Source organism: Roseibium sp. MMSF_3544 (assembly GCF_030732845.1).
In the GTDB taxonomy this organism is placed as follows: domain Bacteria; phylum Pseudomonadota; class Alphaproteobacteria; order Rhizobiales; family Stappiaceae; genus Roseibium.
The window spans coordinates 56,550-112,619 of sequence record NZ_JASHKA010000019.1; the positions used below are offsets into that span (position 1 = coordinate 56,550).

Below are 56,070 nucleotides of genomic sequence, written 5' to 3' on the forward strand. Positions count from 1 at the left end.
CGCCGGAGGGTTTCATCTCCAGAAGGTCGGCCTTGCGCTCCTGCAGCTTTTGAACCACGACACCGGAATGCTCTTCATCGACGTCGATGATGACTTCCTCGATCGGCTCAAGACGGTTGCCGGCGTCATCGAACTGGTAGACGACGCGGGGCCTGCCGACGCCGAGTTCATAGCCTTCGCGGCGCATGTTCTCGATCAGGATCGCGAGCAGCAATTCGCCGCGTCCGGACACCACGAACGCGTCCGGCTCGTCCGTGTCCTCAACCTTGAGGGCGACGTTGCCTTCCGCTTCCTTCATCAGCCGTTCGCGGATGACGCGGGACTGAACCTTGGAACCTTCCGTTCCGGCCAGCGGGCTGTCGTTGACGCGGAAGGTCATGGAAAGGGTGGGGGGGTCGATCGGCTGGGCCTGCAGCGGCTCTTCGATGCTCGTGGCGCACAGCGTGTCGGCAACCGTCGCCTTGGTCATTCCGGCAATGGCAACGATGTCGCCCGCTTCACCCTGTTCGATCGGTTGGCGTTCCAGGCCACGGAAGGCCAGGATCTTCGAAATGCGGCCGCTTTCCACAACGCTGCCATCACGCGCAAGACCCTTGATGGCCATGTTGGGCAGCGCAGTGCCTGACACGATGCGACCGGTCAGAATGCGGCCGAGAAAGGGGTCGGACTCAATCGTCGTTGCCAGCATGCGGAACTCGCCCGGGTCAGCTTCCGGCGGGGCGACCTTGTCCAGGACCATGTCGAACAGCGGGTCCATATTGTCCTGCGGCCCGTCCGGCTCCGGTGCCATCCATTCCTGCTTGGCCGAGCCGTAAAGAACCGGAAAGTCCAGCTGCTCCTCGTTGGCATCAAGCGCCGCGAAGAGGTCGAACACCTCGTCCAGAACCTCGTCGGCGCGCTGTTCTGGCTTGTCGATCTTGTTGATGGCGACAATCGGTTTCAGACCGAGGTTCAGGGCCTTGCCCAGCACGAACTTGGTCTGGGGCATCGGCCCTTCAGCGGCATCGACAAGCAGGATGACGCCGTCAACCATATGCAGGATGCGCTCGACTTCACCGCCGAAATCGGCATGGCCGGGCGTATCGACGATATTGATGCGGGTGTCCTTCCAGACCAGCGAGGTGACTTTCGCCAGAATGGTGATGCCGCGTTCGCGCTCGATGTCGTTGGAGTCCATCATCCGCTCTTCCGTGCGCTGGTTGTCGCGGAAGGCGCCGGACTGCTTCAGCAGAACGTCGATGAGGGTGGTCTTGCCATGGTCGACGTGCGCGATAATGGCGATATTGCGAAGGTTCATGAGTGGCTCCAAAAGACAGCACGGGCCCGATTGGGACCCGTGACACGCCTGGAAGTGTAATTTCTGGGATCGGCGCAGTCGCCGAATTTGGCGCCTTTATACGTGGCCTGCGGCAATTGTGCAATGCGGTGACGATTGTGCGCATTGACAGTGCCGCAATGACGCACTAATTCGTAAGGAAACCTTACTAATAGACAGATCATGAATATTGCTTACCCGAATGTCAGCGTCACGATGCTGGTCGTCGATCTAGCGCGTTTGCTGCGCCGGCGGTTCGAGACTGCCCTGTCCGACGTGGAAACCGGACTGACCGTCGGCGAAGCGCGCACGCTGTTTTATGTCTGGCGGAACCCGGGACAACGGCAGGCAGCACTCGCCGACATTATGTATGTCGAACCGATGACCCTGGTCGGCTATCTGGATTCGCTGGAAAAGATGAATCTGATCAAGCGGTGCCCGGACCCGAAGGACAAGCGGGCCAAACTCGTGGAACTGACACCCGAAGCTGATCCGCTCCTGGAAAGAATAGGGACGGCGCTGCAGTCCGTACGCTCCCGCGCGCTGGAAGACATTCCCGAGCGCGACAGGGCCACACTTGAGCGGCTCTTGCAGGATATGAAGGACAACCTGATTTCCGAGGAGGGGCCGGGCAGACGGAAATGACCTCTGAACACGCCATCATGAGCGCGCGGCGCACGTCTTTGCTTGGCGCGGGGCTGGTTGCCATCGGACCGATTTCGATGGCGCTCTATACCCCCGCCATGCCGAAGCTCGTGGAGGTGTTCGGGACGACCGACGCTGCGATCAAGCTGACGCTGATCGCTTACTTTGCCGGATTCGCGGTTGCCCAGCTCATTTGCGGCCCACTCTCCGACGCGTTCGGGCGCAAGCGCGCGACGCTGGCGTTTCTTTGTCTCTACCTTTTCTCAAGCTTCCTGGCGACATTTGCCCCGACGGTGGAGTTCATGCTCGTCGCACGCACTCTGCAGGGCGTCGGGGCAGCTGTCGGCATTTCCGTTTCGCGCGCGATCGTACGTGATCAGTTCACCGGACAGGCGTCGGCGCACATCATGAATACGATCGCGATGATGCTGGCGTTGGGGCCTGCCGTCTCGCCCACGATCGGCGGTTTTGTTCTGGAGCTCTTCGGCTGGAGAGAAGTGTTCTGGTGCATGGTGATCTACGGTGCGGTGCTGATGGCCGCAATCGTCCTTTTTCAGGTGGAGACCAATCCCAACCCCGGAGCGCACCACCTCAATCCGAGGCAACTTGCCGCAAACTATCTGATGTTGCTCAAGGACCCGAGATTTCTCTCCCCCAGCATCCTGATCGGGTGCGGACTGGGCGGCCTTTACGCACTCGCAAATGTTCTTCCATTCGTTCTGATGGACGAAGTCGGTTTGTCGCCGTCACTATTCGGCATGGTGATGATCATCCAGTCCGGTTCTTTCATTGTCGGGACAATCGTAACGGGGCGGTTGCTCAAGCGGATGGAAGCGCACAGGCTCGTTCCTGTCGGCATGATGTTGTGGGTTGTGTCTTCGTCGCTGATGTGCGTCCTGACCTTGACCATGGAGCCGACGGTCCTGACGGTCATGGGGCCCGTGGCCGTGTTCGTGTTCGCGCTCGCATTCGTTCTGCCCGCGAGCTTCACCGATTCAATGGCACCCTTTCCCCATATTGCCGGAGCGGCTTCGGCGATGACGGGTTTCATGCAATTTGGCGGCGGCATCCTCGCCGGTCTCATCGTCGCCGCTCTGGGTAGCCCGCTGATCGGGCTTGCGACGGTTCTTCCTCTGATGCCGCTGGTCGGCATTGTTCTGCACCTTGTCTTCAAGAACAGGGCGACACGTCTGGCGGCTGCCGAGTAGATCAGTCCCGCATCGCGTCAAAGAAGATGTCGTCCGCTTGACCCGGTCGCGGTGAACGGGCATCAGTCGATGCGAGTTAAAGAGGATCTCCCGCATGGCGAAAGCCGCCCGATACGCATTGCCGACAAATCGCGCCCACGTGATGGGCATCCTGAACGTCACGCCGGACTCGTTCTCTGACGGAGGACGCCACAATGAGGAAACGGCAGCCCTGGCGCATGCAAGAGCGATGATCGCCGAAAGGGCCGACATTCTCGATATCGGCGCGGAAAGCACGCGCCCCGGTTCGGACCCGGTCGCCCTGGAAGACGAATGGCGCCGTCTGGCAACTGTCCTGGAGCCCGTCTGCGAGCTTGGCACACCTGTTTCCATCGACACGTACAAGGCGGAGATCGCACGCCGGGCCTGTCGCGCGGGGGCTGTGATTGTCAACGATGTCTGGGGCCTGCAACGGGATCCGGAAATGGCCGATGCGGTGGCAGAGGCCGGCGTCCATGTCGTGATGATGCACAATCGGGACAGGGCAGATGGCAGCATCGACATTCTCGACGATATCGACCGGTTCTTCGAGAGATCACTAGGTCTGGCGGAAAAGGCCGGGATCCCGAACGAAAAGCAGATCCTTGATCCCGGTTTCGGGTTCGGCAAGACCGTTGATCAGAATTTCGTCATCTTGAACCGTTTCGAAACGCTCAAAAAGCACGGATGTCCAATCCTGGCCGGCGCGTCACGAAAACGGATGATCGGCGCGGTCCTGAATGTGGAGACCGACGACCGGCTTCACGGGTCCATGGCGGTTCACATGACAACGCTCCTCAAAGGGGCGGCGATCGTCAGGGCGCATGATGTCGGTCCGCATGCGGATTGCGTGCGTATGCTGGAGGCCACTCATCTGGAACGGACGCCTGTCTGATATGACCACGACCCACAGCATGCCTGATGCACCGACCCGCTGCGCCCTCGGGCTCGGATCCAACCTCGGGGATCCCGCCGCAAATCTCGACGAAGCGGTCCGGCTTCTTGACGAAACCGACGGCATCACGATGGTCGCGCGCTCATCAAATTATCGGACGCCGCCCTGGGGCCCCGTACCGCAGGATGATTTCGTCAACATCTGTGTAATTGTTGATACGGTGCTGAGCCCACAGGCCCTGCTGGGACGCTGCCTTGAGATTGAAAACGAGCTCGGCCGCATTCGCGAAGTACGTTGGGGTCCCCGGATTATCGACGTGGATGTTCTGATCTACGGTGTCCGCAAGATCCATGAGGATAATCTGGATGTACCGCATCCCAGGATGGGCGAGCGGGCCTTCGTGCTCATTCCGCTTGCCGAGATCTGGCCGGACGCCCCCCTTGGCGATGGCCGCACGGCTGCAGAAGCGCTTGAAACTTGCCCGGATCAGGACGGCGTTCTTCGGTTGGGTTGACGCGCGCCCGCCCCGTAATGCGCAGCTTCGGCGGTCCGCCTGTCCGCCCGGAATTATCCATTTCTTAAAGTCTGAAATGATACAACCCAGCTCCACTTTCACGTGTTGTCGAGTCGATTATTATGCGGCTTTCATTTGCTGGGCTCAGGTCCCTTCGTGACTCCAGGTTCTTTTCAAAAGAAACCATCAAGTTCGCGATCTTACCGCTTTTCCTGTGCAACATTATCTTTTTTGTACTGAGTATTTTCTATAGCCCTCCAAGAGCAGAGTTCGTGCTTGCTCTTGCGCTTGTGTGCCTTACGGGTCTTTTCGTGAACAGGTTCGTGTTCCTGTTCTTGTTATTCTGTGTCATGGCGCTGGACGCTGCCGCATTCGTGTCGCGCTACTTCCAGATGCCGCTTGCTATGCTTCTGGACTCCCTGCAGTTCCTGGGTGAGCTCAACATCGCGCAATCGATTACGTATCTCGTTGTTTTTGCCGTCCTGACTGTTGCGTTCGTGCTGACATACAAGGTCGTCGTCAGCCTGAAGAAGCGCCGCGACCGGATTTCTCTTGTTCCCTTCCTGATCGTTGCGATGATTTTTGGCGGTTTTGACTATTGGATAAACACAGCTCCTCAGGATCTGATGAACCTGCAAATGCAGTTTGCCGAGAAGTTTGAGCCGATCGAGGATGCAGCAAGTCTGAAATCGGGTGTGTCACACCTGACCGACAACGGCGGAAGAAGCGACGTTCTTATCGTGATGGTGGAGGGGCTCGGTGCCTTTTCCTCGCAAGAGCACCAGAACCTCATTTGGGGGCCGCTGCTTCAGGAAGACATCCGCAAAAAATATGCAGTCGAGCAGGGCGCAACCGAATATTTCGGTTCGACAACCTCTGGGGAAGCCAGGGAACTCTGCAACGTCCGGGCGGATTATCGGGATTTTCGCGAACGTGGCGATACCGACTGCCTGCCAAAACGGGCCTCGGAAGCCGGTTATAGAACCGCAGCGTTCCACGCGTTCACTGAAGAGTTTTTCGAGCGCAAGGACTGGTTTCCGAAAATCGGCTTCGAAGAGCTCTATTTTCGGGAAAACAAGGCAGGACTGGCAACGGGTGAGCCGCTGCCCCTTTGCGGTGTGACCTTCAAGGGCCTGTGCGATGCCGATGTGGCGAGATCCGTAGAAGCGTTCCTGACCGAGGAGGAATCCCGGCCGAGGTTTGTTTACTGGCTAACGCTGAATTCACACAAGCCGGTTTTGCCCGGTGAAGTGCCAGCAAGGCTTTCGTGTGATGACGGCGGTGTCTTTGAAGATCGTGAGCTGTGCCGCATGAGCGAGCAATGGCTGAACGTATCGCACCTCGTCCGGGACATTGCCCTGAACGAGAATCTCAAGGAAACAGAGATCCTTCTCGTCGGCGATCACCAGCCGCCGCTTTTCACCCGCAAGGCCAGAAATCTATTTCAGCCGCGTCAGGTCGGCTGGTTTCATCTCAAGCCGCTGACCGGCTCGGATGCAGAGACTTTCGCAGCGGTCGGGTCACACGCGAAATAGAACAGTTCGGCTTCATTTAAGGGTCCGCACGCTAGAGCCCGACAAAACTCTCCATATGAAACCGCGCCGTCTCGGGTGACGGCTTGTGGTCACCGCCATAGGGGCAGGCGTGCCGGGCGAGGCACCCGGACCAGCAGGCGACCGCAGGGTCGGAGGCCAGATGCGTCTTGCACGCCGGGACGTCATAGCCCGTCTCAGGCGAAATCGCGTCAACCGGACAGGCCGTCACGCACGGCTTGTCGAAACAGGTCTCGCACGGGCCGGATACCGTAGGCGCTGGTGTCGCGATGACAGGCTCGGATGTCAGAAACGCGGCCCGGAAACCGGTCCAGGGGCCGTACTGCGCATGCGCCAGAACACCGAGCGGGCTTTGAGAGAAACCGCCGCATTTCAGCGCCCACTGCTGGAATGGGAAATAGGGCGGGCCCTCAAACGGAAACAGGGCTTCGTAACGATGGTCCGAAGCGATCTGTGAGAGCGCACGTTTGGTGTATCGGTCAAGCGCATGGGGAGCTAGGTCGGCGAATTCCGGAGTGGTGCGGAAACTCGGCCAAAGCGACGGACCAGTGCTGCCGATCAGAAGCAGGTTCGTGACCGCACTGCCACCTGAAATATCGGGGACTCCGTCGCCGGCGCCGGGCTCAAATCCACCCAGACACAAAAAACCGGCCGCCGCGAGATCTTCCGTCAGTTTCGCTGCAGCCGGTGTTGTCATGTCGGTTTGCCTCAGTCGAGCCGGTCGCGCTTGGCCAGCGTCCGCAGGCGCAGAGCGTTCAGTTTGATGAAGCCGGCGGCATCCTTTTGATCGTAAGCCCCCTGATCGTCCTCGAAGGTGACAAGCTCTTCGGAATAGAGCGAATAGGGAGACGAACGGCCAACCAGAATGACATTGCCCTTGTAGAGTTTCAGGCGGACAGACCCGGTGACGTGTTCCTGGCTCTTGTCGATCAGCGCCTGCAGCATTTCGCGTTCGGGCGAGAACCAGAAGCCATTATAGATCAGTTCCGAGTAACGCGGCATCAGTTCGTCTTTCAGGTGCGCAGCGCCACGGTCGAGCGTAATCGATTCCATTGCCCGGTGCGCGGTCAGCAGGATGGTGCCGCCCGGAGTTTCGTAGATGCCGCGGCTCTTCATGCCGACGAAACGGTTTTCGACCATGTCGAGACGGCCGATGCCGTTGTCGCGGCCATAGTCGTTCAGCTTTGCGAAAAGCGTTGCCGGTGACATCCCTTCGCCGTTGAGCGACACAGCGTCGCCTTTTTCGAAACCGATCTCGATCTCGGTCACGGCATCCGGCGCTTCGGTCGGGTCGACAGTGCGCTGGAAGACGTAGTTCGGTGCTTCCTCGGCGGGATCCTCGAGCACCTTGCCTTCCGAAGACGAGTGCAACATGTTCGCGTCGACAGAGAACGGGGCTTCGCCGCGCTTGTCTTTCGGCACCGGGATCTGATGCTTTTCGGCGAAATCGAGCAGATCCGTGCGGGACTTGAACTCCCAGTCGCGCCAGGGTGCGATCACCTTGATGTCCGGATTGAGCGCGTAAGCGGAGAGCTCGAAACGAACCTGGTCGTTGCCCTTGCCGGTGGCGCCATGTGCGACTGCGTCCGCGCCGGTTTCTTCGGCGATTTCGATAAGACGCTTGGAAATCAGCGGGCGCGCGATGGATGTGCCGAGCAGGTAGACACCTTCATAGACGGCATTCGCGCGGAACATCGGGAAGACGAAATCACGGATGAATTCTTCACGCAGATCATCGATGTAGATCTCCTTGATACCCAGCATCTCAGCTTTTTTGCGCGCGGGCTCAAGCTCCTCGCCCTGGCCGAGATCGGCGGTGAAGGTCACAACTTCGCAGCCGAATTCGGTTTGCAGCCATTTCAGGATGATGGATGTGTCGAGGCCGCCGGAATAGGCGAGCACAACTTTTTTGATGTCTCCATGCGCCATTTTGGGGAGGGTCCAGTTCGATGTTTCGGCGGGTTGACCGCGCGGTTGAAAATTTGCCGCAATTTAGCCGGTTCCGGGCGCGGCGCAAGCCCTTCCGTGCGGCCAAATCGTCACTGCGATTGTTGCATTCGGGCGACAGCTGAGGCGCAGATGCACGCCACTTGCTACTTGCAATTGACCCGGCACCGGTCGAGGGTGTTAACAAGACGTAAAACGGCGGTCTGTCGATCCGGCTTGCCTGGGAGGTGGAATGGATCTGATCGATTTCAAACTCGACAACTACGATTACGCGACCTTTGTGATCCTTCTCCTGGTCGTCATCGCCTTTTTTTATGCCATGGTCACATTGGGCGGCTTGCCCGGGAAACTTGCTGAAAAGCGCAAGCATCCGCACGCGGAATCGGTAAAACTTGGTGGCTGGATCGGGCTGTTTACTGTCTTTCCCTGGATCCACGCGCTCATCTGGGCCTACCACGACAGTCTGACCATCGATGTACGCAAACTTCCGAAAGACATGCGCGACAAGCTTGCAGAAGATGATCACGACGGCGAGGAGGACACCGAACCGGGTGCGATCCAGACGGTGGTTCAGCCCGAAGCGGATCCTGCCGGGACAGCACCGGCGCCGACGCGGGATGGGGCGTCCTCATGACGATCGCGCTGCTGATTTTAGGCTTTTATGCCCTGTTCATGTGGCTGGTCTTTTACAAGTTCCGGATCCTGAAATTCAACATCGCGTGGGGCGTTGTCACGTTCTGGGTGGGTTTCCACGTTCTGTTTCTACTTGTTGTCTTCCTGCGTTTTTATACCCCTTATACAATCGACGGGCATGTCATCCGGCAGACGATCCAGATCGCTCCGCGCCTGCCGCATCCAACGCTTTTGCAGGACGTTTACGTTACTCAGAACCAGCCGGTGAAGAAGGGCGACAAGCTCTACCAGTTCGACCCGACGCTTTACGCCGCGCAGCTTGCCGAGGCGCAGGCAAATCTCGCCAGCGCTCAGCAGAACGCGCTTATTCTCGATGAAGACGTTGTCATCGCACAGGACGCGCTCGCGCAGGCGCGGGCCAACGAGCAGTTCGCAAACGAACAGGTCAACCGGTTCAGCAATCTCGTGCCGCGCGGTGGTGCCAAGCAGGAGACGCTTGATCAGTGGAATGCGCAGCTCGCTGGGGCTGAGGCTCAAGTCGCTGAGGCCGAGGCGAACGTGAAAAAGGCGCAGCTGGCGGTGGATGCGAAGATCGACGGGGTCAACGCACAGGTTGCGGCTGCCGAGGCGCAGGTCGAGCAGGCACAATACTATCTCGACCAGACGACCATCTATGCGCCCGAAGATGGGGTAATCATCAGCCAGCAAGCGCGTCCGGGTCTTGTTGTCGGCGGTTTCAGGATCGGTTCCATTGCGGCCTTTGTTGCGGACGCAAACCCCTATTTTCTGGCGACCTTTTATCAGGAGCATCTGAAATTCGTTGAACCGGGTCAGCCGGTCGAAGTCGCACTCGATATCTATCCGGGCCAGGTTTTCACCGGCAAGGTAAGGGCAATCTGGGACGGGACCGGTCAGGGGCAAATCATCCCGCGCGGCCGAGTTCCGGAATTCATGTTCATGAGCCCGCAGGGCCGTTTCGCGGTCGAGATTGTGCTTGATGACGATCCTGCCCTGAAACGGTATCCGGCGGGCGCTCACGGTGCGGCTGCGATCTATACCGGAGGCGGCGGCAAGTGGGTTGCGGACCTGAGGCGCATCAACATGCGGCTTTATTCCTGGATCAACTTCATCATTCCGTTTGATGTTTAGGACCTGCAATGCGGATGGGGCAGATAACGAAACTATATCGATGGGCGGTTATCTCCGGGGCGCTGCTCCTCGGCGGCTGCATGGTCGGGCCGGATTTCGAGCGTCCCGAAGCACCCATTCTGGACAGCTGGAGTTCCGGTGCCGATCTGCCGATCGACAGCCGCACCGGTTTCACGACACGCAGCGCCAATTCCGTGCCCTGGTGGCATGTTTTCAAGGACGAGACGCTCAACAGTCTGATTGCGCAGGCCTACCGGCAGAATGTGGAGCTTCAGGCCGCCGGTGTCAGGGTCTATCAGGCGCGTGCCCAGCTCGGCATTGCCAGGGGCGAGTTGTTCCCGCAGGTGCAGGAGATCAACGGCAACTCGAAAAGCATCCGCTTCAGTGCTGAAGATCCCTTTATCCGCGATCTCGAGCGGGTCGGTCTCGTCAATGATCACATCACCAGGGTCTCGGTCGGGTTTGATGCCGGCTGGGAAATCGACGTCTGGGGCAAGATCCGAAGGGATGTCCAGTCGGCCGATGCCAACCTGAAGGCCAACATCGCGTCCTATGACGATGCGCTGGTCACGCTCACCGGCGATATCGCAGCGACCTACATCACCGTGCGGGAGTTGCAGCAGCTGATTGCCGTTGCGCGCAAGAACGCGGCGCTGCAAAAGAAGTCGCTCGATCTTACCCGGCTGCGACTGGAAAACGGTGCTGCGACAAAGCTCGATGTCGATGAAGCGACCGTGCTTTACAACAACACACTCGCCAGCATTCCAGGCTATGAAGCGGAACTGGCGCAGGCCTACAACGCGCTCAGCCTGCTTTTGAGCGAGCCTCCGGGCCGCATGAAGGCACGGCTTGGCAAAAGGGCGCGCTATCCGCGGGTTCCGGCGGAAGTTGCCATCGGTGTTCCCGCCGACCTTCTGCGCCGGCGGCCCGACATCCGGTATGCGGAATACATCGCGGCCGCCCAGTCGGCTCAGATTGGTGTCGCCAAGGCGGACCTATATCCGGCCTTTTCCATTTCCGGTGCGATCGGTGTCAGCGCCGATGACTTTTCCAATCTCTTCGGCAATGGGACGACGACAGGCTTCATCAATCCGGGCTTTTCCTGGAATTTCCTGAACTACGGGCGCATCCAGAACAATGTCCGTGTGCAGGATGCCGAATTCCAGGAAACGCTGCTCAACTATCAGAATACCGTGCTGAATGCCTACGCGGAGGTCGAGAACGCGCTGACGGCGTTCTTAAGATCCAAGCAGGAGGCGGTCTATCTGCGCCGTAGCGTTGCCGCCGCCCGCAGTTCCGTTTCGGAGGTCGAAGCGCAGTATGAAGACGGGACGGCGGACTATAACCGGGTGGTTGATGCCCAGAAAAACCTTCTTGTTGCGGAAGAGCGGCTGCTGGCGGCGCAGGCGAACGTGCTGACCAATCTGGTCGCGGTCTACAAGGGCCTCGGCGGTGGCTGGATCCCGGAGAATATCGACGGCCTGATTTCCGATGAAACGCGCCAGCAAATGGCCGAACGGACCCGCTGGGGCAAGCTCTTGGAAAAACCGGTCGAGAATTCGGGGTGACCGGCATATCGAATTTTATTTCAGTCGCTTAATTGGTTCACTCCTCATCCTGAGGAGGGCGTAATCAACTCAATCCTGCGATTGGTATTGTCATCAGGAAATAACCGACACCACCTGTCATTGCCGGACTTGATCAGGCAATCCATGCTGCGGCTTCGTCCTAAACGCGTACCCGCGTTCCGGCAGAGGTAGCTGCATGGGTCCCATGGTCGCGCCATGGGACGACCGGTGTAAAAGGGATGTCAATTGTGCGCGTACCATCCAGTCCGCCGCCGACAGGAACCGTTTTTGTCTGAAATCGGTGACTGCTGGATCCCTGCCATTGCAGGGATGACAAAAGCGTGTGAGTTGCGCCATCAGCTACAACAGCTTTCGCCTTTCTGGATCGGTGGGCAGGGCACGGTGCCATAGGAACAAAAGACGCAACAATCGCCCGGCTTTGGTCTGATGAAGGCGCTGCAGGAGCGGCACTCATAGAACCACTGGCAGGCATTTTCCGGCATGGTTTCACCGGTCACACTCCCACATTCAGGGCAAGAGATCACACTCTCCAGAATGAGGGGTGTTTCGGCCGACCGGTCCGTTGGCGGTGCCACTCGCATGTCTATTCCGCCGCCGCTCTTTCTGTCTTGGTCGTTTTGTAGCGCGCGAGGAAGAGGTCGACGCTTTCCTCGATGATCTTGCCGACCTCGTCACGGCCCGGAACACGGGCTGCGTAGATGTTGGGGAAGAAGGTGCGGGACTTGATCAGACCCAGAAACTGCTCTGCCGCCACCGCGGGGTCGTCTGCATTCAGTTTGCCTTCCTGGGTCGCGCGCTCGATGAACTCGGCAAAGACAACCAGTTTGGTCATGCGCGCATTCATGTCCGCAGCCAGTTCCGGATCGCGAATGGTTTCGCTCATGATCATCCGGGCGAGGCTCATGAAGCACGGATTGATCATCAACTCGCCTTCCGCCCAGCCCAGGCGGATCAGTGCATCGCGGATGGGAAGATCAGGGTCATAGGGTAGTTCGAGTGCGGAATTGATCTGGTCGGCGAGGCACTGGTTGATGGCCTTGAAAAGAACATCCTTGCTTTCGAAGTGGTTATAGACCGTCCGCTTTGATACCTGTGCACGTTCGGAAATCCGGTCCATGCTGGCCCCGGCATAACCCTTTTCCTGAAACTCCGCGATCGCGGCTTCGATGATCTGTTTCTTCTTCTGGTCGGATACCGACATGTCGTGCTCGATTCAGCCCCGTTGCATTTCTCTTTGTTCCGCTCCCCGCCCTTTTTTCCCAAAATTTGCGCTCTATGTAAACTAGGGAGTTTACAGACGGGAAACTCGAGATTAAACTGCACAGTGTAGTTTACACCCTTAAGCCAGTTACGGCCAGCCAAGGGAGACGTCCTTCATGTCAATAACACTCAAAATCAACGGGGAAACGCGGACTCTCGACGCCGACCCCGAAAGCCCCCTGTTGTGGGCGCTACGCGATGAACTCGGTATGACCGGCACGAAATTCGGCTGCGGTATCGCAGCCTGCGGTGCGTGCACAGTTCACATGGACGGGATGCCGATCCGGTCCTGCCAAACCTATGTCGGTGACCTCGAAGGCGCCGAAATCACCACAATCGAAGGGATCGACGGCAAGGCGGCAACGGCCGTTCAGGCCGCCTGGAACGAGCTGGATGTTCCTCAGTGCGGATATTGCCAGTCCGGGCAGATCATGGCCGCAACGGCGCTTTTGAGCGAAACGCCGAAGCCGACCGATGAAGACATCGATGCTGCCATGGACGGCAACGTCTGCCGCTGTGCGACCTATGCCCGTATCCGCAAGGCGATCCACCTTGCGTCCGACAAGATGGAGGCTTGATCCATGTTGCACCTTTTGCAAAAGCCGCTCGAAGCCGCCAAACCTACGCGCCGCACGTTTTTGAAAATGTCAGCCGGCACGGTCGGCGGTCTTGTGATCGCCATGAACCTGCCGCGTGCAGCAGAAGCAGCTGCCGGTGACGGCGAACTGATTCAGCCGTTCGTGCATATCCGCCCGGATAACACGGTTGTTGTCCTGTCCAAACATCTCGACAAGGGCCAGGGAACAGCAACCGGTCTGACGACACTGGTCGCCGACGAACTCGATGCTTCCTGGGAGCAGGTGACTGCCGAGCACGCACCCTCCAATCCGCAAGTTTATGCCAACACGTTGTTCGGCGTTCAGGGCACCGGCGGGTCCACCGCCATGGCCAACTCCTTCATGCAGTACCGTCAGGCAGGCGCTGCCGCCAAGGCCATGATCGTTGCTGCGGCCGCAAAGGACTGGGGTGTTCCGGCAGAAGAAATCACGGTTTCGGACGGTGTCGTCCGCCATGCCTCCGGGAAATCAGCCACGCTCGGTGACCTTGCCGGTCTCGCAGCGCAAGAAGAGGTCCCGGCCGAGCCGAAACTCAAGACGCCTGATCAGTGGGTCTATATTGGCAAGTCCTTCCCGCGTGTCGACGTGAAGAACAAGACTGTCGGAGCGCCGAACACTTACACCATGGACTTTCAGCCGGACGGTTTGCTGGTCGCAACAGTCGCGCGCTCGCCGCGCTTCGGCGGTACGGTGAAATCTTTCGATGCCACTGAAGCCAAGGCTGTTCCCGGTGTTGTCAACGTTCTGCAGATCCCGAACGGAATTGCAGTCGTTGCCGAATCCACCTGGCCGGCGATCCAGGCGCGTGACCTTTTGGAAATCGAATGGGACGACAGCGCTGCTGAGACCCGCTCCAGCGACGCCATGATGGACGAGCTGAAGTACATGACCGGTCAGCCGGGGGTCAAGGTCCGCGAAGACGGCGACATTGATGCGGCACTTGAAGGATCCGCACGTGTCATCGAAGCCGATTTCGACTTCCCGTTCCTGGCCCATGGCGCCATGGAACCGCTTGATGCGGCGATCCTGTTCGACGGTGAAACGGCGGAACTGTGGCTTGGATCCCAGATCCAGACCATTGACCACAATGTTGCATCGGCGGTGCTCGGCATTCCGTTCGAAAACGTCAAGATCAACACGTTGTGGGCGGGCGGTTCCTTCGGCCGCAGGGCACAGGCCGATGCCCACCCGGTCATGGAAGTCGCCATGCTGGCGAAGGCCATGCAAGCGGCAGGCATGGACCCGGCTCCGGTGAAGATCGTGTGGACCCGCGAAGACGACATGGCCGGCGGTTACTATCGCCCGATGTCGGCGCACAAGATCAAGGTTGGGCTCGATGAAAACAACAACGTTACGGCGTTCAAGTACAACATCGCGGCCAAGTCGATCATCAAGGGCACACCGTTCGAAGCCATGCTGATGAAGGATGGCGTTGATCACAACATGACCGAAGGCGCGCATGACACGACCTATGCGTTCCCGCTCATGAACATGGATCAGGCGTACCAGGAAACGCAGGTTCCCGTTCTGTGGTGGCGGTCGGTCGGTCACACGCACACCGCCTATGTCATGGAAACCATGGTCGACCGCCTTGCCAAGGAAGCCGGCAAGGATCCGGTCGCCTATCGGCTGGAGATGATCAAGGATGATCCGCGCAAGGTGAATGTTCTGAAACTGGCCGCCGAGAAAGCCGGTTGGGATACGCCTGCACCGGAAGGCCGCTTCCGCGGTGTGGCGGCTCACAAGTCCTTTGGCTCCTATGTCGCTGAAGTCGCGGAAATCTCGTTCCGCGAAGACGGAACCGTCAAGGTGGAGAAAGTGGTCGCAGCCGTTGACTGCGGTACTCCGATCAACCCGGACAACATCCGTGCCCAGGTCGAAGGCGGTATCGGTTACGGCCTCGGTGCCATCCTGCGCAACCAGGTGACGCTTGCCGACGGCTATGTCGAAGAAACCAACTTCGACACGTATGAGCCGATCCGCATGTCGGACATGCCGGAAATCGAGGTGCATATCGTGGCGTCGAACGAAGCGCCGACGGGCATCGGTGAACCGGGCACGCCACCGATCGGGCCGGCTGTCGCCAACGCGATCGCGGCTGCCAGGGACGAGTGGGTCACCAGCCTGCCGCTGACAAAGGCCGGCCTCGTCTGACCTGTCACGCATAGAATGGGAAAGGCCGCCTTCTGGGCGGCCTTTTTCGTGCGGGGCCGCAGGGTCGCTGACACCGTCGGCACTTTATTGGGGGGGGCTGCGGTCCTTATTCCGGCACGCGATACTCTTCCGGCACAAAGAATGTGAAATCCCGATCCTCCACCGCCAGGTGGCATTCATGGCAATAGGTCATCAGGTCCGGATTCTCGCCTGTCGTGTCGCCATAGATGGATCCGTCGGGAATGACCATGAAATAGCGCCAGTCCGCCGTCTTCGGACTTGTTCCCTCAGGCAGTTTCTCCATCCCAAACATGGCCCCGGGAAAAACGCGCCCATCGCCGGTCACCGTGATGCTGTCCTTGGCCAAAACCGAGCCGACAGGCAGCTTCTCACCCTCTTTCAGGATCGCGTAATTGACCGCGATGGCGTTGGCATAATTGTTCACATAGCGCTGGCCATGTGTGGCGGAAATGAAAGGCGCGTCGTTGAACAGTTTCCAGGACTGGTAATTCCTGATTTCCGCCATATCCGACATGGCGTAAAGGCTCGCCATCCGGTTTCTGAGGTCGCTGTAGATCTTGCGGGCTTCATCCTTCGAGAGTTCGGCAGGGTTCTCGATGGCAATGTGACTGTCATCGCGCTCGTTCTGTGCAATTGCGCTCGCAACGATGCCCGAAACAGCCAGGCTCCCGCTCAATAGAAAAATCAATTTCCTCATAATCACTTTCTCCAAAATATCGCTTGGCAGCGCCCCACCCCGGAAAAGTGTTTATTCCCTTAGGTAATGTTTCCTGAGAGCGATTCCATATAGGTTGTTTTCTGCATCACCGGGTTGTGTGCAGGGTTGATCCGTCGGCGAGCAAAAATGAGTGGCAGGACGCTCAGTGCACGCCAAATGGGCGCCGGGCGGACCCGACCCGGAAATGCGTTCACAAAAGGAAATTGGGTATCAATTGATCAGGAAGCGGCCAGGGCTTCGCGATCTTTCTTGCGCATGCGTTCGGATGCCGATTTCAGCTGACCGCAGGCGGCGAAGATATCGCGGCCGCGCGGCGTCCGGATAGGGGATGCATAACCGGCCCGGTTGACGATATCTGCAAACTCCTCGATCCGTTCCCAATCCGAGCATTCATATTCGGAGCCCGGCCACGGGTTGAACGGGATGAGGTTGATTTTCGCCGGGATACCCTTGAGCAGCCGGACGAGATCGAGAGCGTCCTGGTTGCTGTCGTTTACACCCTTCAGCATCACATATTCGAAGGTGATACGCTTGGCGTTGGAAAGTCCGGGATACTGGCGGCAGGCTTCCAGGAGCGCCTCGATGTTCCATTTCTTGTTGATCGGAACAAGAATGTCGCGCAAGTCGTCCCGGACTGCATGAAGCGAGATGGCGAGCATGCAGCCGATTTCATCGCCCGTGCGGAAGATTTCAGGAACGACACCGGATGTCGACAGCGTGATACGACGCTTGGACAGCGACAGCCCGTCGCCGTCGGATGCGATCAGGAGCGCCTTTTTGACGTTCTCGAAATTGTAGAGCGGTTCGCCCATGCCCATCATGACGATGTTGGAGACAAGCCGTCCCTCGGAGGGAACGATCGCGCCCTGGGGCGTATTCGCGTCCGGAAAGTCGCCAAGCCGGTCGCGTGCCATCAGGATCTGGGAGAGAATTTCCTCTTCGGTCAGGTTGCGAACCAGCTTCTGGGTGCCAGTGTGACAGAACGTGCAGGTCAGGGTGCAGCCGACCTGTGACGACACACAGAGCGTGCCGCGGCCCTCTTCAGGAATATAAACCGTCTCGACTTCAACCGGACGTCCGGCACCGCGCGGGGGAAAGCGGAACAGCCACTTGCGCGTACCGTCGACGGAAATCTGTTCGGACACGATTTCAGGGCGCGCGATCGAGTAGGTCTCGTCAAGCTTCTTGCGCAGATCCTTCGCGATATTTGTCATGTCGCCAAAGTCCGACACACCTCGGACATAGAGCCAATGCCAGAGCTGAGAGGCACGCATGCGCCACTGCTTCTGCGGAACTCCTATGGCGCCGAACGCTTCACCAAGTTCGTCGCGCGACAGTCCGATCAGCGTTGGCTTGTCCTCTGCTGACGCAGAAGCGTTGGCTGCGGCTGAAACCGTCGGCGCGTTCGGATTGTCCCGCGCGATGTCGAGCGTAATCGCCATGTCGTGATCCGTTTCACTTCCGGCGCGTCTTTAAAGTTGCTCACAAGCAAACGGCCGCCGGGATGCCTGCAACAACAGGCTCAATTGCAAGCGTTTCCAAAACCACAGATACGGCCAAAAATCAAGAAGGCGCGCTGCAACGCAGGCATGCGGCCGCAAAATCGCGCGGGCTTCCAAACGCCAAACCCCGGTCGGGAAAAACCCGGCCGGGTCGAACTAACGTCGCAGGAGAAACGTCCGGTTTCTTTAACGGCAGGCGCTCACGGCCGAATCGATCGCGGCGGTCACGCCTGACAGCGAGAATTTGTAAGTCGTCCGGGTACCACGGCTCGATTCGCCGTTGACGGTCATTTCACGACCGGCCTTCATGGCGGCAACAAGCTGAGCCTCGGTCGCTGCGTTCTCCACCCAGGCTCCGTCATTGTTTGTGAACAGCGTAAAGCCTTTGCCGTCGACATCGACGGAAACGGACGACTTGTCCTTGAACGGATATCCGACAACCAGACTCGGTTCGGACGCGACATTTTCCGCAGGCCGCGACGTTACGAAAAAGAACACATCCCCATGATTACGGTCGCCCGGAAGCATCGTTGTCGGTTTCGTAAGCGCGTAGCAGACCTTGCCGCCACCGCTGGGCGTCGTATAGGCCGCCCAATCCTTGTGCTGCTTTATGAGCGTCGGGGTTTGTGCGAAAGCTGCTGCACTCGAAACGGCTAGACCTGCGAGGGCCAGTACCAGCGATTTTGCTTTCATCATCTCCACACCATTTGGCTATGAGTTTTCGTCAAATTTGATGCAATTGCCGTCTGTCTTATAAACCTTGCTTTAATGATAGCTTAAAGCGGGTTACGAAAGGGTTGAAGCCTCGACTGGGCAATTACAGGTTCGTGACGTTTCTGCCGTTTGATCTCTTTGGGGTACAGCTTCAGTAAAGAGTCCGTCCCCCGGGTTCGTTTCCCCTATTGGCTCTTGCGGCTAATCGCGGCAACAGTGTGGCAGAAGGCTTGAACCCCCTTTCGAAAACTTTCGAACCTGCTAAAGAATAGGATCGGACAGGGAGTTTGATGTCATTTGAAGCAGGCGCAGTACTTTTCAGATCTGATCGTCAAGGTCGCGGTTGACCGCGACAAGGCCGCATTTGTTGAATTGTTTGATCATTTCGCCCCGCGCCTGAAGGGCTATCTGATGAAACAAGGCGCCGACGATGCGGTGGCGGAGGAAATCGCCCAGGATGTCATGGTGACACTTTGGCGCAAGGCGGATCTGTTTGATCCCCGCAAATCCAATGCCAGCACCTGGCTGTTCCGCGTTGCCCGTAACCGGCGTATTGACCGGCTGAGACGGCAGAAAACTGCGGAACTCGACCCGGAAGAACCGTCGCTGCAGCCCGCTTCGCTTCCCGATGTTTCTGAGGAAATGGACGCCAGGCTGCGTGAAGAGCGGGTGCGTGCCGCGCTTTCCAAGTTGCCTCAGGAGCAGATCGAAGTTGTCAGGCTCGCCTTTTTCCTCGGCCAGTCGCACAGCGAGATTTCAGATTCGACCGGCCTGCCGCTTGGAACTGTCAAATCCCGCATTCGTCTTGCGTTCGGCAGGTTGCGCCAGCTTATCGAGGCTGATACCGCCGTCGACGTGGACTAGGTTCAGGCCACAGTTAATACTCTCAAAAAACAGGCGGTATTTTTTCTGTCTCAGAAAAAATGCGCGCCTTCGCAAAAAACTTGTTCTGGGCATATTGACCTCAACTTAGGTTGAGCCTGTAGGAAGTCGCGGCTTTGAGCACAGTCTTGTTCTGAAAAGAGAGAAAACTCATGACAGCCACGATCGAGCAACCCGGCGAAGCGCGTTGGAGCGAGGTGCTCTGGGGTGCGCATGCACCGGTGTCTGCGGTGCTGGCCGGCGGCATCATCCTGCATGCAGTCAATATCAACATTTCGGCCACCATGTTGCCGTCGATCGTTTCCGAAATCGGCGGTCAGGGGCTCTATGCCTGGAACTCAAGCCTGTTCACGCTGGCTGCCATTTTGAGCGCGGCCGTGACCGGCAAGATCCTGAACCGGTTGGGCGCAAAGATTTCATTTGCCCTTTCCGGTGTCATCTTCGCCCTTGGCAGCCTGATCACGGCGGCCGCACCGGACATGCCGGTGATGCTTCTGGGCCGATCCGTGCAAGGGATCGGTGGCGGCATCATGTTCACCCTGTGTTACGCGATGATTGTGTTCGCCTATCCGGAGCGGCTTTGGTCGCGCGCCGTGGCGCTTCTGTCGGGCACCTGGGGAATTGCGATGCTCTTCGGTCCCGCGGTCGGAGGGATGTTTGCTGAGTTTGACTTTTGGCGCGGCGGGTTTGCTTCGCTCATACCGGTGACAGCCGTCTATACGGTCATTGCATGGCGGCTTCTGCCCGAGGTCAGGGACAGTCTGGCGCCAGCGGCTCCGATTGCCTACAGTCAGCTTGCGCTGCTGGCCGGCGCAGTCCTGGCCGTATCGGCAGGCTCGCTGATGACTTATCCCCCGGCGGCGATGGCTGGTGTGTTGCTGTCGGTCATTCTGGTTCTGGTGCTTATGCGGCGGGAAAACACCGCAAGGATACGGTTGTTCCCAAGAGGTGCAATGCAGCCCGGATCGCCCTTGTTTCTGTCCTTTGCGGCAATGTCTCTGCTGATCTTCTGCGTGAATGCGGAATTCTTCATGCCGTTTTACCTGCAGCGCCTGCACGGGTTGTCGCCCTTGCTTGCCGGCTACATTGCAGCGCTGGTCTCGATCGGCTGGTCCTCTGCCGAGGTCTATTCGGCGCGCTTTACCGGACCCGTCATGCACCGGACTGTTGCAGCCGGGCCGCTTGTCATGCTGGTCGGAACCCTGGCACTTGCCGCGGCAACACCGATTTACAGCCTGACCGGTCCGGGGTTGGCGACGTTCCTGTCTCTTGCGCTGATCATGGTGGGTGTCGGCATCGGCATGAGCTGGCCGCATCTGAACACTTTTGCGCTGCAATTCACCGACGTTTCGGAAAAGGAAAACGCGGCCTCGGCGCTGTCGACCATCCAGATGTTCGCTGTTTCGTTCGGCACGGCGGTTGCCGGGCTGGTCGCCAATCTGTCCGGGTTCAATACGAAAAACGACCTCGACGCGACGGCAAACTCCTCGATCTGGCTGTTCACCACATTTGCGTTCATGGCCGTATTCGCTGCTCTTGTCAGTAGGGCGCTGATCGCGACACAGCGCAAACCCCAAGTGTGAGGGCGCGTCCCGCGTCACGCATCCCGAAGGGATATCAGGTGCCGGGCACTTTTCGTCCGGTGCGCATGACCGGTCCGCCGCTGACATGTTCGGGACGCTCGATCTTGGGGCCTCCGGCCGTGATGGAACGGTCGGCATAGCGGCCGAGCGCGCGATGGCGGTCATACATGACGATCGCACCGGCCATGGCGACATTGATGCAGAACTTGGTCGGGATCTTCACAACGTGATCGCAGCGTTCCAGCATCTGCGGCGAAAGCGACCCGCGCTCAGGTCCGAGGACATAGGCCGCCTGGAGAGGGTGGCCGAAGCTTGGCAGATCGATGGAGTCGTCCGTCAGCTCGATGCCGACCAGCTGGCAGCCGCGCGGCAAGTCCATCGTGTCGACGCTGTCCCAGGTAAAGACGGGCAGGTGCCCGGGGCTCTTGGACGTATCCGACGGCGGTGCTTTCCGGATCTTCTGGTCGGCGTCGACGGTGAAGAAAAAACTGGCGCCAAAGGCGTGGGCGGAGCGCATCAGCGTGCCGAGATTCATCCGTTTAGAAAGGCCTTCCGCCCCGACCGCAAAATATCCGCGCATCTATCCGTCCGTTATTCCTGGTTTGCCGCCTCTTAACCGAAAACGCCTCCATTTTGAACCGCAGGCTTATCCGGAATGCCTATAGGTCGCGTGCACAAGTCTTGTTAACGTGCACTTGCTTCGCAGTCAGTATCGGGCGAGGCATTCGCGTTGCCACGGTCTCCTTTCGCGTGAGGTTCCCTTGAAAGCCTGTCTTTGCAAGTCCTTCGGTCCGCCGCCCAGCCTGGTTATCGAGGAGATCGATGCACCCGTTGCCGGGCAGGGCGAAGCCATCGTCAGGGTCGAGGCCTGTGCGCTCAATTTCTTCGATACGCTGATCACAAAAGGCAAATACCAGTTCAAGCCGGATTTGCCTTTTTCACCGAGCGCCGAGTTTGCCGGAACCGTCGAAGCATTGGGTCCCGGCGCGGATGGTGTTTCCGTCGGTGACCGCGTCATGGGCTACATGAAATGGGGCGCCGCCCGCGAACAGGTTTGTGTCCCGGCGCGTGATCTCATTCGGGTTCCGGACGGCGTTTCGTCTGATATTGCCGCTGGTCTGGCTGTAACCTACGGCACGACGCTGCATGCCTATCGTGACCGTGCGAATTTGAAGTCCGGTGAAACAGTTGCCGTATTGGGAGCGTCCGGCGGGGTCGGTCAGGCTGCCGTCGAGATTGCCTCGGTCATGGGCGCGCGCGTGATTGCCTGTGCGTCGTCGCCCGAAAAACTGGAATTCGCGCGGGCGCTCGGCGCGGATCTGACGATCGATTATTCAAAGGAACCCTTGAAGGAACGACTTAAGGAGCTGACGGACGGAAAGGGCGTCGACGTGGTCTATGACCCCGTCGGCGGGGATCATTCGGAACAGGCGCTCAGGGCAACGGCCTGGGAAGGACGGTTCCTTGTGATCGGCTTTGCTGCCGGGGACATTCCGAAGATACCGCTCAACATCGTCATGCTGAAAAGCTGCGATGTGGTCGGTGTGTTCTGGGGTGCCGCTCTTGAGCGCGACCCGGACGGACATCGGCAAAACATGGAACTGGTGCTGAACTGGGTTGAGACGGGCAAGCTGAAGCCGCATATCCACGCGGTCTACCCCCTTGAAGACATTGATACTGCTCTTGAAGAAATTGCCGCGCGCAAGGTGCGGGGCAAGGTGATCCTGAGGCCTTGAGGCCAGGCGCGAACTCCGGGAAACATCCGCTGGTGACGACATGACACATTCAGACAACATGCGGGAGGGATCCCGTCAAACGGATCTGGCATCGGGTGCTGCGTGGATGCGTGGCAAGATCATGCCGATCGGTGAGGCATCCATTCCCGTGAATGACTGGGGGCTGATCCATTCCGACATCACGTATGATGTTGTTCCGGTCTGGGAGGGAGGCTTCTTTCGCCTCAGGCTTTATCTGGGCCGTTTTTTCCGGTCCATGAAAACGCTTCACCTGGATCCCGGTGTCTCCGAGGACGATGTGAAAGCGATCCTTCATGAGCTGGTGGCGGCGACCGGCCTGCGGCGGGCCTACGTCGCCATGGTTACCTCCCGCGGTGTCAATACAGTCCCCGGGTCCCGTGACCCGCGGGATTGCCGAAACCACTTCTTTGCCTGGTGCGTTCCCTATATCCACGTCATCCGGCCGGACATTGCAAAATCAGGGGCCGTAGTTCATGTCGCCAAGACCGTTTCTCGCATACCGGAAGCGAGCGTCGATCCCAGAGTGAAAAATTATCACTGGGGCGATTTCACAAAGGGACTTTTTGAAGCGAAGGAAGCCGGTGCGGAGACGGTGATGCTGCTGGACGGCGACGGCAACGTCACCGAAGGTCCGGGCTTCAACGTTTTCGCGGTGAAGAACAATCGCCTGGTTACGCCTGATGCCGGTGTTCTTGAAGGTATCAGCCGTCAGACGGTGCTTGAGATCGGCGCCGAGATGGGACTGGAAACCGATGTGAGGGTGCTTCCGCTCGAGGAGCTGCTTGAGAGCGATGAAGTTCTGATCACCACCTCCGGCGGCGGCGTTGCGCCTGTCACGAAAGTCGACGACCGCGTTTTTTCGAACGGTGTCCCAGGTGAAGTCACGATGTCCATTCAGAAGCGATACTTCGACTGGGCAATGCGTCCTGAACACCGGACGGAGATCACTTACGATCCCTGACCTGTCTCGACCATCACTTCTCGAAGATCGCAATCACCGGTGCGTGGTCCGAAGGTTTCTCCCAGCCGCGCGCGTCGCGCAGCACTTCCGTGCTTTTCACATGTGGTGAAAGCGGTTTTGAGACCCAGACATGGTCCAGCCGGCGGCCCTTGTCGGCTTTCGACCAGTCCTTGGCACGATAGCTCCACCAGGTGTAGAGCTTTTCCTCCATTGGCGTGAACTGGCGCATGGCATCCAGCCACCCACCCGTTTCGCGGACCTTTTCGAAGAGTTCGGTTTCAACGGGCGTGTGCGAGACCACTCTCAGAAGCTGCTTGTGCGACCACACGTCATGCTCATACGGCGCGACGTTCAGATCGCCGACGACAATGGCGGGCCGGTCCGTTTCCGGACCTTGCAGCCAGTCCTGCATTTCGGCCATGAAATCCAGCTTGTGAGCAAATTTGGGATTGATCTCGCGGTTGGGTTCGTCGCCGCCGGCCGGAACATAGAAATTGTGCAAGCGCAGGCTTGAGCCGCCGAACGGGATATCGACCGCCACATGGCGGCTGTCGCCTACGTTGCAAAAATCCCGTTTTTCGACATTCTCAAGGGGCCGCCGCGAGAGCGTTGCAACGCCGTGATATCCCTTCTGGCCGTTGATCGCGATATGTTCATACCCGGCCTTGCGGATCGCGTTTTCGGGAAAGTTCGCGTCCGGGCACTTGGTCTCCTGAAGGCATATGACGTCGGGGGCGACTTCGTCGATCAGCTTTTCCACGATGGGCATGCGCAAGCGCACGGAATTGATGTTCCAGGTGACGAGTTTGAGCCGGTCGGTCATGGATGCCTTGCTGCCAGAGTTGCGTTGGCACAGTCATAAGGATTCGACCAGTGAGTGCAATTGATTTTGGCTGGACCCTGCGGGCGATCACCAGATGCATGCACAATGCGGCAGAGATCGTTTGAAAAGCCCGTGATTGACCCGCTTTCGTCTTGGTACTGCCGCAATACCGCCCTAATGGGCTTTCGAGACGAAAATGAATACGTGTTTTTGCGGAGAAATCGTGAATTTGTCCACGTTCCGTTAGGAAGTCCCGCGCATTTTGAGCGGAAAGAATAAGCCTTTCTTTACTCTGTCGAGGTTGCTGTGCTGGCGCTGGTCAAATCGTTCTGTTCACTTGTCGGAATATTGTTCCTGGGTGCCTGTTCGGCCTACGATTTCCCTGATCCGGTTCCTGAAGACTATCCGGTCCACGGCATCGACGTGTCTCGCTGGCAGGGGGATATCGACTGGAACCAGGTCAAGCAGTCCGGCGTCGCCTTTGCCTGGATCAAGGCGACCGAGGGCGGCGATCACGTTGATCCGCGCTTTGCAGAAAACTGGATTGCGGCGCGCAAGGCGGGTGTTCCGAGAGGGGCCTATCACTTCTATTATTTCTGTCGCCCGGTCGAGGAACAGATCTCCTGGGTCAAGGAGATCGTGCCCAAGGACCCCAAGGCAATCCCGCTGGTACTCGACATGGAATGGAACGCCCATTCGAAAACCTGCCAGTTGCGGCCCGAACGCAGCCAGATCGTGCGCGACATGAAGATCTTTCTGGACGAGATGGAACGGCACTACGGCAAACGTCCGGTGATCTATTCATCGGTGGACTTTCACCGGGACCGGCTGGTTGGCGCGCTGAAGGGCGAACAGTTCTGGCTGCGATCCGTCGCGACGCACCCGATGAACATCTACGACCAACGTGATGATTGGGTCTTCTGGCAATACACCGCTGAAGGGCGCGTGCGGGGGATTAAGGGTGACGTCGATCGCAACACCTTCTTCGGAAGCAAAAGACAATATCGCGACTGGCTCAACGGGAATCTGAGGCGCTGAGGCACTGAGGCGCGGCCATCATTCGCGTCCGGTTTCGGGCAACGTCTTCCGTGCGAGCGGCCGCGGGCCTATTGGATCTTGATCTGGTGGGCGATGTCCTTGCCGTTGCTCACGGTGACCTGGGTGAACCCGATCAGTTTGCAGAAGTCCAGAAAATTCAATTCGTGTGGATGGTTGGAACGTGCGAACAGTTCCGTCGAGCGCGCCAGTGAAGTCAGGGACGCGAGCAGGGCCCGCATGCGGTAAAGCGTGTCGTACTGACCGTCTCCGGTGGCAACGATGATCAGTTTCTCCAGGTCGCCGCCTTTGGCAAAAAGGTGGTAACCCGCTGCATGGTTCTGTTTCGCATGCTGGGCAGCAAGGCCGATGACAAAGGCTGCCCGCGATCGCTTCTGCGCGTCGCGCGCCGTTGGAAGCTCGGAGATATAGACTTCGTGCGTCTGCGGTGTCGGGTAGTAATAGCCGGCATGGGAATCAGATGCTGCCACATCCGTCGGGGCAAATGTCAGACCAGCGACTGCGATTGCCAACGCAAAGGCAAGTTTCTGAAATTCAATCATTTTGGTTTGTCTCCCGCCACATTTCCCAAATTTAATGAAGCCGATTGAACAAAGGGAAGGCAAGGAGAAATTGGGTTTCGGGTCCTGCGGTTCCGGGGCTGACGCCTGACGCGCTATATTTTCGCCATCTTGTGTTCCCAAGTGTGCGCCTGTGTGGGCTTGCAGCTCGGGATTGTCGTGTTCCCGACTTCAGATTAATCGGAGTAACAAAAATGATGATCCGTTTGTCGCTGGCGGCTGCCGCCGTGGCTATGATGTCGATACCCGCATTGGCTCAATCCGGCCCCGCGATCGCCTATACAACGTCCAATTTGAACATGCGCACCGGTCCTGGGACGAATTACCCAGTGATCACCACTGTTCCGCAAGGCGGTGGCGTGACGGTGTTCGGATGCACCTCCAATTTTTCCTGGTGCGATGCCGCCTTTGGCAATGCCAAGGGCTGGGTCTCCGGCAAGTATCTGAGCTATGGCGTTCAGGGCAACTACTATGGCCGCCCGATCCCGAGCGCCGGTGTTTATATCGGCGTGCCGCGCTATTACAACAATTACCGGATCTACCGGAGGCCGCCCGCAGTCGTAAGGCCTGTTCAGCCGATCTATCCGCGTCGCTACTACCGCTAAGGCGTCAGCTGCCCGGTTTCGGAGCTGCCAGGACCAATGACCAGAAGACCTTATGCTTGGCATTCGGCGAATAAGCCGTGGCAATGCCAAGCCGGGTCGCATCCTGCGTCAGCAGAACCTGATTGTGTTTGGGCGATTCCCGCCAGCCGGAAAAAGCTTCCGCGAAGGTGCGATAACCGGCACTGACATTTTCGGCAGCTGCCGTGTTCGGCTCTCCAATGGAACTCATGCGCGTTGCCAGTTGCTGGTCCGGTGCAAGCGACGCCTGAACGCTTCCGGCTGCCGCCATCGCGTCCGCCTGAGATCTCGCAATTCCGGTGAGCTGCGCATCCGGAGCGACCGCCGACAGGCCGTTGTTGATCCTATACTGCGAGATCATCTGTGCTGCCGTCGTCGCATCGACTTCGCCATCCGATTTCGCAAGATCCCGGTAAAACGGCGGTTGCTGAAAGCGCTCGCTCTGGCAAGCGGCAATGGCGATGACCGCCAGCGCGGCGAAGGCCAGTTTAACGGTCCTCAGACCGGACTTTGTTTCGATCACCTGAGGCAGTTCTCCGGAAAACCTGATTCGGAAAGATGCTTCCGGTGATGGGACGACATCGCAGCAGAAATACGGCAGATCTGAAATGAGCTGTGGGCATGACCTATTCGTGCACTATTCGCATCTGTTCAGCCGATGAGTGCCAGTTGCTTTGGACGCGGCTGATCCAATCACGTGAAAGGCCAGCCTGAGCGAAGATGCCGTGGGAATGTGTGTCATCCCGGACGCAGCGTAGCGGAGATCCGAGACCCTCTCGCTTTTCTGCTTGCTGATCGTTGGGAATGCTGGAAACGCCACCACGTCTCTGCAAACGAGTGGGCCCCGGATCTCCCGATGATCGTCCGGAGTGACATATGCGTTTCAATACGAATTGAGTTCCTTCGCACCGCGAGGCACTTGCCTGCACCACCTCACCTTCATCCTGAGGAGGGCCGTCTCGAAGGATGGGCGGCTTGCCCAGGCAGGTGTGGCCCATCCTTCGAGACAGCGCTGCGCGCTTCCTCAGGATGAGGTCACGTGTGGAACCGGCTTTGCCAGGCGTAGTCGCAGACGGATGCCTGTCTCCGAATATCGGTCGCGACACAAAAAGACCGGCCCGAAGCTCGGGCCGGTCAGGCTGTGTTAGGCTTTCGGGTGAGAACCCGAGCCTTTCAGGGAGCTCTGCGTTAGCGTTTTCCTGCTTCCAGAACGTCTTCAAACGTTCTGAGGCCGGTCGTTGGAGCGGAAACCAGGACCGACATGTTGCCGGGTGCATGCTGGTTGTTCCACATCTTGGTGTGGGCCTTGGGGATCTGATCCCACGGGAAGACTTCCGACATATACGGATCGATGCGCCGCTCAATCATAAGCTTGTTGGCCGCAGCCGCCTGTTTCAGGTGGGCAAAGTGCGAGCCCTGCAGACGCTTCTGGTGCATCCACATGTAGCGGACGTCGAACGTGCAGTTGAAGCCGGAGGTCCCGGCGCAGATCACGACCATGCCGCCCTTTTTGCAGACGAATGTCGATATCGGGAAGGTTGATTCGCCCGGGTGCTCGAAAACAATGTCGACATTGTTGCCTTTACCGGTGAATTCCCAGATCGCCTTGCCGAATTTGCGGGCTTCCTTGAACCATTCGCCGTATTCGGGCGAACCGACGGTCGGCAATTGACCCCAGCAGTTGAAATCCTTGCGGTTGATCACGCCTTTGGCACCAAGGTCCATGACGAACTGACGCTTGTCCTCGTCGGAGATCACGCCGATCGCGTTTGCACCTGCCGCTGTGATCAACTGGATCGCATAGGACCCGAGACCGCCGGAAGCGCCCCAGACAAGAACGTTCTGGCCTGGCTTCAATTCATGTGGATGGTGGCCGAACAGCATACGGTAGGCGGTCGCCAGGGTCAGCGTGTAGCAGGCGGCCTCTTCCCACGTCAGGTGTTTCGGACGCGGCATGAGCTGCTGCGCCTGCGCACGCGTGAACTGGGCAAAGGACCCGTCCGGGGTTTCATAGCCCCAGATGCGCTGGGTGTTGGAGAACATCGGATCGCCACCGTTGCACTCCTCATCGTCGCCGTCATCCTGGTTACAGTGAATGACGACCTCATCGCCGACTTTCCAGCGCTTCACCTTGTCGCCGACCGCCCAGACAATGCCCGAGGCGTCGGACCCGGCGATGTGATAGGGCGCGCCGTGGCCGTCAAACGGGCTGATCGGTTCACCAAGACCGGCCCAGATGCCGTTGTAGTTGACGCCCGCGGCCATCACCAGGACCAGCACTTCGTGGCTGTCCAGTTCCCAGGTCGGCACGACCTCAAGCTGCATGGCGTCTTCCGGTGCGCCGTGGCGCTCGCGGCGGATCGCCCAGGCATACATGTTCTTCGGGACATGACCGAGCGGTGGAATCTCACCGATTTCATAAAGGTCTTTCACCGGAGCATCCTCGCGCGTTCGGTTGTCATTGGCTTCGGCTGTCGCTGTCATTCATCCCCTCCCAGGGCTTTTCGTGGCTCAAGATTTCGCATCTGCACAAGGCTCAAATGGCTCGAAACCCGATTTTGCGCAACTATTGTTCAAAATTGGGTGTCGATCTATACGACTATTGCTTAACTTGCGTTTTAATGCCAAGCATATTTTGCATTGCACAGAACGATTTCGCATGCGCGTAATATCGGGCACGCTGCCATCGAACAGGGAGATCATGGCAGTCTGGGCACTGCTGAGACAAAATAAGACAGGCAGTAGAAAGCCTTAGGAGGAGTTGTGGCATGAGCCAAACGGGTAACATTGGTGGTGAACGCGACCGCCCGTGGATTTTCCGGACCTATGCGGGACATTCCACGGCAGCCGACTCAAACAAGCTTTACCGCGGCAATCTTGCCAAAGGGCAGACCGGATTGTCCGTTGCTTTCGATCTGCCGACGCAGACCGGATACGACCCGGATGATCTTCTGGCGCGCGGTGAAGTCGGCAAGGTCGGCGTGCCGATTGCGCATCTGGGCGACATGCATACGCTGTTCAACGAAATCCCGCTTGAACGCATGAACACCTCCATGACGATCAATGCGACCGCGCCTTGGCTTCTGTCGCTTTATATCGCCGCTGCAGACGAGCAGGGGGCGGATCGCAAGCTGCTTTCGGGCACGACCCAGAACGACATCATCAAGGAATACCTGTCCCGCGGAACCTACGTGTTCCCGCCGGCGCCGTCGCTGAGATTGACGACCGACGTGATCGCCTGGACCTATTCCAACATGCCGAAATGGAACCCGATGAACGTCTGCTCCTATCATTTGCAGGAAGCAGGGGCGACACCGGTTCAGGAGCTGTCCTTCGCGCTGGCGACGGCGGTCGCCATTCTGGATTCCATGAAGGCCAGCGGGGCGATACCGGACGAGGATTTTCCGAAAGCAGTCGGCCGGATCTCCTTCTTCGTCAACGCCGGCATGCGGTTCATTACCGAGATGTGCAAGATGCGCGCGTTCACGGAACTCTGGGATGAAATCTGCCGTGAGCGCTATGGTGTTGAGGACGAGCGCTACCGGCGCTTTCGCTATGGCGTCCAGGTGAATTCGCTGGGCCTGACGGAGCAGCAGCCGGAGAACAACGTCTACCGGATCCTGGTGGAAATGCTCGCCGTGGTGCTGTCCAAGAACGCGCGCGCTCGAGCGGTGCAGCTGCCGGCCTGGAACGAGGCGCTCGGTCTGCCGCGACCTTTCGATCAGCAGTGGTCGCTCAGAATGCAGCAGATCATGGCGTATGAGACTGACCTGCTCGAATATGCCGATATCTTCGACGGATCCGCCGAAATCACCAAAAAGGTCGAGGCGCTGAAAGCCGAGGCGCGCGAGGAACTCGCCAGGATCGATGCTATGGGCGGCGCGGTTGCGGCTGTCGACAGCAGCTACATGAAACGGCAACTCGTTGAGGCGAATTCGGCACGTCTTGCCGCGATCGAAGCGGGCGAGCAGGTGGTTGTCGGTGTGAATAAGTGGACGGAGAGCGAACCGTCTCCGCTTGCGGCAGGTGAGGACGGCGCAATCCTGACGGTCCCGGAGCACGTCGAAGAAGAGGCAATTGAAAAGGTCAAGGCGTGGCGCGACGCCCGCGATCAGGCAGCCGTCAACGGCGCGCTTGAAGAGCTGAAGTCAGCTGCGCAGGAAGGCCGGAACATCATGGAGCCATCCATTGCCGCTGCGAAAGCCGGTGTCACGACCGGCGAATGGGGCAGAACCCTTCGCGACGTCTTTGGCGAATACCGTGCGCCGACCGGTGTCGGTCAGGCAGCGCGCGACGATGCCGGTGATCTTGCCGCTGTGCGCAAAGACGTTGACCTCGTGTCTGAACGGCTTGGCCGTCGTCTCAAGTTCCTGGTCGGCAAGCCCGGTCTGGACGGGCATTCCAACGGCGCGGAGCAGATTGCCGTGCGCGCGCGCGATTGTGGCATGGAAGTCGTCTATGAAGGCATCCGGCTGACACCGGCACAGATCGTCAATGCGGCTGTTGAAGAGGATGTTCACGTGATCGGCCTGTCCATCCTGTCCGGATCGCACCTTGCTTTGGTCCGAGATGTCATGGACCGGCTGAGAAGCGCCGGAGCAGACGACATTCCGGTTGTGGTCGGCGGCATTATTCCGGACGAAGATGCGGTGCAATTGAAGGCGATGGGGATCGCGGCAGTCTACACGCCGAAGGACTTTCAACTGACGGACATCATGGCGGACGTCGTCAGGATCGTCGGCAGTTCCGCCGAAGTGGCTGCGTAGGGTACGTGCCCTAGGGCCCTGACCCTGGCAAAAACCTGGTGGAGACTGCTGCTGACGGTCATTGTCGCCGGTAACTCAATGGGTTAACCTTGCGTAAAGCTTTGTTAACACTTTGTTGAGAAACTCGGAGAGTTCCGCCAGAAGGCGGTCTTCTCTGACGGCCAGGAGGCCAGAATGGCGACGATCGAAAGGCCTCAATCGGCCCAGGTCGTGGCGCATGCGACAGAGTATCCTGCGGACAGGGACGGTGACGGCACCGGTTATGACCGCAGAAACAGGCGTAACAGTCCGCAGCGCCATGACAATGATACCGGTTATTCGGAGAACGAACCGGCTGTTCTCATTGATGCTCATCACCTCGAAAGTCATGCCCTTGACGGCGTGGCTGCTTACCGCGCGGCCGCGTTACAAGCGCTTGAACCCGGCATAGATCACGGGCCGGTGCATCCACTTGAAGGGGCACGCGAAGGGCTCCTTCCGGACAGCATCCGCCACGCCTATGAAGACCATGAAGACGGGGACGCGCAACACAAGGTGAATGTGGCGACCTGAGGCGTCGCACGCGTGGCCGCCTCAAGGCAGGAACGGCAGGCTGACCAGTTCTCCGTCGACGTAGCGTCCCTCCTTTAACACCTGAACCTCGTCGCCCGCCCTGGCCTCCACCGAAATCAGCGCATAGCCGATCATGCGCTTGAGCCGATAGGACCAGGCCTTGTGTGTCATGTGACCCACTTTTCGGCCGTTCTTCTCAATGTCCAGGCGGATCGACTGGTCTTCGTGTTCCTCCTTGTCGCCCAGCATTATGCCAAGCTGGTGCCGCTTTATGCCATCCGACCTGATTTGCCGCAGGGCCCTGATGCCGATGACTTCATCGTCAATTTCCAGATTCACATAGTTTCCCAGACGGACCTCAAAGGGATTGGTGCGTTCGTCGGTGTCCGTTCCCCAGTTCAGGAGGCCGCTTTCCGTGCGTTCTGACGGATTGGGGTAGCCCGGGCCGATATCGAACGGCTTGCCCGCTTCCTTGACGATCTGCCACAACGCGTCGCCCTTGGTTCCGTCCATGAGGTAAAGCTCGAAACCACCCTGTTTCGACCATCCGGACCTGGCAATTTTCAGCGGGATACCTTCGATCTCTGCGCTGCCGAACCAGAAATATTTCAGATCCCGCACCCAATCGCCAAAGAGGCCCGCAACCACATTTTCCGCTTGCGGGCCTTGAACCGCCAGCGGAGACACGTCCGGCTCGGATATCTCCACGTCAAGCCCGCGCTCACCAGCGACACAGCTCGCCCAGAACCAGATGTCGGAATTGCCGATTGAAAGCCAATAACAGTCGTCTTCGATCTTGAGCGCGATCGGATCGTTGATCAGCGTACCCCGATGATCGCAGATCGGCACATATTTTCCCTGGTTGACCTTTTGCGTGGACAGATCCCTTGCGCAAAGAACCTGGGCAAGACGTGCAGCGTCGGGTCCCTTTAACTTTACCTGTCGCTGCGCGGCAACGTCCCACATCGATACGCCGTTTATCAGCCGCCAGTATTCGGCTTCCCGGTCGCCATATCCGCGCGGGATCAGCATTCGATTGTATGTGAGCAGCGACTCTGCACCCTCCGCGATCGTGGAATGATAGTAAGGGGATTTTCTGAGGCGTCCTGCTGAAACGATCTCTGCCATTGTGCGGTCCTGTGCGGATCAACATGTCCTAGAATCGCAGTATTGCTGAGTTTCAGGCAGGAGGGGAAAGAACTTTGTTGCACGTCTGCGCGGCGGGTGTTTTCTTTTGCCCCTTCACTTTTTTGCTTATGCCGTTTCGCACCCGATTTTCCTTGAAGTGTCTGATGAGACGTCTTACACCGGCGCGAATAAGTAATCTTACGTATCCCGGTCCGTAAGGACCCGATACGCGTGGGTTAAGGGTACGACAGACATTGGTTGAGACAATTCTTTCGTTGGCGGCGGAAAACCTGCTGTCGCCGATCATCCTCTTCTTTGCGCTTGGCCTGGCTGCAGCAATTGCCCGATCGGATCTGTCGGTGCCTGAAGCTGCGGCGAAGGCGCTCTCGATCTATTTGCTGTTTGCAATCGGCTTCAAGGGCGGGGTCAGCGTGAGCGAACACGGGGTGGATGCGACCCTCCTGCTTGCGTTGGTCGCAGGTGTCATTCTCTCCTTTGCCATTCCCTTCACCGCTTTCGGCCTGCTGCGCATGATGACGCGACTGGGGACAGTCGATGCAGCCGCCGTTGCCGGTCACTACGGGTCGATTTCCATTGTCACCTTTGTCGCGGCGACATCCGTTCTGCAAAGCCAGGGCATTGCCAGCGAGGGTTATCTTGTCGCCGTGGCTGCTGCGATGGAAGCGCCTGCCATTCTTTCCGCCCTCTGGCTTGCCGCAAGATTTTCCTCTGCCGACAAGAACGCCGAGCGTGCCAAGGGAACCAAGGGTCTTTTGAGGGAAATTCTGCTGAACGGCTCGATCGTGCTGCTCGTCGGTTCATTCTTCATCGGTATGCTTTCCGGACCCAAGGGCCTGTCCGAGATCGAGAGCTTCATTGTGTCGCCCTTCAAGGGAGTGCTGTGTCTCTTCCTTCTGGACATGGGCCTTGTCGCCGGGCGCGGGCTGCGCAGCAGCGCCGGACTTATGCGCCCGGGGTTGATCCTGTTCGGGATCCTGATGCCCATCATTGGTGCGGTTGCGGGCCTGATTGCCGGCAGCCTGATCGGACTGTCCGTCGGCGGGACCATGCTTTTGATGACGCTCAGCGCATCTGCGTCCTACATTGCCGTACCGGCGGCCATGCGTGTCGCGTTGCCGGAAGCAAATCCCTCCATATATCTGACCATGTCGCTTGGAATCACGTTTCCGTTCAACCTGACGGTTGGTATTCCGCTTTACTTGAGCATCGCCCAGGCCACCGGAGGATAAGCCCATGGAGATGAACGACGCTAAACGGGTGGAAATCATCATAGAAGCGCCGATGGAAACCCGGCTGACGGATACGCTCGATGAAGCCGGGGTCACCGGTTATACGATCCTGCCGGTCATGGGCGGCAGCGGACGGTCCGGACGCTGGAGCCGTGAGGGCCAGGTGTCCAGGGCAGGCGGCATGGTGGCAATCATCTGCATCATTCGGCCGGACCGGCTGGAGGTGCTGCTCGAAGCTGCATTCGAGGTGGTTGAACGCCATATTGGCGTGGTGACCGTGTCGGACTGCTCGGTCCTGCGTGCGGAACGTTTCTAGGCAATTCAGGTCCCTGATCCAAAAAGCGTAATCGGGTTGGCCGATTTGCTTTCAACCGGCCAAGTGATAAGAAGCATCCCTAACGCACACAAAGTGCTGTTAAGGAGGGCCTTTCCGTTGACATTTCCCACACCGCTTCTGGAGGGTTACGGCCGCTATCTGAACAAGGGTTTCGTCCGCTACAAGGAAACCCACGAACGCCTTGCGGTTTATGGCCAGAAGCCGGATGTGCTGGTGATTTCCTGCTGCGACAGCCGGGTGACGCCGGAAGGCATCTTTCACGCTGGTCCGGGTGAACTGTTCGTCATACGCAATGTCGCCAATCTCGTGCCACCGTATGAAGAAAGCCAGGGCCAACACGGCACAAGCGCTGCGATCGAATTCGCGGTCAACAGCCTGAAGGTCAAGCATATCGTTGTCATGGGCCACGGCCAGTGCGGCGGTGTAAAGGCGTTTCGTGAGCATGCCAACGATCCGATGGCGACCGGCGAATTTATCGGCCGCTGGATCAAGCTCCTGGAACCGGCTGCGATCGCCATGGCCTGCATGCCGATCGACAAGTCGGACGACCCCCAGCTGGCCATGGAATATGCCGGCATCAGGCAATCGCTGAAGAACCTCTTGACCTTTCCATTCGTTGAAAAGGCGGTTGATGAAGCGGGCTTGGCGCTGCATGGCGCCTGGTTCGACATCGGCTCGGGTGAACTCAGGCTGATGGACCCGGAAAACGAACGCTTTGAAACGGCGCTGCCCGAAGCTTTGAAAGACCCGGATTGATGCCTGGGGAAGGGGACAACATGCAGATAGGCACCGATCTCTTTCAGCGCCTTGCTGCTTACAATTCCTGGATGACCGACAAGGCCTATGCGGCCGCGGACAAGATGAGCGATCAGGAGCGCAAGCAAGATCGTGGCGCGTTCTTTAAGTCCGTGCACTCGACGCTCAATCACATTCTCTTCGCCGATCGCGTGTGGATGCGCCGCTTCACAGACCGGAGTTATGACGTCAAAGGCATGGGCGTCGACCTCTTCGAAGAATACGCGGAGCTGCGCGCGGCACATATGAGCATGTGCGCAGACATTGAGACCTTCACGGGTCAGCTCACCGACGACTGGCTCGGCGAAGACATGAACTGGACCCGAAGCACCGACGGTGTTTCAAGGGTCCGCCCGCGATGGCTGCTCGTGATGCACATGTTCAATCACCAGACCCATCACCGCGGTCAGCTGTCGACCCTTTTCACGCAATCCGGCATCGATATCGGGATCACCGATCTGCCCTATATGCCGGACCTTGTCGACGACTTCGGTGGCTGAACAGGTCGGGCCGCGCGCGTGATTTCAAGTGATCAAGATGCTCCATTCGAAGCAGACACAGGATGAATACCTATCTTTCTCTGTTTGACACAAGCGCGGTATCTCCGCTTGAGTAAGATCCGGTAAACGCTGCCCACTTCGGGTTCACGGGGGCAAAAGTGCTGAGACTGACGGAAGAAAGCCGGCGGCTGTGGATCATTTGTTCTATGGGTGTCCTGTCAGGGCTCGTCCTTCTCGACGAGACAATCCTGGGCGTTGCCCTTCCGTCGATCCGCTCGTCGCTCGATCTTTCTGCCGGAACGACACATTGGATCGTCAACGCCTATTTCCTGACATTGACCTGCCTGGCTGCCCTTGGCGGCAAATGTGTTGACCTATTTGGTCTGAAGCCCGTGCTTGTTGTCAGCGGCGCCGTGTTTGCCGCGTCTTCCCTTTTTGCCGGTTTTGCCGAAGACGGCGCCTTTCTGATTGCCATGCGGGCACTCCAGGGCGTCGGTGCGGTGTTTATTTTTGCCTTGTCCCAGGCTGGGGCCAACATGGCGTATCCGAAGGAAAAACGCGGGTTGGGCATAGGCATTTACGCGGCGATGGCGACCATCTTTCTTGCTGTCGGTCCTTTGGTCGGCGGTGTCGTTACCCACTATGTTTCCTGGAACTGGGTGTTCTGGTTGAACATTCCGATTGTCACGATTGTCGGGGTTATAGCTTTTCTTGTCTGGGAAGAGCCCCGCGAACGAACCACCGAGCGGCATATCGACGGGGTCGGTGTCGTGTTTCTGCTGATCGGATTGACGGGACTCGTATTCGCTCTGATGCAGGGCGCCACGCTCGGTTGGGGAAGCGCTGTAATTCTCTTGAGCGCGGCCTTGGGAATTGCCGGTCTGATTGGCCTTGACCGGTATGAACACCGGCAGAAACAGCCACTGATAGATGTGAAGCTGTTCCGGGTTCCCGAATTCCTGAGCGCCTGCATTGTTTTTATGGCCTGCCAATATGCCCTGATTGTTATGGCGGTGTTCTTTCCCATCTTCTTGCAGAACGAGATGGGATACACTCCGGCACAGGCGGGCGTGGCCGCCCTCATTGCCGTCATTGCATTTCCCTTCATTTCCGCGCCCGTGGGCAGGTTGGCGGACAAGTTGGGCTCACGCCCGGTTGTGATGACCGGGCTGTTTTTCTCCGGGTCGGCGACACTTCTTCTCGGGTTTTTGCTGCCTCAGAAATCCTATCTGCTTTTTGCAGTGCCTTTGCTGGTCTGGGGCATCGCGATGGTCTGTATTGCAGGGCCGTCGAGGCGTATCGCGGTCAATGCTGCGCCGGAAAACGAGCAGGGCCAATTGAGCGGCACCATTGTCACTATCCGGCTACTTGGTTCCACAATTGGTGTTGCCATTTCGAGTGCGATGATTACCGCTGGCTTCAGCATTCCGACGGTCTTTTTGGTCTGCGGATCGCTTCTCTTTGCTGGCCTTGCTCTGTCGTTTCTGGCGCTGAGCGAGGCGAAATCGGCCAAAGACGGTTCCTGAACGACGTTACTTCGCCTTTATGCGCTCGATGATCGACTTCATGTTGTTGCGCAGGTTGTCGGCCCGGAACCGGAGAACATCGATCTGGTGAGCCGTTTCGCGCGCTCCGAATTGGCCGTACCAGAAGAAATGGTTGCCGGGAACGCGCGCGTTGAGAGCGCCGGAGGTTGCGTAGGACATTTCGTCCATGAGGCCCTGCCACTCCTGCGGATCAATATTTTCGGTGCCGTCGAAGGCCGGTTCGACGATGTTTCGGAAAAGATGCTGGATCTGGTAGATGCCCCAGTTTCCGCGGTCCGTTGCCGCATGCACAGTGTCGAGGATCTTGTTCCCGGAAATTGTCACAACGAGTGGGAAGTCCGAAAATTTCAGTCCGCCTGTGTCCGAAATCGACCAGTCGAGGTCTTTCACGTATTTCCCGTCCTCATATTTTGAGGCCATCATGATCGCGTTCAGGGCAACGGGGATCGGCCCGAGAATATCAGTCTCGAAAACATTCCATGGAATGATAGCGTGGCCGTTCATTTCGTCCTGTGCCCAGACATACTGTTTGAACAGGTCGTAAAACTGCGGTGCTGCCGACAGACCGTCTGCCTGTTCCTTGATTTCGCCCGGAGCTGCAAGCAAAAGAGGGACTGGTGGCGTTGACGCGAGCGAGACAAAGAGTTCGACATTCAAGCCTTCGGCCTGGGCAGCTTCATAAACGGACTGGGCGATCTGCCCGCCTGCGCTCCACCCCATGACGATAACGTCTTTGGAAAGCCCCTCGCGCTCAATGTAAAACTTTGCACTGGCCGCGACCTGTTTGCCCCAGTCCCGGATGGTGAAGTCCGGATAGACCTTGGAATACACCTTGTTGCCAGTCGGGTAGGACGCCCCCAGGAACGAATACCCCAATTGCCCAAGCCAGTAGGCGAGAAAATCCTTGTCGTCGCCTCCGGGATAGCCGTAGGCGACCCGTGCAAGATGAAACCCTCCGGGAACAAATATCATCAGGGGTTTGGACGAACTGCCCGCTTTGAAATAGGTGAGCGTTTCGATCCCGTTGGTGGAAAGCAATTCTTCCCCCGGATAGACATCCGCAGTCGCCTTCAGCCTCTCCACCTTCCAGGTGTCCTGGGCGTAAGCACCCGATCCGAAAACAACAAAAAGAAATACGAAAAGGAATCTTGTCATTGTTCCGCTGCCTCCTGCAGCCAAGCGTTCGCTCTGACTGGATCAATTTTTCCAATGGAAGCAGGTCAATGCAACAGAATTGTTACCTCACACGATGAAGAGAAGAGCGCTGCCCGCGATCACGAGGGCGGCTCCGGCCCAGGCCCCGAGTGCCGGAAATTCCTTCGTGCGCCACCACATCATCGGCAGCATGACGGCAGGCGTTGTAGCGGAAAGCGTTGCAACGATGCCGACCTCGCCACCTGAAAGGGCATAGAGGATCAGTGTCATGCCGATGCCCATGCCGAGCAGTCCGGACACTGCGATAATGCCGACAACGGGAAGCGTGAAGCGGCCGGCAGGCTTGACCCAACTGAACGGCAGTCGCATCAGCAGAACGAGACCGATGGCGGCGACGCCGACGCGGATGCTTGACGCTGCGACCGGATCGGCACCCGTTTCCATCACGGGGCGTGCGATCAGGGAGCCGATCGATTGCGACAGGGCCGCTGCGAGCCCGAGAAGAACACCGACCCAGAGCGGGCCCTTGATACTTTCCCACTTGTGAAGCTGCGACTTGCGTTTGCCGAAGCGGATCGCAAGAAGGACCCCGAGAAAGATCAGCGCAATCCCGGTCACTTGCATGCCGGTCAGGGTCTCGTCCAGGATCATCCAGCCCAGGATTGCCGACATCGGTGCGTTCAAGGAGAACAGCATGGCGGTGCGTCGCGGGCCCATCCGGTTCAGTGTCAGAAACAGAGCCGTGTCGCCCATGAAGATGCCAATGAAACCGGACAGGACCAGGGGCAGGATCTGGTCATTGCCAATCGTATTCCAACCGCCCGCAACCATCACCCAGGCACACAGCATCAGCGTGACAAGCACCATGCGCGTGCAGTTGAAGGCGATTGCGCCCAAATGCTGGGCTGGAGCTGCAGACAGGAGACCGGTCAGTGCCCAGAGCGTTGCGGCCCCAAGCGCGGCGGCTTCATAGAGATACATCGCTTAGGTCCGGTCGAGGTCTCCACCAAGTTCTGGCGGCGTGCCAGTCCAGGCGGCTTCGAAAAAGGCGTGTTCCAGTAGGCTCATTTGCCGGAACAGGTGGACAAGTGTCTCCTGTTCGTTGACACCAAGATCCGGTCCGATGTGGTCGATCTCGCTCCTGATCCAGTTCACGAACGTTTCGAAGCCCGGAACCGCGTGCAGGTCAATCCATTCTGCGAGATAGAATGCCTGAGGCCGCGGTTTTCCAGCCTCTCGTTGGCCCCAGGTAAGGTAGCACCACTCGGCGCAGAGCAGGCAGGTGAGTCCTTCCGCATACGTTCCTTTGCCGGACGACGTCAGGAGAAGATCGGAAAATGCCCGCGTGACCGGGCCTTGGGCTGCCTTTTCGTAGGTTTCGCGGGGGACGCCGAGTGCATCGAACGAGCGCAGGAAATAGTCGTTTTCTTCTGAAGTCAGCAGCGCAAGAAACGACGAAAGCCGCGATTTGGAGCGCATGCTGGGCGCTTTGGCAACGAGAAAACCAAGGGTCGACGCCAGATCGGTAATGAATGTGTAGTCCTCGATCAGATAGCGGACGTACGCCTCGTCGGGCATCGAGCCGTCACCGATGGCGTGCGTGAAGGCGTGGTTCGTAGCGTCCGTCCAATAGGGCTCCGCACGGGACGCGAGCCAATCGGTGAACCGGGCGCCGGGAACCGAAGCCTGGTAGTCCTGAATGGATCCTTGGAACGAAGTGTTCATTTGGAAGCGCCTTCTCGTGCAGCTGGCCTTAACTTCGTGGTCCTTGAAGGAAAGATCAGGCAATCAAACGTGCGTCTGCAAAACGCCCTCATCGGGAGGAGGATCGAAGGCGGGCTTCGAACCGCGGGCGGGCACTGTGTCCGCAGCCCACCTTTCGAGGCTTTGCTTCGCTCCGCATCTCAAGATGAGGTTGGGAGTTTTGGTCGGCACTGGGCTGGAAAACGGGCGCCGGGCGGCGCCCGCCAAGAGACTTCAGGCGGCTGCCTTTTTCGGAGAAATCAGGCCGCGGTTGATCAGAACTTCTGCGATCTGAACCGTGTTGAGCGCAGCGCCCTTGCGCAGGTTGTCGGAGACGACCCACAGGTTCAGGCCGTTTTCGACAGTTGCATCCTCGCGAATGCGCGAGATGTAGGTCGCGTCTTCGCCAGCCGCTTCATAAGGCGTCATGTAGCCGCCGTCTTCGTGCTTGTCGATCACGAGGCAACCGGGAGCTTCGCGCAGGATGTTGCGTGCTTCCTCGGCACTGATCTCGTTTTCAAACTCAAGGTTGACGCTTTCCGAGTGACCGATGAACACCGGAACCCGGACGGCGGTGCAGGTCACCTTGATGCTCGGGTCGAGCATCTTTTTGGTCTCTGCAAGCACCTTCCATTCTTCCTTGGTGTAACCGTCTTCCATGAAGACGTCGCAATGCGGAATGACGTTGAAGGCGATGCGCTTCGGATACTTGTTCGGTTCGATCGGATCGTTCACAAAAACAGCGCGGGTCTGGTTGAACAGCTCTTCCATCGCGTCCTTGCCGGTACCGGAAACGGCCTGGTAGGTCGAAACGACGACGCGCTTGATCCTGGCATGATCGTGCAGCGGCTTCAGTGCGACGACCAATTGTGCCGTGGAGCAGTTCGGATTCGCGATGATGTTCTTTTTGGTAAAGCCGGCGACGGCGTCAGCGTTCACTTCCGGAACGATCAACGGCACGTCTGCGTCGTAGCGCCAGGCGGATGAGTTGTCGATGACAACGCAGCCCTTGGCGGCAATTCTCGGGGCCCATTCCTTCGATACCGTTCCACCTGCTGACATCAGGCAGATATCCGTGTCGGAGAAATCGTAATTCTCCAGCGCCTGTACTTTCAGCGTCTTGTCGCCGAACGAAACATCCGTGCCCTGGGAGCGGCGGGAAGCGAGGGCGACGACTTCATCAGCCGGAAAGCCACGCTCGGCGAGAATGTCCAGCAACTCGCGGCCGACATTGCCGGTAGCGCCTGCTATTGCGATCTTGAAACCCATTTTCGACTAGTCCTTGTCCGTCTCCCCGCTGCACCGGCTGCCCCGAAAAACAGGCTTGCCGGCTCCCGGCGCCTCCCATCCCCGGGGAGGCGGGATGAGCGGCACCGTCAAGCGGTGGTCTTGGTTGTCTTGGTTGTGCGTTTGAGAGCGGTCACGGCAGCCGAACGGGTCTCGCCGCGCAGGAACGTCGCGCTGGCAAGGGCCGCGGAAATTGTTTCCAGAATGTCGGCTTTCAGCCGGCTCATCGGGTGCTCGCAATCGTCAAAACTTGAGACGGCGGTGTTTTTGCCCGGAATCTTTAGTAAGTCAACAAGGAATACCGCCAAATCCGGCGATTGCTTCTCACTTTGTTGCGCAATGGTGACGCGCTGGCCCGTTCCGGATCAGGAATTGAACAGCCGCCCGGGTCCTTTGCCCCTTGTTTCAAGGCCGGCGAGGGTCATCATGTGCCAGGCAAGGGCCAGGTTGGAACTGATCACCGGTTTTCCGAGCAACTGCTCGCATGCCTCGATCACTGGAAAGGTGCGCAAATTGGTGCAGGAGGCAAATACGGCCTGCACGTCCGGTTCGTTGCCTACCTGATGCACGGCATTTTGGACCGATTGCGGCGTTATGCGTGCAACGACCGCTTCTTCCGACTGATCGAACGATCCAACGGTGACCGGGTCCAGTCCTTCGGCGCGCAGCAGTTCGCACACGGCTTCCGAGACATCCGCAACATAGGGTGAAACAACACCGACCTTCTCCACCGCCAGATGGTTCAGTGCGGTAACGACCGCAACGGCCGGGTTGGTAACGCTGGCATCCGGATGCGCCTGGCGGATTGCCCTTTCGACCGCTGCGGAGCCAATAACCGTCGATGCAGACGTGCAGGCATAGCCGATCACGTCGAGCGCCCGGTGCCCGGGAAGCAGTGCGGCTGCCCCTGTCAGCTTGCCTTTCATGCGCATCAGCGTTTCTTCGGTGACATCCGGATCGCTTTCAATGCGCGCGTGATACATCGCGACGCCTTCAATGTCGAAAACCGGGCGGAACTCTTTCTCCACCGTTTCGTCCGCCTGAAGCACGATCAGTCCGAGAGCGGCCGTTTCTCCAAGCCCGTTGTCGCAATCGAAGTCCAGTCTCAAAGTTCAGGTCCTTTGCGGGTTCAATAGAGCTTGTTTGGCCGGTGTCCGGCGTTTCTGCCGGACCCTTTTCGGAGCATTCATATGCGAATGATTTCGCTGGGTCCCGTCGCGACGTCGCAGTGCAGATCAACAGGTCAGGCAGGCGAACGCAAGGCCGGGATTGGGATTGCCGGACGCTAAACCCCGGTTGGTGCGGCATGTGAAGGAAATTCTCTTGCAACTCTAATTTATATCAATATATCATGAATTATGGATATGAATGATGCCTTGAACGCTTTCAGTGCGCTCAGCCAGAAGACGCGGCTCGATGTTTTCCGGCTCCTGATCAATGTGGGGCCAGAAGGCATGAGTGCCGGTGATATCGCCGAGGTTCTTGATGTTCGTCAGAACACCATGTCGGCCAACCTGTCGGTGTTGCTGCAGGCTGGCCTTGTACGAAACGAGCGTGAGGGGCGTTCCATCCGCTATTTCGCGGACCTCGATGGGACGCGGGAATTGCTGACTTTTCTCATGGCCGATTGCTGCGGCGGCCATCCGGAGCTTTGTGCGCAGGCAATAGAAGCGATTGCGTGCCGGAAATAGTAGACAGCACGAGGAGCAAGTTATGTCCGACGGTGTTTTTAATGTTCTTTTTCTTTGCACCGGCAATTCGGCCCGTTCCATCATGGCCGAGGCCATATTGAACCGGGAGGGGCAGGGCCGCTTCAAAGCCTATTCAGCGGGCTCCAACCCGGCCGGTGCGGTTCGGCCGGAAGTCATCGCGTTGCTCAAGAAACTGAATTTCAAGGCTGAAGACTTCCGCTCCAAGGATTGGGCCGAATTCGCCGAACCCGGCGCCCCGAAGATGGATTTTGTTTTTACGGTCTGCGACAACGCGGCCAAGGAAACCTGCCCGGTCTGGCCGGGACAGCCGATGTCCGCCCATTGGGGCGTGCCTGATCCGGTCGCAGCCGAAGGCAACGAAACCGAGCACAATCTGGCGTTCACCGACACTTTTCGGATGCTCAACAACCGGATTTCGATCTTCGTCAACCTGCCGATGTCGTCTCTCGACAGACTGTCGCTGCAAGAAAAGCTCGACGAGATCGGCAAGGCGTCGGACTGAGAGCTTGCTCAGGCGGGAGCCTGGGCTTCCGGTTGCGGGCGGAGCGTGAGCAATGCCAGAACGAAGGCAATGAGCGCACAGGCCGCAACCGCGCCGACCAAAGGCAGCGCAGTCCGGTCGAAGAACGGGCTGAAGATCAGAATCATGAGCCCGCCCGCGACCATCTGGAAGGTTCCTCCAAGGGAAGAGGCCATTCCCGCATGCTCGCCGTGTTCTTCCAGGGCCATCACCATGGTCGGTGCAATCACCAGCCCGAGGCAGCTGTTGCCGAGGAAGAACAACGCCATCAGGACCGGAAGATCATCGAACCCGAGCCAGACAAGACCAAAGAGCGTGGACGTTGAAGCCGCAAAACCGCAAACGGCCCAGAAGGCGACGCGGCCCATGCCGAATCTCTGGCCAAGATTGGCGGCAAACTGAGACGCGGTAAAAAAGCCGATGGCATTGAAGGCGAAAACCAGGCTGAAGCCGGTCGGTGTCAACGCATACTGGGTCATGTAGACCAAGGGTGCGGAGGCTATAAAGACAAAGAAACTCGCCAATCCAAATCCGCCAATCATGGTCAGGCCCAGGAATCTGAAATCCTTCATCAGGTAGATCGTGCTGCGGAAGAGAGCCGTCGCATTGATTGGAACGCGCTTGGCCGCCGGCAGTGTTTCCGGCAACCGGAGGGCCGTGAAGATCATTGCAAACAACGCGATCAGTCCGAGCGCGGCGAAGATCATGCGCCAGCTGCCGAACGCTATGATGAAACTGCCGGTCAATGGCGCGAGCAACGGCGATATGCTGATCACGAGCATGACCAGAGCCATGAGCCTCGTTGCTTCGGTGCCCGTGTGAAGATCGCGGACGACAGCACGCACGATCACCATCGGCGCGGCGGCGCCGAGCGCCTGCACGAATCGGCCCAACGTCATCATCGAGATGTCCGTTGCCATCGCGCAAATTGCCGAGCCGGCAATAAACACGACAAGGCCCAGGAAAATGGGCGGTCTTCTGCCAAGCCAGTCGGCAATTGGGCCGTAAAACAACTGTGCGAGCCCGAACGCGATAAAGTAGACCGTGAAGGTCATATGTGCACCGGCATCGTCGGTGTTGAGATCCTTCACGATCTGCGGCGTCGCCGGGAGATAAAGATCAATCGCAAAAGGGCCAACGGCGGCCAGCAGCCCCAGCACCAGGGCGGCGCGGACGAATCCGATCTGCATGAGAATATCCGAGGTAAAGGAATGCGCTGTGTGCGCGAAACGTTTGCGGATTGCAACGTGGGAGAATTGCCGTGACTTGTCCAGCGTTTTTTGCTGCACCCTGCCTTGCCCGGGACGCATAATTTATGCGCGGGGTTGTCATGCAACCTTCATGTAACTGTCACCGTTCTTGTAAGGAGGGCCACTAGCTTGCGCGCACCTCAACCCAAAAAGACGTGGGAGCTAGTGCAATGTCAGACCTTCGCGGACGTTTTCTGAAAAACGTCAGCCTTGCCGTCCTGGTCGGCCTCGGCACCGTATCAGCGGCACAGGCGGACTATTTCGAACGCATCAACACCTATCCGGTCTACAAGACCTTGCCCGAAGGTGCGGACAAGGCGACCGAAACGGTTGCTGAAATCATTTATGCCTCGAAGGATGGCCGGACACTGGCATTCACCGACAGCCCGGGCGATTCGATTGTTTTCGTCAACGCGGCGAACCCGCTCAACATCCAGCCCATGGCGCGGGTTGATCTTGGCGGCGAGCCGACATCCGTAGCTGTCGGCGAAAAGGCGGCCTATGCCGGCGTCAACACCAGCGAAGACTATATCAACGCGTCCGGCCACTTGGCCGTGATCGCGCTTGAGAACATGGGCATCACCGCGACATGCGATGCCAAGGGCCAGCCGGACAGCGTTGCCATTTCACCGGATGGCAAGTTCATCGCCATTGCAATCGAAAACGAGCGTGACGAAGACCTGAATGACGGCGTCATCCCGCAGATGCCTGCCGGCCATCTCGCGATCTTCGATCTTGACGAAAATGGCGCACCCACCAATTGCGACGCGGTGCGCATCGTTGACCTGACCGGTCTTGCCGAAGTCGCTCCGACTGACCCGGAGCCGGAGTTCGTTTCCATCAATGCCGACAATCAGGCTGTCGTTACGTTGCAGGAAAACAATCACATCGCGGTTGTCGATCTTGCATCCGGTGAAGTGACCGCGAACTTCTCCGCCGGTGCGGCTTCTGCTGAAAACATTCCGGTTTCCAAGGCACGCATGAGCGATGCGTCGGGCAGCACCGAAAACGTTGCGCGTGAGCCGGACGCGGTTGCCTGGATCGACGCCGAGCGCTTCGTCACTGCCAACGAAGGCGACTACGAGGGCGGGTCGCGCGGGTTCACGATCTGGAACACGAGCGGCGAAGTCCTGTTTGACAGTGGTAACCAGATGGAACATCTCGGCATGTCCCACGGTCACTATCCGGCAAAGCGCGCTGCCAAGAAGGGCACCGAGCCGGAAGGTGTCGCGGTCGGTACATTTGGTGGCGACACGCTGATCTTCGTCAATTCCGAGCGCGGCAACTTCGTCGCAGTCTACAAGGACACCGGTGGCGTGCCGGAGTTCGTCCAGTTCCTGCCGACCCATGTCGGTCCGGAGGGCCTCCTGGCAATCCCGAGCCGCGATCTCTTCGTCGTTGCAAACGAAGTTGACAGTGCCGAAGACAATGTCCGCTCGCACGTTTCGCTGTACAAGTTCGGCGCCGAGGCACCGGCCTATCCGTCCGTTGTCTCCGACATGGATCCGGAAAAGGGCGCTCCGATCGGCTGGGGTGCCATCTCCGCACTGGCGGCAGATCCGTCGGATGCCAACAAGCTCTATGCGGTCAGCGACAGCTTCTATGACGATGCCCGGATCTACACGATGGACATCTCAACGAAGCCGGCAAAAATCACGTCCTACGTGAATGTCACCGGTTTTGACCAGGAGAGGCTCGACCTCGAGGGCATAGCTGTTGCCAAGGACGGCGGTTTCTGGCTGGCCTCTGAAGGCCACCCCAAGAACGAGCGCAAGCACCTGCTCCTGAAAGTCGGCACCGATGGAGCCATCCAGGAACAGATCACGTTGCCGAAGAGCCTGAAGGACCAGGCGAAACGCTTCTCGTTCGAAGGCGTTACCGAGTTCGAAATGAACGGGCAGTCCCTGGTGGCCGTTGCCGTTCAGCGCGAGTGGAACGATGACCCGAAGGGTCACACCAAGATCGCCATCTACAACCCGGCTGAGAAGACCTGGGGCTTTGTCCACTACCCGCTTGATGCTCCGAAGAGTGCCGCGGGCGGTTGGGTCGGCCTTTCCGAAATCGTCTCCCTGGGCGACGGCGACTTCGCCGTTCTGGAACGCGACAACAAGGGCGGCGAGGATGCTGCAATCAAGCAGATCACCGTGGTTTCCCTGAAGGATGTTGTTCCCGCTGCTCACGGTGAAACCCTGCCGGTGTTGAAGAAACGCTACGCGATGGACATCCTGCCTGCGATGGCGCAGGGCAAAGGCTGGATCCTGGACAAACCGGAGGGTCTGACCATCACGGCCGATGGCAAGCTGATCCTGGTCACCGACAATGACGGTGTCGATGATGCCCCGGGCGAGACTCAGCTCATCAACCTCGGGCCGGCATCGCGCCTGAACTAAGCCTCGCCAGGTCAAAGGACGCAAAAGGAAAACCCGGCAGCCTCGCGCTGCCGGGTTTTTCGTCTGTGCCGGACAACGAGGCGATTTTCAAATCCCGTCAATCGTGTCACAACTTGGCTCCTGACCCTGGAGAAGACCCATGCCGGAACCCGCTATAGCACCTGATGAATTCCGCAGCCACGACGCCCTGATGGAGCAGCTGCCACATATTCTTTCAGGTCCGAAGGACAACGGCACATTGGAAATGATCGTCATGCGTCCGGACCACGGAATGCGCGTGGTGCCCGACAGTATCGACGTAAGTGCCGATCACGGTTTGCCGGGCGACCACTGGAAGCACGGCACAGGCTACGCGCTTGACGACGGCACCGGAGATCCCGATGCACAGATCTGCATCATGATGGCAAAGTGTATTGAAGCCATTGCCGGTGACAAGTCGAACTGGGCGCCTGCCGGAGACAATCTCTTTATCGACATGGACCTCACCCCGGCCAACATGCCGCCAGGGACACCCTTCAAGATCGGCAGTGCGGAGTTCGTCGTGACCAAGTTGCCTCACAACGGATGCCAATCATTCATTGATCGGTACGGTCGCGATGCCTGTGTCTTTGTGAATCTGGGCGAGGGCAAAGTGCATCGGTTGCGCGGGATTTACGCTCGGGTTACCCGCGACGGCACGATCTCAGTCGGCGACACGGTTACGAAACTGGGGTGACCGGGCCGCTCGATCGCATGGACGCAAAATCGGAAAGTCACTTCTGCCGGTTCTAATTTCTGACGAAGTGCAGAAACGCCTGAACCTTTGCTGTGCGATGCAGATCGACGTGGGTGACGATCCAGATATTCGCTGTCCATTTGTCGTCCGGTGGAAGGATTTCAACCAGATCCGGATGACCCTCTGCTTCATGTTCAGCCAGGAACCCAAGGCCCATTCCGGCGCGCACAGCCTCAAACTTGACCTCCAGATTTGTGGTTTCGAGCGAGAGGGCGGTTTGTGGCACATTTGCCCGCATCCATTCAGAGTACGGGTGGGCTGTGGGCCGGCTGACAATTCCAACAAACAGGTGCTGATCGAAACGGTTTTCTTGCGGGTGTCCGTGGCGCCGGACGTAGTCCTGACTGCAAAAGAGACCGAAGCGGATTTGGCGAAACGGGAGAACGACATAGTCAGGCTCTTCCGGCTTCGGTCCGGCGCGGAATGCCACCTGGGCTTCGCCGTATTCCAGCTTTGCGAGCCGGGACTCGACGACGAACTCTATCTGTATGGCCGGATGGGCGTCGTGAAACGCGCGTAGCGCCGGAACAACCATCGGGGCCAGGCCACCGAGCGCCGAGATCGTCAGTTCGCCGGACAACTGACCCTTGCGGTTCTTGGTTCGCCCTTCCAGATCCGCAAACATCTCGTCGGCCCTGTTTGCAACATCCAACATGTCACGACCGGCATCGGTCAACGTGTAGCCGCGGGCGTGACGCTGAAACAGCGCTGTGCCGAGCGCTTTTTCAAGCGTTTCTATGTGCCGGTTGACCGTTGCACGATGGACGCCGAGCTTGGCGGCGGCAGCGCTGACCGTCCCGTGTCTGGCAACGAGCAATGCGGTTCGCAGTTCCATCCAGTTATTCATGCAACACAATCTCTGATGTTCTATTTCTGCGCATATGATGCGCAAAATACGATATTGCGCGCGACTGTGCAGCATCTCATTTTCAACCAACAGGACAAGACGTTGCCTGCCGTGGGTGACATGCTGGATCACGGAGACCATGAATGAAGTTGCTTGCATTTGCGGCCACGAACAGCCGGCAATCGATCAATCGCCGACTTGTCGAGCTCGCGGCCCGGAGTTTCAAGACAAATGTACAAAACGACGTTCAGATCGAGTTTCTCGACCTGAACGACTTTGAGATGCCTATCTATTCGATTGACCGCGAGAAGGAAAACGGAGTGCCGTCACACGCACATACGTTTTTTTCAAGGATTGGCGCGGCGGATGCCTTGCTCATCTCCTTTGCCGAACACAACGGTTTTGTGACGGCGGCTTGGAAGAACCTGTTCGACTGGATGAGCCGCATCGACATGAAGCTCTGGCAGGGCAAGCCGATGGTCATTCTGGCTGCAACACCGGGGCCCCGTGCAGGTGCCGGGGTCTTGCAAAGCCAAACCATGCTTGCTCCCCATTTTGGCGGAGAGATCCGGGGATCCGTCGGGATAGGCCGCTGGGCGGCCGCCTACGACCCGGAGCGTGGCGAGCTTACCCGTGCCGACGACCGGCTGGCGCTGTCGGCAGCGCTTTCAGAGCTGGTATCAACCGATGAAAAAGCAGGTGCATTCTCATGAAAGCGAACCAAAAGATTGCTTTGAAAGCAGCCGCGATCCTGTGGGTGATATGGGGTGCGGTCCATGTGCTCGCGGCATTTCTGATTGTTCCTGTCGATCCCCAAACGGCCATTGGCAACATTGCAGACGCGGTCGACAAGACAACGTTGGTCGGCGACTATCCTGAACCGCTCTCCGGAATCCTGTCGCAGCACGGGTGGAACCTTGGCTGGTTCGGAGTGACCACCATGATCGGTGCCGTTTTTATCTGGCGCGAAAACATGACGGCCATCTGGGTTACGGCGCTTGTTGGCGGCATGGCGGACATCGGCTACTTCGTCTTCATCGATCTGCCCGGATACGCAAATTTTGTTCCCGGCACCCTCATGACAATTGTTTCAGGTTCGGCAATCCTGCTGAGCGGCTGGGTTTGGATTGCAAACCGGCGCCTGCCCGCGCCTGAGTCTGCACCCTAGAGCCTGAGGCGACGGGCGAGCATTCAATTTGCAGAGGCAGATCACGACGTAACAGAGCGAATGCGGCTGCGCCAATGCCAAAGGGCAGCGGCGATATGCAGCCCGAGGAGGCCGAGCAGCAGACTTGCCGCCGCATGGTGCAGGTTTCGCGGTGGAAGGGTCTCAAAGACCGCAAGGCCAGAAAACGTCCCTGCCGCGATTTCAGGAAAGGAGCCAGACAGCGCGATCATGCCGACACCGCTGGCGAGAAGGGCCAGCGGTACCAATCGCAACGCTGCATGAACAGCGCTGCTGACCAGGGCCTGAATTCTCGAAGAAACCGGATAGATCCGCGCCGGCGCACCTCTCGCGACCCAGCTCAGGACGCGGATAAGAGAGAACAGACCCGCGACGGCTCCAAAGGCGATGTGCGCTTGCAGGAGCGTCAGGGAAAACGCGTCCGAGCGTGTCATGGCAAATCCGGATACGAGGGCGGCAAACACTGCGCCCGCGATAATCCAATGCGCGATCCGGCTGAAATCGAGAGATCCAGACATCAGTCAGTCTCCCCGTCAGACCGTACGACCTGGTAAAGCGCCGCGTGAAAGACAGTGCCTCTCATGTCGGCGCCAAGACCGCTTTCGCGCATCTTCTTGATGGCCGCTTGATAGGCTTCCGGACTTTCCCATTTGGCGACATTCACCAGTTGAAATTTTGAACCCGGATCAAGGGCCTGATGGAGGCTTGTGGTGATATAGCCGGGCTGCTGCTGGAGAAAGTCTCTGGCCTTTTCCCAAAACGCGATGGTGACGTCGACACGGTCTGCCGGAATTTCAAATGCGTTGATCAGCGTAACCGGGTCGTTGGATTTCAGGTCTTTGGCCATTGCGGGTGCTCCGATTAGCGCGCTGACAAAGGTCAGAGCCGTGAGGTTGAAAAATCTGCGGTTAATAAAGTTTCGCATGCTGTGCCTCCATTTATATAGCAAGCTATGTTTAATTATATAGTGTGCTATCTATCGTATATGCAAGGCATGACCTTCAAAAAAGATTCTTCTGCCGGATATCTCGCCAATCACATGGCACGGCTCTTCGCCGCGGGGCTTCACCGCCGTATCAGGCCGCTTGGTCTCTCACCCGGCGTGTTTCCGGCGCTGATTGCGCTTTGGGCAAAGGAAGGCCAGACCCAGAAGGACCTGGTCAAACTGCTGGATATCGAGCAGGCGACCCTTGCCAATACCCTGGCGCGCATGGAACGCGATGGGCTGATCGTCCGCCGGGCGAGCGAGGAAGATGGCCGTGTCCACGAAATCTTCCTGACCGATCGGGCGCGGGCACTGGAGGGCGCCGCGGTCGGCGAAGCCATGGCACAGAACGCAGAGGCATTGGCCGGGTTTTCAAAAGCTGAAACAGAGCAATTTCTGGATTTCATGCGCCGGGCGATCAGCGCCATGCAGGAAGCGGAATAGCGAAATCATGAGGCGAGTTCGCTCTGCGAAATGAATTCGCTGCAGGCGTCGGTCAGTTCCTTGAAGCGGGAACGTTCCCGCACATAAAGATAGACCTCACGTTTTTCGGGCAGGTCGGATATTGGGCGGAAAGCTGTGGTCTCGGACGTGAACCGGACGACTGTCTCGGGCAGCACCGTGACCCACTTGCCGGTTCTCACCATCGTTATCAGCGAGTGGGTGTTGTGGATGGTCACGTCTGCGGTCTCGAGCTTCTGCAAGAATCTCGGGCTTTGGATCAGCGCACAAAGGGCATTTCGGACAAACGGTGCCGTCATGACTTCCGCGATTGTTGGCGCATCGGATTGCGTCATGAGTGGATGGCCGGAGGCGCTGACAAGGCCGAACCGGTCTTCAAACAACGAAGAAGCTCGAACACCGTTCAGCGGATGGTAGCCGGATGCGATCCCAATGTCGGCTTTGCCCTGAACAAGAGCGTCGAGCACCTGCTGCGTGTCTGTATCCCGCAATTCAACCTTCAGACCCGGAAAGTTTCGCGTCATGAACTCGAGTATCGAAGGAAACAAAAGGGCTGCAACTGAAGGAACGGATACAATCCGGATCAACCCCTGAACCGCATCGGCCGCCGCTTCGATGCTCTGAACGGTCTGATCGAACTGACGCAACTGCCTAAGGGACAATTCAAAGACCTGTTCGCCAAGGGGTGACAGGCGGCTTTTGCGTTCGCCTTCGAACAGTTTTTTGCCGAGATGGTCTTCGAGCAGCTTCAGCGTCATCGACACGGCGGACTGGGTCCGGCCGAGCCGTTCAGCGGCCTCTGCCAGATTCCCTGTTTGTGCCACCGTGCAAAAACAGCGCAGCATTTCGATTTTTATGCTCATACTTCAAAAATTCTGAAATTGACTCAATTTATTTGAGTTTGACTGATGTTCGATTTGATGTCCAACCTGTTCGAATTCCAACCGCGTAACCTGGACATCGACGTGACGAAACTGAACCTGATTGCCGGCGAGTGGACGGCGGGTGAGAGCGAGATTGAAAATCTGAATCCCTCGGATCTGAGTGATCTGATCGGCATGTTCGCGCAAGCCGGTCCGGGGCAGCTTGACGCGACGCTTGATCGTGCTCGTCTTGCGCAAGTGGAATGGGCGGCGTACGGGCTGGAGCGCAAACAGGCAGTTCTCATGAATATCGGCAATGAGCTGATGGCACGCGCCGAAGAACTCGGCACGTTGCTCTCTCGCGAAGAAGGCAAGCCCTTCGCGGAGGGAAAGGGAGAAGTCTACCGCGCCGGGCAATTCTTTACCTACTATGCTGCAGAATGCCTGCGCCAGATCGGCGAAAATGCCGATAGCGTGCGCGATGGTATCGAGATTGATGTGCGCCGTGAACCAGTCGGTGTTGTTGCGGTCATCTCGCCTTGGAATTTCCCCACGGCGACGGCGTCATGGAAGATCGCACCCGCGCTTTGTTATGGGAATGCGGTTGTCTGGAAACCCGCCAACCTGACTCCAGCTTCCGCGGTGGCGCTGGCGGAGATCATCGAAAAGCAGGATATTCCCAAAGGATTGTTCAGTCTGGTCATGGGGTCCGGGCGGTCCGTTGGTCAACAGCTTGTCGAGAACCCGAAGGTTGATGCGATCACTTTCACCGGTTCCGTTCAGGTGGGCAAAGGGATTGCAACCGCGGCAATCCGGAACCTGACCAAGGTTCAAATGGAAATGGGATCAAAGAACGCGTTGGCAGTGATGGACGATGCTGATCTGGACCTTGCCGTAAGCCTCGCTCTTGGAGGTGCCTTTGGCGGCACTGGTCAGAAATGCACGGCGTCCTCTCGCCTTGTTGTGCATCAAGCCGTTCATGATGTTTTCGTTGAGAAACTGGTGGCAGGCGCAGAGGCGATGATCGTTGGTCACGCACTCGAAAAAGGCACCCAGATGGGGCCCGTAGTCAGCGGGCAGCAGCTTGACGAGAACCTGGCCTACGTGAAGCTGGGAACATCAGAAGGCGCCGAGTTGGCTTGCGGCGGTGCACGGTTGGATATGCCGCATGACGGTTTTTACATGTCGCCAGGCGTCTTCGTGAACACGACCAACGAAATGCGTATCAACCGGGAGGAAATGTTCGCTCCGCTGACCAGCGTTATAAAAGTCGACAGCTATGAAGCCGCGCTTGAGACCGTCAACGACACAAATTTCGGTCTGACATCGGGGATTGTAACCCGTAGCCTGGCTCGAGCGAACCATTTCCGCCGCAATGCCCGCACCGGAGTTGTCACTGTGAACCTGCCAACAGCCGGCACCGACTATCACGTTCCGTTCGGTGGTCGCGGCGACAGTTCTTATGGCCCGCGCGAACAGGGCAAGGCAGCCGCTGAGTTCTACACCACAGTGAAAACGACATACATCAGCGCAGGGAGCCCACACTGATGCGCATCGACGGACTGCAGTATGCCAACTGGTCGGAGAAGATCTTCCGCCAACTGCGCGAAGGCGGCGTCGATGCGGTTCACGTTACCATTGCCTATCACGAGAACTTTCGTGAAACCGTTCTGAACTTCGAGAAATGGAACCGCTGGTTCGAGCAATATCCGGACCTGATCATGAAGGGTGAATGGGCGTCCGATATTGATGAAGCTCGCAGAACGCAGCGAACGGCGATTTTCTTCGGATTTCAGAACCCTTCACCCATTGAAGACGATATCGGACTGGTCGAGATCGTGCACACGCTGGGTGCGCGCTTCATGCAGCTGACCTACAACAACCAGTCCTTGCTGGCGACCGGCTGTTATGAAAGCGAAGACACCGGCATCACCCGCATGGGACGCCAGGTGATCCGGGAGATGAATCGTGTCGGTCTCGTCGTTGATATGAGCCATTCGGCGGACCGGTCGACGATCGAAGCGGCGGAAATTTCCGAGCGGCCAATCGTCATTTCCCATGCCAATCCGCATGAATGGGCACCTGCTCTTCGCAACAAGCGAGACGACGTGATCCGGGCCGTCACCTCAAATGGTGGCATGCTCGGTTTTTCGCTCTACCCGCATCACCTGAAAGGCAAGTCAGACTGCACACTGCAAAGCTTTTGCGAAATGGTGGCTCGAGCCGCCGAAATCCATGGTGTTGATCACCTTGGCCTAGGAACTGATCTTTGTCAGGACCAGCCAGACAGCGTCGTGGAATGGATGCGGACCGGCCGCTGGACCAAGGAAATCGACTATGGCGAAGGGTCCGCCAGCGCGCCCGGCTTTCCCAAGATGCCGGTATGGTTCAACGACAATCGCGACTTCGGAAATATTGAAAACGGCCTGCGCGCGGTGGGCATGAATGCTGACGAGGTCGCCGGGATCATGGGTGCCAACTGGTACCGGTTCTTTTCCGAGAACTTCGGTCGGAGGCAATCGTGAGCAGACCCGACGCCCACATCGCCCGGCGAAGTCCCGACAAGGTTATGCGGCTCAGTCGGCTCGGATCCCTGCATCAGTGCCGGTTGAGTTTCATGCGCATCCTCACGCGTCGGATGGCGAGTGAGGGTTGGCAGTTCACACGTCCTGTTTTCGACATTGACGGCAACGGTGTTGGACAGGCGGTCTATACCGCAAAAGGGCCGGAACGGGCTTATTCGCTGGTAGCTTTCGCTCATGATCTGCCCGACGAAAAGCGCTCGGATCGCGTCATTGCGGATGCTTGGGATGCCACGTTTGCCTTGTTCGACGGTGTCCCGTCCGACGAAGACATAAAACGACTATCTCTGAACGTGCCGTTGCAAGAGGCGGGACGTGTCAGTGAACGAGAGTTGTCCTTGTCGAGAGCGAACCGTTCCGTTCGGCTCTGGACCAATGTCGTGGACAGCCTGGCGGCCGGCCGCCAACCGGACCTGAAACACATACGCGATGTCGGCTACCTGATGCGTACGACCGCCGTATACGGTTCGGGAAAGTTTGGCGCTGCGGATCGTGAGCTCATCGCCGGGCGAGACGAAATGCACGTGCCGTTCCAGGCTGAAATGCTGTCCGTTTACCTGACCCGGACGTTTGTGCGGGATCTTGTGCAGCACATGGCAAAGGCCAAGGGGCGCGCAAACTCCGTTTCTCTCGATCCGGGGATCGCGCGTCAGCTCGGGATCGGGAACTCCACCGGGCTGGGAATGGCGCCGTTCATCATCAATCACCCGATTTTGTTCAACAACTGGATCATGGCGCGCG

The 56,070-nt window shown here is 58.3% G+C and carries 58 protein-coding genes (2 of these 58 running past the window's edge); 33 read left to right on the forward strand and 25 right to left on the reverse strand.

The features are described 5' to 3' along the window. Positions 1–1,297: the 5' portion of a translational GTPase TypA gene (gene typA, locus RBB47_RS22980; RefSeq protein WP_305988234.1), read on the reverse strand. The gene continues 527 nt to the left of window position 1, outside the view; 1,297 of the gene's 1,824 nt are visible here — the first part of the coding sequence; its start codon is at positions 1,295–1,297; its stop codon lies beyond the left edge, outside the window. A gap of 201 nt (positions 1,298–1,498) precedes the next feature. Between typA and RBB47_RS22985 the strand changes: the two genes are divergently transcribed. The 5 genes from RBB47_RS22985 (at position 1,499) to RBB47_RS23005 (ending at position 6,130) form a co-directional block, all read left to right on the forward strand. Beyond that, on the forward strand, positions 1,499–1,960 hold the full coding sequence (locus RBB47_RS22985; protein WP_305988235.1) for a MarR family winged helix-turn-helix transcriptional regulator: 462 nt from the start codon (positions 1,499–1,501) through the stop codon (positions 1,958–1,960). Beyond that, a complete protein-coding gene (locus RBB47_RS22990) occupies positions 1,957–3,168 on the forward strand; it encodes a multidrug effflux MFS transporter (RefSeq protein WP_305988236.1) in 1,212 nt (403 codons plus the stop codon). The genes RBB47_RS22985 and RBB47_RS22990 overlap by 4 nt, the downstream gene beginning before the upstream one ends. A gap of 94 nt (positions 3,169–3,262) precedes the next feature. Continuing rightward, positions 3,263–4,081: a dihydropteroate synthase gene (gene folP / locus RBB47_RS22995; RefSeq protein ID WP_305988237.1), complete on the forward strand. Its 819-nt coding sequence runs from the start codon at positions 3,263–3,265 to the stop codon at positions 4,079–4,081. Position 4,082: 1 nt separating this feature from the next. After that, positions 4,083–4,595, forward strand: a complete 513-nt coding sequence (folK, locus tag RBB47_RS23000) for a 2-amino-4-hydroxy-6-hydroxymethyldihydropteridine diphosphokinase (RefSeq protein ID WP_305988238.1) — start codon at positions 4,083–4,085, stop codon at positions 4,593–4,595. A gap of 272 nt (positions 4,596–4,867) precedes the next feature. Continuing rightward, complete coding sequence (locus RBB47_RS23005; protein ID WP_305988239.1) at positions 4,868–6,130, forward strand: sulfatase-like hydrolase/transferase; 1,263 nt, start codon at positions 4,868–4,870, stop codon at positions 6,128–6,130. A 31-nt stretch (positions 6,131–6,161) separates the two neighbouring features. Here the strand turns inward: RBB47_RS23005 and RBB47_RS23010 are convergent, their stop codons facing one another. Both RBB47_RS23010 and RBB47_RS23015 read right to left on the reverse strand, forming a co-directional pair. Further along, positions 6,162–6,845, reverse strand: coding sequence for a hypothetical protein (locus tag RBB47_RS23010; protein ID WP_305988240.1), 684 nt, complete (start codon positions 6,843–6,845; stop codon positions 6,162–6,164). Between the two features lie 11 nt (positions 6,846–6,856). Further along, positions 6,857–8,077 carry an argininosuccinate synthase gene (locus RBB47_RS23015; protein ID WP_305988241.1) on the reverse strand — a complete coding sequence of 407 codons (1,221 nt, stop codon included), beginning with the start codon at positions 8,075–8,077 and terminating at the stop codon, positions 6,857–6,859. Positions 8,078–8,327: 250 nt separating this feature from the next. Here RBB47_RS23015 and RBB47_RS23020 point away from each other — a divergent pair, with 250 nt between their 5' ends. The 3 genes from RBB47_RS23020 to RBB47_RS23030 are packed head-to-tail and all read left to right on the forward strand — an operon-like array spanning position 8,328 to position 11,445. After that, on the forward strand, positions 8,328–8,729 hold the full coding sequence (locus RBB47_RS23020) for a DUF3302 domain-containing protein (RefSeq protein WP_305988242.1): 402 nt from the start codon (positions 8,328–8,330) through the stop codon (positions 8,727–8,729). After that, a complete protein-coding gene (locus tag RBB47_RS23025) occupies positions 8,726–9,877 on the forward strand; it encodes an HlyD family secretion protein (protein ID WP_305988243.1) in 1,152 nt (383 codons plus the stop codon). Before RBB47_RS23020 ends, RBB47_RS23025 begins: the two co-directional genes overlap by 4 nt. Positions 9,878–9,891: 14 nt before the next feature. After that, on the forward strand, positions 9,892–11,445 hold the full coding sequence (locus RBB47_RS23030; protein WP_305988244.1) for an efflux transporter outer membrane subunit: 1,554 nt from the start codon (positions 9,892–9,894) through the stop codon (positions 11,443–11,445). Between the two features lie 356 nt (positions 11,446–11,801). On the opposite strand, the gene RBB47_RS23035 is transcribed toward RBB47_RS23030, so the two are convergent. After that, positions 11,802–12,047 (reverse strand): GDCCVxC domain-containing (seleno)protein, encoded by a 246-nt coding sequence (locus tag RBB47_RS23035; RefSeq protein WP_305988245.1) that lies wholly within the window; start codon positions 12,045–12,047, stop codon positions 11,802–11,804. 2 nt (positions 12,048–12,049) lie between these two features. Continuing rightward, positions 12,050–12,667 carry a TetR/AcrR family transcriptional regulator gene (locus tag RBB47_RS23040; RefSeq protein ID WP_305988246.1) on the reverse strand — a complete coding sequence of 206 codons (618 nt, stop codon included), beginning with the start codon at positions 12,665–12,667 and terminating at the stop codon, positions 12,050–12,052. 175 nt (positions 12,668–12,842) lie between these two features. Between RBB47_RS23040 and RBB47_RS23045 the strand changes: the two genes are divergently transcribed. Then, the gene (locus RBB47_RS23045) at positions 12,843–13,304 is read left to right on the forward strand and encodes a (2Fe-2S)-binding protein (protein ID WP_305988247.1); all 462 of its coding nucleotides are present in this window, start codon (positions 12,843–12,845) and stop codon (positions 13,302–13,304) included. A gap of 3 nt (positions 13,305–13,307) precedes the next feature. Beyond that, positions 13,308–15,497 carry a xanthine dehydrogenase family protein molybdopterin-binding subunit gene (locus tag RBB47_RS23050; protein ID WP_305988248.1) on the forward strand — a complete coding sequence of 730 codons (2,190 nt, stop codon included), beginning with the start codon at positions 13,308–13,310 and terminating at the stop codon, positions 15,495–15,497. Positions 15,498–15,603: 106 nt separating this feature from the next. Here the strand turns inward: RBB47_RS23050 and RBB47_RS23055 are convergent, their stop codons facing one another. From RBB47_RS23055 to RBB47_RS23065, 3 genes are all read right to left on the reverse strand, one after another. Continuing rightward, positions 15,604–16,215, reverse strand: coding sequence for a cytochrome P460 family protein (locus RBB47_RS23055; protein ID WP_305988249.1), 612 nt, complete (start codon positions 16,213–16,215; stop codon positions 15,604–15,606). Positions 16,216–16,454: 239 nt separating this feature from the next. Continuing rightward, positions 16,455–17,678 (reverse strand): 23S rRNA (adenine(2503)-C(2))-methyltransferase RlmN, encoded by a 1,224-nt coding sequence (gene rlmN / locus RBB47_RS23060; protein WP_305988250.1) that lies wholly within the window; start codon positions 17,676–17,678, stop codon positions 16,455–16,457. Positions 17,679–17,924: 246 nt separating this feature from the next. Then, positions 17,925–18,434: an invasion associated locus B family protein gene (locus RBB47_RS23065; RefSeq protein ID WP_305988251.1), complete on the reverse strand. Its 510-nt coding sequence runs from the start codon at positions 18,432–18,434 to the stop codon at positions 17,925–17,927. A gap of 315 nt (positions 18,435–18,749) precedes the next feature. Between RBB47_RS23065 and RBB47_RS23070 the strand changes: the two genes are divergently transcribed. Next, complete coding sequence (locus tag RBB47_RS23070; protein ID WP_305988253.1) at positions 18,750–19,316, forward strand: sigma-70 family RNA polymerase sigma factor; 567 nt, start codon at positions 18,750–18,752, stop codon at positions 19,314–19,316. A gap of 170 nt (positions 19,317–19,486) precedes the next feature. Further along, the gene (locus RBB47_RS23075) at positions 19,487–20,917 is read left to right on the forward strand and encodes an MFS transporter (RefSeq protein ID WP_305988255.1); all 1,431 of its coding nucleotides are present in this window, start codon (positions 19,487–19,489) and stop codon (positions 20,915–20,917) included. 34 nt (positions 20,918–20,951) lie between these two features. Here the strand turns inward: RBB47_RS23075 and RBB47_RS23080 are convergent, their stop codons facing one another. Continuing rightward, complete coding sequence (locus RBB47_RS23080) at positions 20,952–21,497, reverse strand: RNA methyltransferase (RefSeq protein ID WP_305988256.1); 546 nt, start codon at positions 21,495–21,497, stop codon at positions 20,952–20,954. Between the two features lie 181 nt (positions 21,498–21,678). Here RBB47_RS23080 and RBB47_RS23085 point away from each other — a divergent pair, with 181 nt between their 5' ends. Continuing rightward, the gene (locus RBB47_RS23085) at positions 21,679–22,653 is read left to right on the forward strand and encodes an NADPH:quinone oxidoreductase family protein (RefSeq protein WP_305988257.1); all 975 of its coding nucleotides are present in this window, start codon (positions 21,679–21,681) and stop codon (positions 22,651–22,653) included. 40 nt (positions 22,654–22,693) lie between these two features. Next, the gene (locus tag RBB47_RS23090; protein WP_305988258.1) at positions 22,694–23,635 is read left to right on the forward strand and encodes an aminotransferase class IV; all 942 of its coding nucleotides are present in this window, start codon (positions 22,694–22,696) and stop codon (positions 23,633–23,635) included. A 13-nt stretch (positions 23,636–23,648) separates the two neighbouring features. Here RBB47_RS23090 and xth read toward each other — a convergent pair whose 3' ends face one another. Further along, positions 23,649–24,458 (reverse strand): exodeoxyribonuclease III, encoded by an 810-nt coding sequence (gene xth, locus RBB47_RS23095; protein WP_305988259.1) that lies wholly within the window; start codon positions 24,456–24,458, stop codon positions 23,649–23,651. Positions 24,459–24,764: 306 nt separating this feature from the next. Between xth and RBB47_RS23100 the strand changes: the two genes are divergently transcribed. After that, the gene (locus RBB47_RS23100) at positions 24,765–25,496 is read left to right on the forward strand and encodes a GH25 family lysozyme (RefSeq protein ID WP_305988260.1); all 732 of its coding nucleotides are present in this window, start codon (positions 24,765–24,767) and stop codon (positions 25,494–25,496) included. A gap of 68 nt (positions 25,497–25,564) precedes the next feature. On the opposite strand, the gene RBB47_RS23105 is transcribed toward RBB47_RS23100, so the two are convergent. Beyond that, positions 25,565–26,056 (reverse strand): hypothetical protein, encoded by a 492-nt coding sequence (locus tag RBB47_RS23105; RefSeq protein ID WP_305988261.1) that lies wholly within the window; start codon positions 26,054–26,056, stop codon positions 25,565–25,567. Positions 26,057–26,268: 212 nt separating this feature from the next. On the opposite strand from RBB47_RS23105, the gene RBB47_RS23110 reads away from it, so the two are divergent. Beyond that, a complete protein-coding gene (locus tag RBB47_RS23110) occupies positions 26,269–26,679 on the forward strand; it encodes an SH3 domain-containing protein (protein ID WP_305988262.1) in 411 nt (136 codons plus the stop codon). A gap of 4 nt (positions 26,680–26,683) precedes the next feature. Here the strand turns inward: RBB47_RS23110 and RBB47_RS23115 are convergent, their stop codons facing one another. After that, positions 26,684–27,220, reverse strand: a complete 537-nt coding sequence (locus tag RBB47_RS23115) for a CAP domain-containing protein (protein ID WP_305988263.1) — start codon at positions 27,218–27,220, stop codon at positions 26,684–26,686. A 665-nt stretch (positions 27,221–27,885) separates the two neighbouring features. Continuing rightward, positions 27,886–29,181 carry a crotonyl-CoA carboxylase/reductase gene (gene ccrA, locus RBB47_RS23120; protein ID WP_305988264.1) on the reverse strand — a complete coding sequence of 432 codons (1,296 nt, stop codon included), beginning with the start codon at positions 29,179–29,181 and terminating at the stop codon, positions 27,886–27,888. 284 nt (positions 29,182–29,465) lie between these two features. On the opposite strand from ccrA, the gene RBB47_RS23125 reads away from it, so the two are divergent. After that, a complete protein-coding gene (locus tag RBB47_RS23125) occupies positions 29,466–31,463 on the forward strand; it encodes a protein meaA (RefSeq protein WP_305988265.1) in 1,998 nt (665 codons plus the stop codon). Positions 31,464–31,637: 174 nt separating this feature from the next. Further along, entirely contained in the window at positions 31,638–32,015 is a 378-nt protein-coding gene (locus tag RBB47_RS23130) for a hypothetical protein (RefSeq protein ID WP_305988266.1), read from the forward strand. 21 nt (positions 32,016–32,036) lie between these two features. On the opposite strand, the gene RBB47_RS23135 is transcribed toward RBB47_RS23130, so the two are convergent. Continuing rightward, positions 32,037–33,143 (reverse strand): glycine cleavage T C-terminal barrel domain-containing protein, encoded by a 1,107-nt coding sequence (locus RBB47_RS23135; protein ID WP_305988267.1) that lies wholly within the window; start codon positions 33,141–33,143, stop codon positions 32,037–32,039. Positions 33,144–33,397: 254 nt separating this feature from the next. Here RBB47_RS23135 and RBB47_RS23140 point away from each other — a divergent pair, with 254 nt between their 5' ends. The 5 genes from RBB47_RS23140 (at position 33,398) to RBB47_RS23160 (ending at position 37,551) form a co-directional block, all read left to right on the forward strand. Then, positions 33,398–34,393, forward strand: coding sequence for a sodium-dependent bicarbonate transport family permease (locus tag RBB47_RS23140; RefSeq protein WP_305988268.1), 996 nt, complete (start codon positions 33,398–33,400; stop codon positions 34,391–34,393). 4 nt (positions 34,394–34,397) lie between these two features. Then, on the forward strand, positions 34,398–34,709 hold the full coding sequence (locus RBB47_RS23145; protein WP_305988269.1) for a P-II family nitrogen regulator: 312 nt from the start codon (positions 34,398–34,400) through the stop codon (positions 34,707–34,709). Positions 34,710–34,826: 117 nt separating this feature from the next. Next, positions 34,827–35,486, forward strand: a complete 660-nt coding sequence (locus tag RBB47_RS23150; protein WP_305988270.1) for a carbonic anhydrase — start codon at positions 34,827–34,829, stop codon at positions 35,484–35,486. Between the two features lie 20 nt (positions 35,487–35,506). Beyond that, a complete protein-coding gene (locus RBB47_RS23155) occupies positions 35,507–36,025 on the forward strand; it encodes a DinB family protein (RefSeq protein ID WP_305988271.1) in 519 nt (172 codons plus the stop codon). A gap of 158 nt (positions 36,026–36,183) precedes the next feature. Beyond that, positions 36,184–37,551, forward strand: coding sequence for an MFS transporter (locus RBB47_RS23160; protein WP_305988272.1), 1,368 nt, complete (start codon positions 36,184–36,186; stop codon positions 37,549–37,551). 6 nt (positions 37,552–37,557) lie between these two features. Here RBB47_RS23160 and RBB47_RS23165 read toward each other — a convergent pair whose 3' ends face one another. The 6 genes from RBB47_RS23165 to RBB47_RS23190 form a co-directional block, all read right to left on the reverse strand. Beyond that, positions 37,558–38,727, reverse strand: coding sequence for an alpha/beta hydrolase (locus RBB47_RS23165; RefSeq protein ID WP_305988273.1), 1,170 nt, complete (start codon positions 38,725–38,727; stop codon positions 37,558–37,560). 87 nt (positions 38,728–38,814) lie between these two features. Continuing rightward, the gene (locus RBB47_RS23170) at positions 38,815–39,708 is read right to left on the reverse strand and encodes a DMT family transporter (protein ID WP_305988274.1); all 894 of its coding nucleotides are present in this window, start codon (positions 39,706–39,708) and stop codon (positions 38,815–38,817) included. A gap of 3 nt (positions 39,709–39,711) precedes the next feature. Beyond that, a complete protein-coding gene (locus RBB47_RS23175) occupies positions 39,712–40,452 on the reverse strand; it encodes a TenA family protein (RefSeq protein ID WP_305988275.1) in 741 nt (246 codons plus the stop codon). A gap of 252 nt (positions 40,453–40,704) precedes the next feature. After that, a complete protein-coding gene (locus tag RBB47_RS23180) occupies positions 40,705–41,739 on the reverse strand; it encodes an aspartate-semialdehyde dehydrogenase (protein ID WP_305988276.1) in 1,035 nt (344 codons plus the stop codon). A gap of 107 nt (positions 41,740–41,846) precedes the next feature. After that, positions 41,847–41,984, reverse strand: coding sequence for a hypothetical protein (locus RBB47_RS23185; protein WP_305988277.1), 138 nt, complete (start codon positions 41,982–41,984; stop codon positions 41,847–41,849). Between the two features lie 138 nt (positions 41,985–42,122). Then, entirely contained in the window at positions 42,123–42,866 is a 744-nt protein-coding gene (locus tag RBB47_RS23190; RefSeq protein WP_305988278.1) for an Asp/Glu racemase, read from the reverse strand. 249 nt (positions 42,867–43,115) lie between these two features. Between RBB47_RS23190 and RBB47_RS23195 the strand changes: the two genes are divergently transcribed. Then, positions 43,116–43,448 (forward strand): helix-turn-helix transcriptional regulator, encoded by a 333-nt coding sequence (locus RBB47_RS23195; RefSeq protein ID WP_305988279.1) that lies wholly within the window; start codon positions 43,116–43,118, stop codon positions 43,446–43,448. 22 nt (positions 43,449–43,470) lie between these two features. Next, positions 43,471–43,971: an arsenate reductase ArsC gene (locus RBB47_RS23200; protein WP_305988280.1), complete on the forward strand. Its 501-nt coding sequence runs from the start codon at positions 43,471–43,473 to the stop codon at positions 43,969–43,971. A gap of 8 nt (positions 43,972–43,979) precedes the next feature. Here the strand turns inward: RBB47_RS23200 and RBB47_RS23205 are convergent, their stop codons facing one another. Next, complete coding sequence (locus RBB47_RS23205) at positions 43,980–45,179, reverse strand: multidrug effflux MFS transporter (RefSeq protein WP_305988281.1); 1,200 nt, start codon at positions 45,177–45,179, stop codon at positions 43,980–43,982. A gap of 230 nt (positions 45,180–45,409) precedes the next feature. Between RBB47_RS23205 and RBB47_RS23210 the strand changes: the two genes are divergently transcribed. Together RBB47_RS23210 and RBB47_RS23215 are read left to right on the forward strand one after the other, a co-directional pair. Next, entirely contained in the window at positions 45,410–47,629 is a 2,220-nt protein-coding gene (locus tag RBB47_RS23210; protein ID WP_305988282.1) for an esterase-like activity of phytase family protein, read from the forward strand. A gap of 139 nt (positions 47,630–47,768) precedes the next feature. Then, entirely contained in the window at positions 47,769–48,344 is a 576-nt protein-coding gene (locus tag RBB47_RS23215; protein ID WP_305988283.1) for an MOSC domain-containing protein, read from the forward strand. A gap of 52 nt (positions 48,345–48,396) precedes the next feature. On the opposite strand, the gene RBB47_RS23220 is transcribed toward RBB47_RS23215, so the two are convergent. Further along, positions 48,397–49,251, reverse strand: a complete 855-nt coding sequence (locus RBB47_RS23220) for a LysR family transcriptional regulator (protein ID WP_305988284.1) — start codon at positions 49,249–49,251, stop codon at positions 48,397–48,399. 143 nt (positions 49,252–49,394) lie between these two features. Between RBB47_RS23220 and RBB47_RS23225 the strand changes: the two genes are divergently transcribed. After that, on the forward strand, positions 49,395–49,964 hold the full coding sequence (locus RBB47_RS23225; RefSeq protein ID WP_305988285.1) for an NADPH-dependent FMN reductase: 570 nt from the start codon (positions 49,395–49,397) through the stop codon (positions 49,962–49,964). Continuing rightward, positions 49,961–50,419, forward strand: a complete 459-nt coding sequence (locus RBB47_RS23230; protein ID WP_305988286.1) for a hypothetical protein — start codon at positions 49,961–49,963, stop codon at positions 50,417–50,419. The genes RBB47_RS23225 and RBB47_RS23230 overlap by 4 nt, the downstream gene beginning before the upstream one ends. 41 nt (positions 50,420–50,460) lie before the next feature. On the opposite strand, the gene RBB47_RS23235 is transcribed toward RBB47_RS23230, so the two are convergent. After that, the gene (locus tag RBB47_RS23235; protein WP_305988287.1) at positions 50,461–50,955 is read right to left on the reverse strand and encodes a cytochrome b; all 495 of its coding nucleotides are present in this window, start codon (positions 50,953–50,955) and stop codon (positions 50,461–50,463) included. Next, positions 50,955–51,362 carry an antibiotic biosynthesis monooxygenase gene (locus RBB47_RS23240; RefSeq protein WP_305988288.1) on the reverse strand — a complete coding sequence of 136 codons (408 nt, stop codon included), beginning with the start codon at positions 51,360–51,362 and terminating at the stop codon, positions 50,955–50,957. Before RBB47_RS23240 ends, RBB47_RS23235 begins: the two co-directional genes overlap by 1 nt. Before the next feature lie 60 nt (positions 51,363–51,422). Here RBB47_RS23240 and RBB47_RS23245 point away from each other — a divergent pair, with 60 nt between their 5' ends. Continuing rightward, complete coding sequence (locus RBB47_RS23245; protein WP_371932840.1) at positions 51,423–51,866, forward strand: MarR family winged helix-turn-helix transcriptional regulator; 444 nt, start codon at positions 51,423–51,425, stop codon at positions 51,864–51,866. A gap of 5 nt (positions 51,867–51,871) precedes the next feature. Here RBB47_RS23245 and RBB47_RS23250 read toward each other — a convergent pair whose 3' ends face one another. Beyond that, entirely contained in the window at positions 51,872–52,747 is an 876-nt protein-coding gene (locus RBB47_RS23250) for a LysR family transcriptional regulator (RefSeq protein WP_305988290.1), read from the reverse strand. A gap of 57 nt (positions 52,748–52,804) precedes the next feature. On the opposite strand from RBB47_RS23250, the gene RBB47_RS23255 reads away from it, so the two are divergent. The 3 genes in view from RBB47_RS23255 to RBB47_RS23265 are tightly spaced (each overlapping or abutting the next) and all read left to right on the forward strand, a layout consistent with a single transcriptional unit that may run on beyond the window. Further along, positions 52,805–54,295, forward strand: coding sequence for an aldehyde dehydrogenase family protein (locus RBB47_RS23255; protein WP_305988302.1), 1,491 nt, complete (start codon positions 52,805–52,807; stop codon positions 54,293–54,295). Next, complete coding sequence (locus tag RBB47_RS23260) at positions 54,295–55,272, forward strand: membrane dipeptidase (protein ID WP_305988291.1); 978 nt, start codon at positions 54,295–54,297, stop codon at positions 55,270–55,272. The genes RBB47_RS23255 and RBB47_RS23260 overlap by 1 nt, the downstream gene beginning before the upstream one ends. Continuing rightward, a protein-coding gene (locus tag RBB47_RS23265) for a hypothetical protein (protein ID WP_305988292.1) crosses the window boundary here: on the forward strand, positions 55,269–56,070 show its 5' end (the start). Its footprint extends 884 nt past the window's final position; only the first 802 of its 1,686 coding nucleotides appear in the window; the start codon lies at positions 55,269–55,271; the stop codon falls past the right edge of the window. Before RBB47_RS23260 ends, RBB47_RS23265 begins: the two co-directional genes overlap by 4 nt.

Bases quoted from the DNA above. Each gene is read 5' to 3' on its own strand.
- RBB47_RS23235 (WP_305988287.1), bottom strand. From the start codon at position 50,955: ATGTCTGGATCTCTCGATTTCAGCCGGATCGCGCATTGGATTATCGCG.
- RBB47_RS23045 (WP_305988247.1), top strand. From the start codon at position 12,843: ATGTCAATAACACTCAAAATCAACGGGGAAACGCGGACTCTCGACGCC.
- RBB47_RS22990 (WP_305988236.1), top strand. From the start codon at position 1,957: ATGACCTCTGAACACGCCATCATGAGCGCGCGGCGCACGTCTTTGCTT.
- RBB47_RS23020 (WP_305988242.1), top strand. From the start codon at position 8,328: ATGGATCTGATCGATTTCAAACTCGACAACTACGATTACGCGACCTTT.
- RBB47_RS22985 (WP_305988235.1), top strand. From the start codon at position 1,499: ATGAATATTGCTTACCCGAATGTCAGCGTCACGATGCTGGTCGTCGAT.
- rlmN (WP_305988250.1), bottom strand. From the start codon at position 17,678: ATGGCGATTACGCTCGACATCGCGCGGGACAATCCGAACGCGCCGACG.
- RBB47_RS23040 (WP_305988246.1), bottom strand. From the start codon at position 12,667: ATGTCGGTATCCGACCAGAAGAAGAAACAGATCATCGAAGCCGCGATC.
- RBB47_RS23175 (WP_305988275.1), bottom strand. From the start codon at position 40,452: ATGAACACTTCGTTCCAAGGATCCATTCAGGACTACCAGGCTTCGGTT.
- folK (WP_305988238.1), top strand. From the start codon at position 4,083: ATGACCACGACCCACAGCATGCCTGATGCACCGACCCGCTGCGCCCTC.
- RBB47_RS23260 (WP_305988291.1), top strand. From the start codon at position 54,295: ATGCGCATCGACGGACTGCAGTATGCCAACTGGTCGGAGAAGATCTTC.
- RBB47_RS23240 (WP_305988288.1), bottom strand. From the start codon at position 51,362: ATGCGAAACTTTATTAACCGCAGATTTTTCAACCTCACGGCTCTGACC.
- RBB47_RS23250 (WP_305988290.1), bottom strand. From the start codon at position 52,747: ATGAGCATAAAAATCGAAATGCTGCGCTGTTTTTGCACGGTGGCACAA.
- RBB47_RS23030 (WP_305988244.1), top strand. From the start codon at position 9,892: ATGGGGCAGATAACGAAACTATATCGATGGGCGGTTATCTCCGGGGCG.
- RBB47_RS23090 (WP_305988258.1), top strand. From the start codon at position 22,694: ATGACACATTCAGACAACATGCGGGAGGGATCCCGTCAAACGGATCTG.
- RBB47_RS23035 (WP_305988245.1), bottom strand. From the start codon at position 12,047: ATGCGAGTGGCACCGCCAACGGACCGGTCGGCCGAAACACCCCTCATT.
- RBB47_RS23195 (WP_305988279.1), top strand. From the start codon at position 43,116: ATGGATATGAATGATGCCTTGAACGCTTTCAGTGCGCTCAGCCAGAAG.
- RBB47_RS23170 (WP_305988274.1), bottom strand. From the start codon at position 39,708: ATGTATCTCTATGAAGCCGCCGCGCTTGGGGCCGCAACGCTCTGGGCA.
- RBB47_RS23105 (WP_305988261.1), bottom strand. From the start codon at position 26,056: ATGATTGAATTTCAGAAACTTGCCTTTGCGTTGGCAATCGCAGTCGCT.
- xth (WP_305988259.1), bottom strand. From the start codon at position 24,458: ATGACCGACCGGCTCAAACTCGTCACCTGGAACATCAATTCCGTGCGC.
- RBB47_RS23180 (WP_305988276.1), bottom strand. From the start codon at position 41,739: ATGGGTTTCAAGATCGCAATAGCAGGCGCTACCGGCAATGTCGGCCGC.
- RBB47_RS23205 (WP_305988281.1), bottom strand. From the start codon at position 45,179: ATGCAGATCGGATTCGTCCGCGCCGCCCTGGTGCTGGGGCTGCTGGCC.
- RBB47_RS23200 (WP_305988280.1), top strand. From the start codon at position 43,471: ATGTCCGACGGTGTTTTTAATGTTCTTTTTCTTTGCACCGGCAATTCG.
- RBB47_RS23225 (WP_305988285.1), top strand. From the start codon at position 49,395: ATGAAGTTGCTTGCATTTGCGGCCACGAACAGCCGGCAATCGATCAAT.
- RBB47_RS23050 (WP_305988248.1), top strand. From the start codon at position 13,308: ATGTTGCACCTTTTGCAAAAGCCGCTCGAAGCCGCCAAACCTACGCGC.
- RBB47_RS23055 (WP_305988249.1), bottom strand. From the start codon at position 16,215: ATGAGGAAATTGATTTTTCTATTGAGCGGGAGCCTGGCTGTTTCGGGC.
- RBB47_RS23110 (WP_305988262.1), top strand. From the start codon at position 26,269: ATGATGATCCGTTTGTCGCTGGCGGCTGCCGCCGTGGCTATGATGTCG.
- RBB47_RS23210 (WP_305988282.1), top strand. From the start codon at position 45,410: ATGTCAGACCTTCGCGGACGTTTTCTGAAAAACGTCAGCCTTGCCGTC.
- RBB47_RS23155 (WP_305988271.1), top strand. From the start codon at position 35,507: ATGCAGATAGGCACCGATCTCTTTCAGCGCCTTGCTGCTTACAATTCC.
- RBB47_RS23080 (WP_305988256.1), bottom strand. From the start codon at position 21,497: ATGCGCGGATATTTTGCGGTCGGGGCGGAAGGCCTTTCTAAACGGATG.
- RBB47_RS23255 (WP_305988302.1), top strand. From the start codon at position 52,805: ATGTCCAACCTGTTCGAATTCCAACCGCGTAACCTGGACATCGACGTG.
- RBB47_RS23245 (WP_371932840.1), top strand. From the start codon at position 51,423: ATGCAAGGCATGACCTTCAAAAAAGATTCTTCTGCCGGATATCTCGCC.
- RBB47_RS23135 (WP_305988267.1), bottom strand. From the start codon at position 33,143: ATGGCAGAGATCGTTTCAGCAGGACGCCTCAGAAAATCCCCTTACTAT.
- ccrA (WP_305988264.1), bottom strand. From the start codon at position 29,181: ATGACAGCGACAGCCGAAGCCAATGACAACCGAACGCGCGAGGATGCT.
- RBB47_RS23145 (WP_305988269.1), top strand. From the start codon at position 34,398: ATGGAGATGAACGACGCTAAACGGGTGGAAATCATCATAGAAGCGCCG.
- RBB47_RS23215 (WP_305988283.1), top strand. From the start codon at position 47,769: ATGCCGGAACCCGCTATAGCACCTGATGAATTCCGCAGCCACGACGCC.
- RBB47_RS23130 (WP_305988266.1), top strand. From the start codon at position 31,638: ATGGCGACGATCGAAAGGCCTCAATCGGCCCAGGTCGTGGCGCATGCG.
- RBB47_RS23010 (WP_305988240.1), bottom strand. From the start codon at position 6,845: ATGACAACACCGGCTGCAGCGAAACTGACGGAAGATCTCGCGGCGGCC.
- RBB47_RS23075 (WP_305988255.1), top strand. From the start codon at position 19,487: ATGACAGCCACGATCGAGCAACCCGGCGAAGCGCGTTGGAGCGAGGTG.
- RBB47_RS23165 (WP_305988273.1), bottom strand. From the start codon at position 38,727: ATGACAAGATTCCTTTTCGTATTTCTTTTTGTTGTTTTCGGATCGGGT.
- RBB47_RS23185 (WP_305988277.1), bottom strand. From the start codon at position 41,984: ATGAGCCGGCTGAAAGCCGACATTCTGGAAACAATTTCCGCGGCCCTT.
- RBB47_RS23025 (WP_305988243.1), top strand. From the start codon at position 8,726: ATGACGATCGCGCTGCTGATTTTAGGCTTTTATGCCCTGTTCATGTGG.
- RBB47_RS23125 (WP_305988265.1), top strand. From the start codon at position 29,466: ATGAGCCAAACGGGTAACATTGGTGGTGAACGCGACCGCCCGTGGATT.
- RBB47_RS23015 (WP_305988241.1), bottom strand. From the start codon at position 8,077: ATGGCGCATGGAGACATCAAAAAAGTTGTGCTCGCCTATTCCGGCGGC.
- folP (WP_305988237.1), top strand. From the start codon at position 3,263: ATGGCGAAAGCCGCCCGATACGCATTGCCGACAAATCGCGCCCACGTG.
- RBB47_RS23220 (WP_305988284.1), bottom strand. From the start codon at position 49,251: ATGAATAACTGGATGGAACTGCGAACCGCATTGCTCGTTGCCAGACAC.
- RBB47_RS23065 (WP_305988251.1), bottom strand. From the start codon at position 18,434: ATGATGAAAGCAAAATCGCTGGTACTGGCCCTCGCAGGTCTAGCCGTT.
- RBB47_RS23230 (WP_305988286.1), top strand. From the start codon at position 49,961: ATGAAAGCGAACCAAAAGATTGCTTTGAAAGCAGCCGCGATCCTGTGG.